Annotated in this window: 47 protein-coding genes; 30 read left to right on the top strand and 17 right to left on the bottom strand. The window is 69.4% G+C overall.

Features of this window, described 5'->3' with window-relative positions:
- Window positions 1–130: 130 nt before the first annotated feature.
- Window positions 131–376 (bottom strand): helix-turn-helix domain-containing protein, encoded by a 246-nt coding sequence (locus ASH02_RS12370; protein ID WP_056681534.1) that lies wholly within the window; start codon window positions 374–376, stop codon window positions 131–133.
- A 100-nt stretch (window positions 377–476) separates the two neighbouring features.
- On the opposite strand from ASH02_RS12370, the gene ASH02_RS12365 reads away from it, so the two are divergent.
- Window positions 477–1,130: a hypothetical protein gene (locus ASH02_RS12365; RefSeq protein ID WP_156388509.1), complete on the top strand. Its 654-nt coding sequence runs from the start codon at window positions 477–479 to the stop codon at window positions 1,128–1,130.
- Complete coding sequence (locus ASH02_RS12360; protein WP_057294833.1) at window positions 1,127–2,368, top strand: AAA family ATPase; 1,242 nt, start codon at window positions 1,127–1,129, stop codon at window positions 2,366–2,368. Before ASH02_RS12365 ends, ASH02_RS12360 begins: the two co-directional genes overlap by 4 nt.
- Here the strand turns inward: ASH02_RS12360 and ASH02_RS12355 are convergent.
- Together ASH02_RS12355 and ASH02_RS12350 are read right to left on the bottom strand one after the other, a co-directional pair.
- Complete coding sequence (locus ASH02_RS12355) at window positions 2,358–3,674, bottom strand: hypothetical protein (RefSeq protein ID WP_235539039.1); 1,317 nt, start codon at window positions 3,672–3,674, stop codon at window positions 2,358–2,360. The two genes, ASH02_RS12360 and ASH02_RS12355, sit on opposite strands and share 11 nt — an antisense overlap.
- Before the next feature lie 2 nt (window positions 3,675–3,676).
- Window positions 3,677–4,054, bottom strand: coding sequence for a hypothetical protein (locus ASH02_RS12350; protein WP_056681530.1), 378 nt, complete (start codon window positions 4,052–4,054; stop codon window positions 3,677–3,679).
- A 59-nt stretch (window positions 4,055–4,113) separates the two neighbouring features.
- Here ASH02_RS12350 and ASH02_RS12345 point away from each other — a divergent pair, with 59 nt between their 5' ends.
- From ASH02_RS12345 to ASH02_RS12330, 4 genes are all read left to right on the top strand, one after another.
- Window positions 4,114–5,595, top strand: coding sequence for a WS/DGAT/MGAT family O-acyltransferase (locus ASH02_RS12345; protein WP_321163485.1), 1,482 nt, complete (start codon window positions 4,114–4,116; stop codon window positions 5,593–5,595).
- Window positions 5,592–5,999 carry a DUF6912 family protein gene (locus ASH02_RS12340; RefSeq protein WP_056681528.1) on the top strand — a complete coding sequence of 136 codons (408 nt, stop codon included), beginning with the start codon at window positions 5,592–5,594 and terminating at the stop codon, window positions 5,997–5,999. The genes ASH02_RS12345 and ASH02_RS12340 overlap by 4 nt, the downstream gene beginning before the upstream one ends.
- Before the next feature lie 64 nt (window positions 6,000–6,063).
- On the top strand, window positions 6,064–7,701 hold the full coding sequence (gene pruA, locus ASH02_RS12335; RefSeq protein WP_056681527.1) for an L-glutamate gamma-semialdehyde dehydrogenase: 1,638 nt from the start codon (window positions 6,064–6,066) through the stop codon (window positions 7,699–7,701).
- 46 nt (window positions 7,702–7,747) lie between these two features.
- On the top strand, window positions 7,748–7,942 hold the full coding sequence (locus ASH02_RS12330; protein ID WP_056681526.1) for a hypothetical protein: 195 nt from the start codon (window positions 7,748–7,750) through the stop codon (window positions 7,940–7,942).
- On the opposite strand, the gene ASH02_RS12325 is transcribed toward ASH02_RS12330, so the two are convergent.
- Together ASH02_RS12325 and ASH02_RS12320 are read right to left on the bottom strand one after the other, a co-directional pair.
- Window positions 7,914–8,405 (bottom strand): DUF2505 domain-containing protein, encoded by a 492-nt coding sequence (locus tag ASH02_RS12325; RefSeq protein ID WP_056681525.1) that lies wholly within the window; start codon window positions 8,403–8,405, stop codon window positions 7,914–7,916. The genes ASH02_RS12330 and ASH02_RS12325 overlap by 29 nt on opposite strands.
- Window positions 8,402–8,872 (bottom strand): DUF2505 domain-containing protein, encoded by a 471-nt coding sequence (locus tag ASH02_RS12320; protein ID WP_056681524.1) that lies wholly within the window; start codon window positions 8,870–8,872, stop codon window positions 8,402–8,404. The genes ASH02_RS12325 and ASH02_RS12320 overlap by 4 nt, the downstream gene beginning before the upstream one ends.
- A gap of 110 nt (window positions 8,873–8,982) precedes the next feature.
- Here ASH02_RS12320 and ASH02_RS12315 point away from each other — a divergent pair, with 110 nt between their 5' ends.
- From ASH02_RS12315 to ASH02_RS12295, 5 genes are all read left to right on the top strand, one after another.
- Window positions 8,983–13,812, top strand: a complete 4,830-nt coding sequence (locus ASH02_RS12315) for an NAD-glutamate dehydrogenase (RefSeq protein ID WP_056681523.1) — start codon at window positions 8,983–8,985, stop codon at window positions 13,810–13,812.
- Window positions 13,813–13,920: 108 nt separating this feature from the next.
- A complete protein-coding gene (gene phoA / locus ASH02_RS12310; protein ID WP_082563790.1) occupies window positions 13,921–15,321 on the top strand; it encodes an alkaline phosphatase in 1,401 nt (466 codons plus the stop codon).
- Between the two features lie 86 nt (window positions 15,322–15,407).
- Window positions 15,408–16,307 (top strand): ABC transporter ATP-binding protein, encoded by a 900-nt coding sequence (locus ASH02_RS12305; RefSeq protein ID WP_082563789.1) that lies wholly within the window; start codon window positions 15,408–15,410, stop codon window positions 16,305–16,307.
- Window positions 16,304–17,365, top strand: a complete 1,062-nt coding sequence (locus ASH02_RS12300) for an ABC transporter permease (RefSeq protein WP_056681520.1) — start codon at window positions 16,304–16,306, stop codon at window positions 17,363–17,365. The genes ASH02_RS12305 and ASH02_RS12300 overlap by 4 nt, the downstream gene beginning before the upstream one ends.
- A 9-nt stretch (window positions 17,366–17,374) precedes the next feature.
- A complete protein-coding gene (locus tag ASH02_RS12295; RefSeq protein WP_235532573.1) occupies window positions 17,375–18,256 on the top strand; it encodes an SDR family NAD(P)-dependent oxidoreductase in 882 nt (293 codons plus the stop codon).
- Here the strand turns inward: ASH02_RS12295 and ASH02_RS12290 are convergent.
- Both ASH02_RS12290 and ku read right to left on the bottom strand, forming a co-directional pair.
- Window positions 18,231–18,875 carry a sensor histidine kinase gene (locus ASH02_RS12290; protein WP_162250956.1) on the bottom strand — a complete coding sequence of 215 codons (645 nt, stop codon included), beginning with the start codon at window positions 18,873–18,875 and terminating at the stop codon, window positions 18,231–18,233. The two genes, ASH02_RS12295 and ASH02_RS12290, sit on opposite strands and share 26 nt — an antisense overlap.
- Window positions 18,876–19,023: 148 nt before the next feature.
- Window positions 19,024–19,947 (bottom strand): non-homologous end joining protein Ku, encoded by a 924-nt coding sequence (gene ku / locus ASH02_RS12285; RefSeq protein WP_056681517.1) that lies wholly within the window; start codon window positions 19,945–19,947, stop codon window positions 19,024–19,026.
- 27 nt (window positions 19,948–19,974) lie between these two features.
- On the opposite strand from ku, the gene ligD (ASH02_RS12280) reads away from it, so the two are divergent.
- Both ligD (ASH02_RS12280) and ligD (ASH02_RS12275) read left to right on the top strand, forming a co-directional pair.
- Complete coding sequence (gene ligD, locus ASH02_RS12280; RefSeq protein ID WP_056681516.1) at window positions 19,975–20,904, top strand: non-homologous end-joining DNA ligase; 930 nt, start codon at window positions 19,975–19,977, stop codon at window positions 20,902–20,904.
- Window positions 20,901–21,800 carry a non-homologous end-joining DNA ligase gene (gene ligD, locus ASH02_RS12275; protein WP_056681515.1) on the top strand — a complete coding sequence of 300 codons (900 nt, stop codon included), beginning with the start codon at window positions 20,901–20,903 and terminating at the stop codon, window positions 21,798–21,800. Before ligD (ASH02_RS12280) ends, ligD (ASH02_RS12275) begins: the two co-directional genes overlap by 4 nt.
- 9 nt (window positions 21,801–21,809) lie before the next feature.
- On the opposite strand, the gene ASH02_RS12270 is transcribed toward ligD (ASH02_RS12275), so the two are convergent.
- The 3 genes from ASH02_RS12270 to ASH02_RS12260 all read right to left on the bottom strand — a co-directional run bounded on the left by ASH02_RS12270 (window position 21,810) and on the right by ASH02_RS12260 (window position 25,525).
- Window positions 21,810–23,330 carry a sugar transferase gene (locus ASH02_RS12270; RefSeq protein WP_082563787.1) on the bottom strand — a complete coding sequence of 507 codons (1,521 nt, stop codon included), beginning with the start codon at window positions 23,328–23,330 and terminating at the stop codon, window positions 21,810–21,812.
- A 144-nt stretch (window positions 23,331–23,474) separates the two neighbouring features.
- Window positions 23,475–24,158 carry a LuxR C-terminal-related transcriptional regulator gene (locus ASH02_RS12265; RefSeq protein ID WP_056681513.1) on the bottom strand — a complete coding sequence of 228 codons (684 nt, stop codon included), beginning with the start codon at window positions 24,156–24,158 and terminating at the stop codon, window positions 23,475–23,477.
- Entirely contained in the window at window positions 24,155–25,525 is a 1,371-nt protein-coding gene (locus ASH02_RS12260) for a sensor histidine kinase (protein WP_057294831.1), read from the bottom strand. Before ASH02_RS12260 ends, ASH02_RS12265 begins: the two co-directional genes overlap by 4 nt.
- Window positions 25,526–26,110: 585 nt before the next feature.
- On the opposite strand from ASH02_RS12260, the gene ASH02_RS12255 reads away from it, so the two are divergent.
- Window positions 26,111–26,785, top strand: coding sequence for a response regulator transcription factor (locus tag ASH02_RS12255; protein ID WP_056681511.1), 675 nt, complete (start codon window positions 26,111–26,113; stop codon window positions 26,783–26,785).
- 18 nt (window positions 26,786–26,803) lie between these two features.
- Here the strand turns inward: ASH02_RS12255 and ASH02_RS12250 are convergent, their stop codons facing one another.
- A complete protein-coding gene (locus tag ASH02_RS12250) occupies window positions 26,804–27,460 on the bottom strand; it encodes a TetR family transcriptional regulator (protein ID WP_235532572.1) in 657 nt (218 codons plus the stop codon).
- 165 nt (window positions 27,461–27,625) lie between these two features.
- Here ASH02_RS12250 and ASH02_RS12245 point away from each other — a divergent pair, with 165 nt between their 5' ends.
- From ASH02_RS12245 to ASH02_RS12230, 4 genes are all read left to right on the top strand, one after another.
- Window positions 27,626–28,699, top strand: a complete 1,074-nt coding sequence (locus ASH02_RS12245; protein ID WP_057294830.1) for a ferredoxin reductase — start codon at window positions 27,626–27,628, stop codon at window positions 28,697–28,699.
- 64 nt (window positions 28,700–28,763) lie between these two features.
- A complete protein-coding gene (locus tag ASH02_RS12240) occupies window positions 28,764–29,873 on the top strand; it encodes a fatty acid desaturase family protein (RefSeq protein ID WP_057294829.1) in 1,110 nt (369 codons plus the stop codon).
- A 13-nt stretch (window positions 29,874–29,886) separates the two neighbouring features.
- A complete protein-coding gene (locus ASH02_RS12235) occupies window positions 29,887–30,258 on the top strand; it encodes a Crp/Fnr family transcriptional regulator (protein ID WP_057294828.1) in 372 nt (123 codons plus the stop codon).
- Between the two features lie 60 nt (window positions 30,259–30,318).
- Window positions 30,319–30,534: a hypothetical protein gene (locus ASH02_RS12230; protein ID WP_056681507.1), complete on the top strand. Its 216-nt coding sequence runs from the start codon at window positions 30,319–30,321 to the stop codon at window positions 30,532–30,534.
- Between the two features lie 242 nt (window positions 30,535–30,776).
- Here ASH02_RS12230 and ASH02_RS12225 read toward each other — a convergent pair.
- From ASH02_RS12225 to ASH02_RS12215, 3 genes are all read right to left on the bottom strand, one after another.
- A partial coding sequence (locus tag ASH02_RS12225) for a S8 family serine peptidase (RefSeq protein WP_235539038.1) occupies window positions 30,777–35,192 on the bottom strand: 4,416 nt, incomplete at its 3' end.
- A gap of 272 nt (window positions 35,193–35,464) precedes the next feature.
- On the bottom strand, window positions 35,465–38,422 hold the full coding sequence (locus ASH02_RS12220; protein WP_056681505.1) for an ATP-binding protein: 2,958 nt from the start codon (window positions 38,420–38,422) through the stop codon (window positions 35,465–35,467).
- A gap of 83 nt (window positions 38,423–38,505) precedes the next feature.
- The gene (locus tag ASH02_RS12215) at window positions 38,506–39,498 is read right to left on the bottom strand and encodes an AraC family transcriptional regulator (protein WP_056681504.1); all 993 of its coding nucleotides are present in this window, start codon (window positions 39,496–39,498) and stop codon (window positions 38,506–38,508) included.
- Between the two features lie 143 nt (window positions 39,499–39,641).
- Here ASH02_RS12215 and ASH02_RS12210 point away from each other — a divergent pair, with 143 nt between their 5' ends.
- The 8 genes from ASH02_RS12210 (at window position 39,642) to ASH02_RS12175 (ending at window position 48,396) form a co-directional block, all read left to right on the top strand.
- Complete coding sequence (locus ASH02_RS12210) at window positions 39,642–40,622, top strand: quinone oxidoreductase family protein (protein WP_056681503.1); 981 nt, start codon at window positions 39,642–39,644, stop codon at window positions 40,620–40,622.
- Window positions 40,623–40,641: 19 nt separating this feature from the next.
- Window positions 40,642–41,526, top strand: coding sequence for a TauD/TfdA dioxygenase family protein (locus tag ASH02_RS12205; protein ID WP_056681502.1), 885 nt, complete (start codon window positions 40,642–40,644; stop codon window positions 41,524–41,526).
- A 32-nt stretch (window positions 41,527–41,558) separates the two neighbouring features.
- The gene (locus ASH02_RS12200; protein WP_056681501.1) at window positions 41,559–42,611 is read left to right on the top strand and encodes a 3-keto-5-aminohexanoate cleavage protein; all 1,053 of its coding nucleotides are present in this window, start codon (window positions 41,559–41,561) and stop codon (window positions 42,609–42,611) included.
- Between the two features lie 131 nt (window positions 42,612–42,742).
- Complete coding sequence (locus tag ASH02_RS12195) at window positions 42,743–44,062, top strand: MFS transporter (protein ID WP_056681500.1); 1,320 nt, start codon at window positions 42,743–42,745, stop codon at window positions 44,060–44,062.
- Entirely contained in the window at window positions 44,059–44,643 is a 585-nt protein-coding gene (locus ASH02_RS12190; protein ID WP_056681499.1) for an RBBP9/YdeN family alpha/beta hydrolase, read from the top strand. The genes ASH02_RS12195 and ASH02_RS12190 overlap by 4 nt, the downstream gene beginning before the upstream one ends.
- A gap of 98 nt (window positions 44,644–44,741) precedes the next feature.
- Entirely contained in the window at window positions 44,742–45,320 is a 579-nt protein-coding gene (locus ASH02_RS12185; RefSeq protein ID WP_200951144.1) for a sugar O-acetyltransferase, read from the top strand.
- A 43-nt stretch (window positions 45,321–45,363) separates the two neighbouring features.
- Window positions 45,364–47,349, top strand: coding sequence for a thioredoxin domain-containing protein (locus ASH02_RS12180; RefSeq protein WP_057294826.1), 1,986 nt, complete (start codon window positions 45,364–45,366; stop codon window positions 47,347–47,349).
- 114 nt (window positions 47,350–47,463) lie between these two features.
- A complete protein-coding gene (locus ASH02_RS12175; RefSeq protein WP_056681472.1) occupies window positions 47,464–48,396 on the top strand; it encodes a DUF1353 domain-containing protein in 933 nt (310 codons plus the stop codon).
- Window positions 48,397–48,408: 12 nt separating this feature from the next.
- Here the strand turns inward: ASH02_RS12175 and trhA are convergent, their stop codons facing one another.
- A complete protein-coding gene (trhA, locus tag ASH02_RS12170; RefSeq protein WP_056681471.1) occupies window positions 48,409–49,128 on the bottom strand; it encodes a PAQR family membrane homeostasis protein TrhA in 720 nt (239 codons plus the stop codon).
- A 91-nt stretch (window positions 49,129–49,219) separates the two neighbouring features.
- On the opposite strand from trhA, the gene ASH02_RS12165 reads away from it, so the two are divergent.
- The 4 genes from ASH02_RS12165 to ASH02_RS12150 all read left to right on the top strand — a co-directional run bounded on the left by ASH02_RS12165 (window position 49,220) and on the right by ASH02_RS12150 (window position 53,959).
- The gene (locus ASH02_RS12165; protein ID WP_056681470.1) at window positions 49,220–49,996 is read left to right on the top strand and encodes an isoprenyl transferase; all 777 of its coding nucleotides are present in this window, start codon (window positions 49,220–49,222) and stop codon (window positions 49,994–49,996) included.
- A 257-nt stretch (window positions 49,997–50,253) separates the two neighbouring features.
- Window positions 50,254–51,573, top strand: coding sequence for a PhoH family protein (locus tag ASH02_RS12160; RefSeq protein WP_414858559.1), 1,320 nt, complete (start codon window positions 50,254–50,256; stop codon window positions 51,571–51,573).
- 189 nt (window positions 51,574–51,762) lie between these two features.
- Entirely contained in the window at window positions 51,763–52,437 is a 675-nt protein-coding gene (locus ASH02_RS12155) for a lytic transglycosylase domain-containing protein (RefSeq protein ID WP_235529930.1), read from the top strand.
- Between the two features lie 193 nt (window positions 52,438–52,630).
- The gene (locus tag ASH02_RS12150) at window positions 52,631–53,959 is read left to right on the top strand and encodes a hypothetical protein (RefSeq protein ID WP_156393627.1); all 1,329 of its coding nucleotides are present in this window, start codon (window positions 52,631–52,633) and stop codon (window positions 53,957–53,959) included.
- A gap of 64 nt (window positions 53,960–54,023) precedes the next feature.
- Here the strand turns inward: ASH02_RS12150 and ASH02_RS12145 are convergent, their stop codons facing one another.
- Both ASH02_RS12145 and ASH02_RS12140 read right to left on the bottom strand, forming a co-directional pair.
- Complete coding sequence (locus ASH02_RS12145; protein WP_056681466.1) at window positions 54,024–55,412, bottom strand: acyl-CoA synthetase; 1,389 nt, start codon at window positions 55,410–55,412, stop codon at window positions 54,024–54,026.
- A 1-nt stretch (window position 55,413) separates the two neighbouring features.
- Window positions 55,414–56,796 carry a class II fumarate hydratase gene (locus tag ASH02_RS12140; protein WP_056681465.1) on the bottom strand — a complete coding sequence of 461 codons (1,383 nt, stop codon included), beginning with the start codon at window positions 56,794–56,796 and terminating at the stop codon, window positions 55,414–55,416.
- Window positions 56,797–56,872 lie beyond the last annotated feature (76 nt).

The following is a 56,872-nucleotide window of genomic DNA, read 5'->3' as shown; positions in this document are numbered from 1 at the left end:
ACAACGACCCCCCGAAAACCCCTGGAACACAGGGGATGTGGAGAACTTTCCCGAAAAGTTTCGAGGGTTGGTTTCGAGACAGGCGCTGGCGCGCCTTCCTCAACCAACGAGGGCGGTGCGGGGCGAGCAGTCAGTCGGCGGGGACCTCTGACTCGGCCTCGGCGAAGGGGTGCTCCTCGACGAAGGTGCGGGCCTCGGCGTACATGCGCTGGATGTAGTCCTCCAACTGCTGGGCCTCCACCCTCCACTGGCCACGCCCACCGATCTTGATCGCCGGCAGATCGCCGCGCCGCACGAGGGCGTAGACCTGTGCGGCAGACGTGTTGAGCACCTCGGCCACGTCGGGCAGCGTGAGGAAGCGCGGTGTTGCGGGCATGGGGCCAACTCTGCCATCCCGGGCCGCGATTGGCGCGGACCGGGCCGATCCCTGTGGACAACGAGATGACGGATCGGCGCATCTCGCCCATGATGTCGGGGTGAGCACACATCTCGGGAAGACAGATGCTCCCCCTGCGGCGCGGGCCGCCACCTCCGGTTGGCGTGACCCGCGGCTGTGGATCGGGGTGGCCCTGGTGGCTGCCTCGGTGCTGATCGGCGCGCGGGTGTTGGGGGCGGCCGACGACACCATCGAGGTCTGGTCGGCACGCGCCGACCTGCCTCCCGGCGAGCAGGTCAGCGAGAACGACCTGGTCGTTCGACGCGTCCACTTCGACGGTGACGACGCCGACCTCTACCTGCGCAGCGACAAGGGGCTGCCCGACCAGAGCACCCTCACCCGGGGCGTCGGCGCGGGCGAACTGCTGCCGAAGGCGGCCCTGGGCGAGGCTGACGAGTTGCGCCAGGTGTCCCTGACGTTCACTGCGGCCAACGGAAACCTGCTCATCAAGCCAGGCGCTGTCCTGGACGTCTGGTCGTCACCACCCGACTCGGGTGACGCGGGTGCCGCGCTCAAGGGGACGACCAAGCTGCTCGACGACGTCGTGGTGATCAAGGCGCCAGCCGTCGACGAGTCCTTCGGCGTCGGGGGAACCCGGGAGATCCTGGTGGGGGTGCACGACCTGAGTGACACACAGCTCCAACGCGTATTCAGCGCCCTCAGCAACGGCCAGGTCTGGTTCGCCGAGCAGTGAGCACGGCGATGGATGGTGGCTCCTCCCGCACCTGTGTCCTGGTGCTGGCCGCCGGAGCGCCCTGGGAGTCGGCCGCGCTGCCGGCACTGTCCTCCCGGCCGGGGATCGTGGTGCTCAAGCGCTGCGTCGACGTCACCGACCTGATGGCCGCCGCGACCACCGGCGAGGCCGGTGTCGCGGTGCTGTCGCTCGACGTGCCGGGCCTGGACACCGCGGCGGTTGACCACCTGCGGCGCCACGGCATCGAGCCGGTGGCGGTGCTCGCCGACCCCGGCCGCGAGGACCTTCGTGACCGGCTCCACCGGCTGGGCATGACCTTCGCCATCGGCACCTCACAGATGGCGCACCTTCCCGACGCCGTGCTCGCGGCGGCCTCGGCCGATCGCCAGGAGTCCGTTCCGACACGGGCCGGTCCGTCGGTCGGGCCGGGCCGTGGCCGCACTGTGGTGGTGTGGGGTCCCACCGGAGCACCGGGCCGTACGACGATCGCCCTCGCCGTGGCCGGTGAGATGGCGCGTCGAGGAGCAGCTCCTCTCGTGCTCGACGTCGACCCGTGGGGCGGATCCGTGGGCCAGCACCTGGGCATGCTCGAAGAGGTGTCCGGCCTGCTCGCCTGCGCCCGGATGTCGACCTCGGGTGACCTGCCCGGCGCCTACGTGGGCCTGCAGCGCCGGGTCGCGGGCCTTCGAGTGGTGACCGGCCTGCCTCGCGCCGACCGGTGGGTCGAGGTGCGCACGGGTGTCGTCGAGCAGCTCATCGACCTGGGGCGACGCCAGGGCGAGGTCGTGGTCGACACCGGCTTCGCGCTCGAGGAGGACATCAACGCCGAGCTGGCCGGGCGCCCCGGTCGCAACACCATGACGCACGAGGCGATCGGGCTGGCCGACGACCTGGTGGTGGTGGGCAGTGCCGACCCGGTCGGCCTGTCACGCCTGGCACGTGGCCTGGTCGAGTTGCGTGAAGTGACCGGAGGCCGGCCCGTGCACGTCGTCGTCAACCGCATGCGGTCCTCGCTCGGATGGTCCGAGGCAGACGTCGCGGGCATGCTCGGCGGGTTCGCCGAGCTGGCCGGGCTCCACTTCCTGCCTGACGACCGCGCGACGACCGACCGCGCCCTGCTGGCCGGGCGAACCCTCGGCGAGCTGGGGGAGAGCACCCTGTCGCGCGCGGTGTCCGGACTGGTCGACGGACTGCGCCCCGGCACCGGCCGGGTCAGCAAGCGCCGGCTCAGGAGCTGAAGAGCAGCGCCAGTCCGCCGATGGTGAACCCGACCATCACGACGAGCATCGAGAGCTGTCCGGTGAGCTGGTGTCGCTTCGGCAGCAGCCGTACGGCCCGGTCGTGCGCGGCGACCACGGCCACCACGTGGCCGACGATCACGCCGAGCACCTTGGTCACGGCCAGGAACGTGGGGTGGTAGCTGAGCCAGTAGTTGATCGCCCGGTCACCGGTGCCGAGCACGTTCGACCCGTTGCTCAGCGGGTCGCTGAGCAGGATCACGGTCTGCTGGCCGTACTCCACCAGGTAGGTCAGGTAGTGGGCCACCACGTAGCCGACCACGATCGGGATCAGCGAGTGCGCGAACTCCCCGGGCAGCTCCGTACGCCGGAAGCCGGCGTGGATTCCGGTGAGCATCGTGGCGGCGGCGAACAGAACTCCGACCACCAGGATGAAGCCGACCAGCCCGCCGAGGTTGACCAGGTTGCCGTTGAGGTCGGTGGTCTGTGACCAGATCATCCAGCGGTTCGAGCCCTTGAAGGAGTCGAAGGCGGTGCTGCCGAGGAGCACGGACCCGACCGCGAGGAGACCAGGTCGGACGGGCATCAGGTCGAGGTTGGCCAACGGGCTGCGCATCACGAGCCGGCCCTCGTGGCGCCCCCACACGGAGAGGTGGCCGACCAGGGTGGAGAAGACCTCGAACGGGTCGGCGCGCTCGTAGAACCGGTTGCCGAACAGCGCGCCGCCGATGAGCATCACGCCGACGTAGATCGCACACCACAGGCGCAGCGGGCCGAGCTCGGAGTTGAACGGGTAGACCAGCTCGAACCAGACGAACGCGAAGAGCCCGAGTGCGGCAGGCCAGTAGCCGAGCCGGTCGGGGAAGCGGAAGAGCCCGACGTCGGGGTCGGAACCGGAGACCTTGGCCAGGGCCCAGTTGATCGACCGGACCGGGCTGATCGCCTTGTAGAACGGGCCGAACGCCAACGACATGGGCACGATGCCGACCCAGAGCAGGACGAAGAACACCCCGAAGATCGGGTTGATCGCGAGGTCCTTGCCGAACACGCCCGCGACGGCGACGTACAGGAAGAAGGAGAAGCCCCAGAGCCGGGCCACGAGCTTGAACCACGTGCTGTCCACGATCGTGGCCAGCAGCGGCGGCGCCGGCTTCGGCTGCTCGCCGATGTTGAAACGGGGAGCGCGCCAGGCGAGGGCGAGGACGGTGAACGAGATCGCCAGGGCAGCGCAGGCTCCGGCGATGGCGTACTCGGCGGGGATCGGGAGATCCTTCGCGCCGCCCACGCCGTGGGCGAAGAACTGCACGGTCAGCGAACCTCGAGCTCGACGATGGTCTTCTCGAGCGCGTGCGACTCGACCGCGAAGATGCCCGGCTTGTCGAAGCTCACGTCATGCGTGGACGTGCCCGCGTCGTACGCGATCTCCTGCTCGGGCTTGGAGTGGATGTGGATCTCGCCGGCCTCGTCGGCGTCGATCACGAACTCCACCTTCTGGTTCAGCGAGACGTCGTAGCGCTTGCCGTTCGGCTCGACCGTGTCGCCCTTGATCGTGACGTTGATGACAGAGGCGTCCTTGGTGCTGGTGCCGCCCTTGTCGCCCGACTCCTCGGAACTGCACGCGGAGACCGCGGTGAGGCTGATCAGGACGGCGGCGGCCCCGGCGGCCAACCTTCGACGACGGTGCACTGCGACTCCTCCAGACGATGGACGTGGCCCCGGTCGGGCAGGTCCTCTGCAAGAATCCCATGCAGGACAAATTGCTTGGAACAGGGGTGAGTGGAATGACCGAGCGTCTACGGTCCAGGGACTTGGCGTTCCTGGACACCGAATCGGCGTCCACGCCCATGCACAACGCCACCCTCGAGATCTTCGAGCCGGGGGAGTCGGGCTTCGACTACCAGACCCTGGTCGACCTGATCGGGGAGCGCATCGCGTTCGTGCCGCGCTACCGCCAACGCATCCAGCAGGTGCCGGGACGCTTCGCCAACCCGGCGTGGATCGACGACGCGCGCTTCGACCTCGGCTTCCACGTGCGCCGTTCGGGCCTGCCCCGACCCGGCACGATCGAGCAGCTGCGTGAGCTGGTCTCGCGGATCATGAGTCGCCAGCTCGACATGAGCCGGCCCCTGTGGGAGGTCTACTTCATCGAGGGCCTGGCCGACGGCAAGGTGGCAGTGCTCTCCAAGTCGCACCAGATCCTGGTCGACGGCGTCGAGACCGTCGACCTCGGCCAGGTGCTGCTCGACACCAAGGCCGAGCCGAAGTCCCTGGAGCCCGACGACTGGGCGCCCCGCCGTGCGCCGTCCCCCATGGGACTGACCACGGACGCCGTCCTCGACAACCTGCGCTCGCCGGCCGTGCTGATGTCCACCACCCTGAGCACGGTCGACGCCGCGACCCGGCGCATCGCCGAGGCACGCCAGCGCACCCGCACGGTCGTCAATGCGCTGGCCAACCGAAGGCCCGCCCCCGAATCGCCGATCTCGGCCGAGCTCTCCGAGCAGCGCCGCTTCGTCACCGTCTCCACCGACCTGGAGGACTACCGCCGGATCCGCAAGGCACACGGCGGCTCGGTCAACGACGTCATCCTGGCCACCGTGACCGGCGCCCTGCGCAGTTGGCTGATGGCCCGCGGGACCTCGTCGTCGGCGATGCGGTCGCTGCGCGCGATGGTCCCCATGTCGGTGATCGACGACGAGCTCGAGGCCACCTCGCTGGGCACCCAGATCACCGGTCACCTCGTCACCCTGCCGATCGGCGAGGCCAGTCCGGTGATCCGCCTGCACCAGGTCTCCTACGCGTTCAAGAGCCACCGCGAGACCGGTCGCGCCGTCGCCGCCAACCGGCTGGCCGGCATCGCCGGGTTCGCCCCGACCACGTTCCACGCACTCGGCTCCCGGGTCGCGGCACTCCAGCAACGCAAGGGGTTCCACCTCACGATCACCAACGTGCCCGGGCCGCAGTTCCCGCTCTACGCGGCGGGTGCCCGCATGGTCGAGACCTATCCGGTGCAACCGTTGCTGCCCGGCCAGGCGCTCGCCATCGGTGTCACGTCGTACGACGGACGCGTCCACTACGGCATCACCGCCGACCGTGACGCCCTGCCCGACGTGGCGGTCCTCGGTCAGTGCGTCAAGGAGGCCCTCGACGAGCTGCTCGACTCGGCCAGCGACGACCGTCCGCGCGCGCCCCGGGGCCGCCGTCGTACGACGGAGCGCAAGCTGTGAGCACCCGGGTCTACCTGCCGTTGACCGCCGAGCGGCTGGCCGCGTTGGTCGCCGACGCGCGTCTCCCCGGGCCGCTCGACGCGCACGCGGTCACCGAGGGGCTGCGCGACTCGTGGCCGGACGGCGACGACGAGGGGTGGGAGTACGCCGCACTCTCCGCGGCCGCCGACGAGTCGTGGTCCCTGCGTGGTGTAGGTGCCCGTCGCATCGTCGTGGCCGCCGACGTGGGCTCCGTGGAGTCCCGCGAGATGGAGGGCGAGCCGACCGCGGTGCGCGTGACGGGTGACCTGACGTGGAAGCACGTCGCGGCCGCCCACGTCGACGTCGACGACCAGACCGACGCCACGGTGGAGGGCTCCGAGCTGGCCTGGTTCGCGACGCAGGAGATCGCCGACCTGGCCTGAGCCCGGAAGCAGGCTGAGCGGGGAGGCATTTGAGAGCAACCTCACTCTCTGACACGATCGCGCCATGGACGCAATCACCTTTCCCCCGGCTCCCACCAACGAGCCGAACCTGACCTACGCACCGGGCAGCCCCGAACGGGCCGAGCTGGTGGCGGAGATCGACAAGCTCCAGCGCAAGCAGCACACCCTCCGTGCGGTCATCGGTGGGCGCCGGAAGTCCGGCGGCGGCGCGGAGATCAAGGTCGTGCAGCCGCATGACCACCAGCACGTGCTCGGCACGCTGAAGAGCGCGACCGGCAAGGACGCCGACGCGGCGATCAAGGCCGCGGCCAAGGCGGCCCCCGACTGGCGGGCGATGCCGTTCGACGAGAAGTGCGCGATCATGCTGAAGGCGGCTGACCTGTTGGCCGGGCCGTGGCGCCAGCGGATCAACGCGGCCACCATGCTGGGGCAGGGGAAGACCGCGTTCCAGGCCGAGATCGACGCGGCGTGCGAGCTGATCGACTTCTGGCGGTTCAACGTCCACTACGCCAAGCAGATCCTCACCGACCAGCCGATCGCGAACAGCCCCGGCATCTGGAACCGCACCGACCACCGCCCGCTCGAGGGCTTCGTCTACGCGATCACGCCGTTCAACTTCACCGCGATCGCCGGCAACCTGCCCACCGCTCCGGCGTTGATGGGCAACACGGTCATCTGGAAGCCGTCGACCACCCAGCAGCTCGCCGCGTCACTGACGATGGAGCTGCTCGAGGAGGCCGGCATGCCGCCGGGCGTGATCAACATGCTGCCGGGCCACGGTGCCGACGTCTCCGACGTGGCGCTCAAGCACCCCGACCTGGCCGGCATCCACTTCACCGGCTCGACCGCGGTCTTCCAGCACCTGTGGAGCACGGTCGGTGCCAACATCGCGGGCTACCGCTCCTACCCACGCATCGTGGGGGAGACCGGTGGCAAGGACTTCATCATCGCCCACCCCTCGGCCGATCCCGACGTCACGCGGGTCGCGATGATCCGTGGTGCCTTCGAGTACCAGGGCCAGAAGTGCTCGGCCGCGTCGCGGGCCTACGTCGCGAAGTCGGTGTGGGACAAGATCAAGGACCAGCTGGTCGCCGACGTCGAGGCGCTGCCGATGGGCGACGTGCGCGACTTCTCCAACTTCATGGGCGCCGTGATCGACGACCGGGCCTTCGCCAAGCACAAGGCGGCGATCACCCGGGCCAAGCGCACCAAGCACCTGACCGTCGTCGCCGGTGGCACCTACGACGACTCGGTGGGCTACTTCGTCCGGCCGACCGTGGTCACCTCCACCGACCCGACCGACCAGATGTTCACCACCGAGTACTTCGGCCCGATCCTGGCCGTGCACGTCTACGACGACCAGGACTTCGAGAAGGTCGTGCTGCAGGCCGAGTCGGCCTCGCCGTACGCCCTGACCGGCGCGATCATCAGCCAGGACCGGGCGGCGATCGCGTGGGCCCGCAAGGTGCTGCGCTTCGCGGCCGGCAACTTCTACATCAACGACAAGCCGACGGGTGCGGTCGTCGGGCAGCAGCCGTTCGGCGGTGCCCGCGCCTCGGGCACCAACGACAAGGCCGGGGCACCGAGCAACCTCATGCGCTGGACCTCGCCGCGCTCGATCAAGGAGACCTTCGTGCCGCCGAAGGACTTCCGCTACCCGCACATGGACACCGACGCCTGACCCTGCAGAGGAAGCATGACGGCCCCGGTGGGACACTGGGGCCGTCATGACTTCACTGATCACTGCCCTGCACATGGGCCAGTTGCACGCCTACGAGCAGTGGCTCGTGGTGGCCGTGGCGTTCGGACCGTTCCTGGTCCTGGCAGCCGTCGTGTACGTCGTACGACGCCGCGACATCGCAGCAGAGCCGCCCGGTGATGAAGGCGACGAGGTCAGCTCCACTCGCCCGCGAGCCACTTGACGCCCACCTTGTTCTCGGCCTTGAAGCCCTTGGCCAGCAACCCGACGATGAGGTCCTCGACCTTGCCGCCGACCAGCGGGATCTTCACCTGTACGGCGAGGTCCAGGGTCTCGACGACGTCGTCCCCGCGCTGTTCGATGCGGGCGGTGCCCTTCATGTCCCCGGGCTTGCCGGGAATCGTGACCTCGACGTCGGCAGCGGTGTCGGAGGTCCACTTCTCGACCTGCACGATCGGGATCTCGTCGCCGACGAACTTCTTGGCGAACGACGGCACCCGGTCGGTGCCGTGCACGATCTCGACCTCGATCTTCTTCGCGGGCACCTCACCCGACACGGTGACGGTCCTGCGGACGACGCCCTGGTAGTCGGCGACCGCCTCGCGGAAGGCCGGGTCGGAGACCATGGCGACCACCTGTTCGACGGTCGCCCCGGGGTAGGTCAGTTCGTGCGTGAGCTTCTTCATCGGTTTCCTTCCAGCCAGGCGACACCGACACCGTGCTCGGTGTTCCAGCCGTCCTTGAGCTTGTCGGCAATGAGCTTCTCGATCTTGCCACCGATCAACGGGATCCTGGCCGTGGCCTCGCCGTCGAAGGTGTCGAGGGTGGCGTCGCCGTCCGCGACCAGGCGGCGGGTGCCGGTGATGCTGCCGGGCTTCCCGGGGATGGTGACCGAGAACTCGGCGGTCGTGCCCTGCGACCACTGCTCGGCCTGGATGGCGTGACTGGTCTCGCCGGCGAACTTCCTGGCGAACGACGGGATGTCGGTGTTGGGCTGGACCATGTCGATGTTGACCGACTCGCCCTCGACCGTGACGTCGAGCGAGATGACCTCCTGGGCCTGCGACGCCCTCTCGCGGAAGGCGGGGTCGGTGAGCATCGCGTATACCTCGCCGACCGGGGCGTCGTACCTGACGGAGTGCTGGATCTTCATGCCGCACATCATGGCCGAATTCGCGGTCGACGCCTAACGTTTCGATGACGTTCCCGCCGCGTCGGGGGCTGGTGTTGTCGCCGTCACACTCCCGGCCCTAGTGTCGAGTTGTGTCGAACACCCTCGATGACAACAAGTCCACGCTGATCGCCAAGGCCACCGATCTGGCCACGCATCGCAAGGGCACCGGCGGACCCCCGCTCGAGCTCGTTCCAGCGATGCTGAAGGCCTACTACCGCCACGTCGCGCCCGAGGACGTGTGCGACCGCAGTGAGGTCGACCTCTACGGAGCCCTGGCCAGCCACTGGCGGCTGGCCCAGAACCGACCGCAGGGTACGGCCAACGTGCGTGTGTTCACCCCGACGGTGCAGGAGCACGGCTGGTCGGCCAACGCGCACTCGGTCGTCGAGGTGGTCACCGACGACATGCCGTTCCTGGTCGACTCGGTGACCATGGCTCTGGCCGAGCAGCAGCGCAACCTGCACGTGATCGTGCACCCGCACTTCGACGTGGTGCGCTCGATCACCGGTGACCTCCAGGACACCGCCGTCGCCCAGGACGGCGTCGCCGCGTCCGAGGGCGACCAGTCGGTCCGTGAGTCGTGGATGCACGTCGAGATCGACCGCATCCCCGAGGGCGACGACGTCGCCGAGATCGAGGCCGCCCTGCACAAGGTGCTGCGCGACGTCCGCGAGGCCGTCGAGGACTGGCAGCGCATGCACGACAAGATCCGGGAGATCGTCGAGGACCTCTCCACGGACCCGCCGCCCCTGCCTGAGGACGAGCTCCAGCAGGGTCGAGACCTGCTGACCTGGCTCGCCGACGACCACTTCACCTTCCTGGGCTACCGCGAGTACCGCCTCGACGTCGTCAACGGCGAAGACGTGCTGCGCGCCGTGCCCGGCACCGGCTACGGCATCCTGCGCTCCGACCCCGACCTGACCACGTCGACCGCGAAGCTGCCGGCCCTGGTCAAGGCGAAGGCTCGCGAGAAGGTGCTGCTGGTGCTGGCCAAGGCCAACTCCCGCGCCACCGTGCACCGCGACGCCTATCTCGACTACGTCGGCGTCAAGGTCTTCGACGAGGCCGGCGAGGTGGTCGGCGAACGACGCTTCCTCGGGCTCTTCTCCAGTGCCGCCTACACCGAGTCGCTGACCCGCATCCCGCTGCTGCGCGAGAAGGCCAGCCAGGTGATGAGCCGGGTCGGCTTCGAGCCGCACAGCCACGCCGGCAAGGCGTTGATGGACACCCTCGAGAACTACCCCCGCGACGAGCTGTTCCAGACCCCGGTCGACCAGCTCAGCGAGATCGCGGAAGCCGTCATGTACACCCGCGAACGGCGCCAGCTGCGGCTGTTCATCCGCCGCGACACCTACGGCCGCTACCTCTCGTGCCTGGTCTACCTGCCCCGCGACCGCTACAACACGACCGTCCGTGAGCGGATCGCCGCGATCCTGCGCGACCGGCTCGGCGGCGACTCCGTCGAGTTCACGGTCCGGGTCAGCGAGTCCAACATGGCCCGGGTCCACTTCGTCGTACGCCCTCCGAAGGACGGGTTCGTCGACGACGTCGACGCCGCCGAGCTCGAGCGGCAGCTGGTCGAGGCGGCCCGGTCTTGGCAGGACGACTTCACCAGCGCCGTGGTCAGCGAGTACGGCGAGGAGACCGGCGCGCGACTCAGCCGCTCCTACGTCGAGTCGTTCCCCGAGGCCTACAAGGAGGACTTCGCGCCCCGCACCGGTGCCGTCGACCTCGGTCGGCTCGAGGCCCTGACGGGTGACGAGGGGATCGACCTCTCGCTCTACGTACCGGTCGACGCCGACCGTGGTGAGGCCCGGCTGAAGATCTACCGGATCGGCTCGCCCCTGTCGTTGAGCCAGATCCTGCCGATGCTGAGCTCCATGGGCGTCGAGGTGGTCGACGAGCGGCCCTACGAGCTCGAGATGCTGCGGCGGCCCTCGCACATCTACGAGTTCGGCCTCTCCTACCACCGCGACCTGCCGCCGAACGCCCGCGAGCTCTTCCAGGACGCGATCCGCGCCGTCTGGGAGGGCCGCAACGAGATCGACGGCTTCAACGCCCTGGTGCTGGCCGCCGAGCTGACCTGGCGCCAGGCCACCGTGTTGCGTGCGTTCGCGAAGTACATGCGCCAGGGCGGTACGCCGTTCGCGCAGGACTACATCGAGGACGCGCTGCGCAACAACGTCGACATCACCCGGCTGCTGGTGCAGCTGTTCGAGGCCCGGTTTGACCCGGCCTCCGACACCGACGCCGACGCGATCTGCAAGCGCATCGACCGGGCCCTCGACGACGTGGCCAGCCTCGACCAGGACCGCATCCTCCGGTCCTACCGCACGATCATCGACGCCACCCTGCGCACGAACTACTTCCAGGAGGGCGGCAGCAAGCCCTACATCTCCTTCAAGCTCGAGCCGTCGGCGATCCCCGACCTGCCCGAGCCGCGGCCCAAGTACGAGATCTTCGTCTACTCGCCGCGGGTCGAGGGCGTGCACCTGAGGTTCGGCGCGGTCGCCCGCGGCGGCCTGCGCTGGTCCGACCGACGCGACGACTTCCGCACCGAGGTGCTCGGCCTGGTCAAGGCGCAGATGGTGAAGAACACCGTCATCGTCCCGGTCGGCTCGAAGGGCGGCTTCTTCTGCAAGCAGCTCCCCGACATGTCCGACCGGGAGGCCTGGCTGGCCGAGGGCATCACCTGCTACAAGACCTTCATCTCGGGAATGCTCGACATCACCGACAACCTGGTCAACGGGGAGACCGTGCCTCCCGTCGACGTGGTCCGCCACGACGGTGACGACTCCTACCTCGTGGTCGCGGCCGACAAGGGCACCGCGTCGTTCTCCGACATCGCCAACGGAGTCGCGGCCGACTACGGCTTCTGGCTCGGCGACGCGTTCGCCTCCGGCGGCTCGGTGGGCTACGACCACAAGGGCATGGGCATCACCGCCCGCGGCGCCTGGGTGTCGGTGCAGCGCCACTTCCGTGAGATGGGTGTCGACTGCCAGTCCGAGGACTTCACCGCGGTCGGCGTCGGTGACATGTCCGGCGACGTCTTCGGCAACGGCATGCTGTGCTCCGAGCACACCCGACTGGTGGCCGCGTTCGACCACCGCGACATCTTCCTCGACCCGACGCCAGACGCCGCGACGTCGTACGTCGAACGCCGTCGGCTCTTCGACCTGCCGCGCTCGTCGTGGCAGGACTACGACAGGCCGCTGATCTCCGAGGGTGGCGGCGTCTTCCCCCGCTCGCTGAAGTCGATCCCGCTGACGCCCCAGGTGTGCGAGGCGCTCGACATCGACGCCGCCATCACGTCGATGGCCCCGAGCGACCTGATGAAGGCGATCCTCAAGGCGCCCGTCGACCTGCTCTGGAACGGCGGCATCGGCACCTACGTCAAGTCCGCCGACGAGACCCACGCCGACGCGGGCGACAAGGCCAACGACACCATCCGCATCAACGGCGAGGAGCTGCGGGTGCGTTGTGTCGGCGAGGGCGGCAACCTGGGCCTGACCCAGCTCGGCCGCATCGAGTACGCCGAGAACGGTGGACGCATCAACACCGACTTCATCGACAACTCGGCCGGTGTCGACACCTCCGACCACGAGGTCAACATCAAGATCCTGCTCGACGGTGTGGTGCGCGACGGCGACCTCACCCTCAAGCAACGCAACGAGCTGCTGGCCACGATGACCGACGAGGTCGCCGATCTGGTGCTGCGCGACAACTACGAGCAGAACCTCGCACTGGCCAACGCGGTGGCGCACTCCGGACCGTTGCTGCACGTCCACGAGGACTGGATGAAGGATCTCGAGCGCCGGGGCGTGCTCAACCGCGACCTCGAGGCACTGCCGACCTCGCGCCAGGTGCGTCGCCGCCTCGACCGCGGTGAGGGCCTGCGACTGCCCGAGCTGTGCGTGCTGATGGCGTGGACCAAGATCGTGCTGGCCGACGAGCTGCTCGCCTCCGACCTGCCCGACGACCCCTACCTGCGGGCCGACCTGTTCGCCTACTTCCCCAAGAAGATGCGCCAGGGCTACCGCAACCAGATGGAGACCCACCCGCTGCGCCGCGAGATCATCGTGACCCAGGTGGTCAACGACCTGGTCAACGGTGCGGGCATCACGTTCTGGCCCCGGCTGGCCGGTGAGACCGGGGCCTCGGCCGCCGAGCTGACCCGCGCCAACTTCGTGGCCCGCGAGATCTTCGGGTCCCTGGCGCTGCGAGACGAGATCGCGTCCTACGACAACCGGATTCCGGCCGACGTCCAGACCCGCATGCGCATCGAGATGCGCACCCTGGTCGAGCGGGCCTCACGCTGGTTGGTCAACAACCGCCGGCCACCCATCGACAGTGAGGCGACCGTCGACTTCTTCTCGGTGACCGTGCAGAAGGTGATGGCCGAGCTGCCGACACTGATGTCGGGGGGCCTGCTGGCGGCGTTCGAGGAGCGCAAGGGCGGGCTCGTCGAACGTGGCGTCCCGGAGGACCTCGCCGAACGCGTCGCGGTGCTTCCGCCGGCCTACATGGCCCTGGGCATCGTCGAGACCGCCGTCGCCATCGACGTCGACCCCTTCGAGGTGGCCCGCGTGCACTTCGCACTGGGGGAGCGGCTCGGACTGCCGTTGCTGGTCGGACGCATCCTCGGGCTGCCGCGGGCCGATCGTTGGCAGACCATGGCGCGGGCTGCGCTGCGCGACGACCTGTACGCCGTGCACGCCCAGCTGACCGCACAGGTGCTCACCTCGACCTCGACCGACGACTCGGCAGCGGCACGCATCGCCGACTGGGAGGACGAGGACGAGGTGGTCATCACCCGTGCGGTCGCGACCCTGCAGGAGATCTGCTCCGACGACGACGCCGACCTGGCCCGCATGTCGGTGGGGCTGCGGCTGGTGCGCGGGTTGCTCGCGACCTCCTGAGTCTTCACCTCGTGGTTGCCGTCGGTACGCCGAGTGGTCGGTCGTCTCCGGTTGCGTGACAGGGGCGCGACATCTGCTGCGCCCCTGACACCTCGGAGGTAACCCACGATGCGACTGCCCTCACGGCGTCTCATGATTCCGCTCGCGATCGGTGCCCTCGCACTCGGTGCGAGCGCGACCTACGCTGACGGCACCGACCTCAGCCAGCACGGCGCCGCCCAGCGCAACACGGGCGACAAGGCCGCCGCGTTGAAGGCGGAGGTCAAGAAGAAGGCCAAGGCAAAGAACGTCATCCTGCTCATCGGTGACGGCATGGGGGACTCGGAGATCACCGTCGCCCGCAACTACGCAGAAGGCGCCGCCGGGCAGTTCGCGGGCATCGACGCCCTCCCCGTCACGGGCAGCTACACGACCTACTCCCTGCAGAAGGGCACGACCAGGATCGACTACGTGCCCGACTCCGCCGCGACCGGCAGCGCGTGGGCCACCGGCACGAAGACGTACGACGGCGCGATCTCCGTCGACACCTACGGCAAGGACCAGGAGACCATCCTGGAGTGGGCCAAGGACCAGGGCCTGAAGACCGGCAACGTCAGCACCGCCGAGCTCCAGGACGCGACGCCGGCCGTGCTGGCCTCCCACGTCACCGGGCGCAAGTGCTACGACCCGGCCTCGACGCTGGCCCAGTGCCCCACGAACGCCAAGGAGAACGGAGGCAAGGGGTCGATCACCGAGCAGCTCATCGAGACCCGGGCCGACGTCACCCTCGGTGGCGGCAAGACCTCGTTCACCAAGCAGGCCACGGTCGGCGAGTACGCCGGCAAGACGCTGCTCGCCCAGGCCCAGGAGCGCGGCTACCAGGTGGTCGAGGACGCCGACGCCCTCGAGGGTGTCCGCGCCGCCGACCAGGAGAAGCCGGTGCTCGGACTGTTCGCCGACGGCAACATGCCGGTCCGCTACAAGGGCCCGATCGCGGCACACGGCGGCACCGGCGCTCCGGTCGAGTGCACCGACAACCCCGACCGCCCGGCCACCCAGCCGAACCTCGCGCAGATGACCGAGAAGGCGATCGACCTGCTGGACAACAGGAACGGCTTCTTCCTCCAGGTCGAGGGCGCGAGCATCGACAAGGAGGACCACGGTGCCAACGCGTGTGGCCAGATCGGTGAGACCGTCGACCTCGACGAGGCCGTGCAGAAGGCCCTCGAGTTCGCGAAGGCCGACGGCAACACCCTGGTCATCGTCACCGCCGACCACGCGCACACCAGCCAGATCATCGAGGCCAATGCCGTCACGCCCGGCCTGACCGCGAACCTGGTCACCGCGGACGGCCAGCCGATGACGATCAACTACGCCACCTCCGACACTCCTGGATCGATGTCCCACACCGGTGCGCAGCTGCGGATCGCGGCGTACGGCCCGGGCTCGGCGAACGTGTCCGGCCTGACCGACCAGACCGACACCTACTTCACCATCCGCCACGCACTCGAGGGCAAGCGTCGGCACTGATTGGCACCAGCGTCTCGCGCACGGCGGGCCCGACACGGTCATTGGAGGATGCAATGACAGTTTCGGGCCCGCTAGCGTCAGGCCGCATGGCAGCTATCGAGGTCACTGACCTGACGATGGTCTACGGGGACCTGAAGGCCGTGGACGGGGTGAGCTTCGAGGTGGCCGAGGGCGAGTTCTTCGGCATCCTCGGGCCGAACGGGGCGGGCAAGACGACGACCCTCGAGATGATGGAGGGCCTGCGCAAGCCGCACTCGGGGTCGGTCCGGTTGCTGGGGGCGAGCCCCTGGCCGCGCAACTCCGCGCTGCTGCCGCGGATCGGCGTACAACTTCAGGCGTCCGCGTTCTTCGAGCGGCTGACCGCCCGCGAGCAGCTGCACACCTTCGCCGCGATGTACGACGTCTCGACGGCACAGGCCGACGACTGGCTCGAGCGGGTCGGGCTCACCGACAAGGCCGACACCCGCACCGAGAACCTCTCCGGCGGCCAGGCACAACGGCTCTCGATCGCCTGCGCGCTGGTGCACGAGCCCGACGTGGTGTTCCTCGACGAGCCGACCGCATCGCTCGACCCGCAGGCCCGCCGCAACCTCTGGGACCTGCTCGCCGGGCTCAACGAGTCGGGTCGCACCGTCGTGCTGACCACGCACTACATGGACGAGGCCGAGGTGCTCTGCGACCGGGTCGGGATCATGGACCGCGGCCGGATCCTCGAGCTCGACACCCCGGCCGAGCTGATCCGCGGCCTGGACGCACCGGTGCGGATCAGCGTCGCCGCCCACCTGCTCGCGCACGATGCGGCCCGGGCTCTGCCCGGGGTGGACCACGTCGACGGAGACCAGTCGTCGGTGGTGCTCACGACCCAGCAACCGTCGGCCGTGCTGACGGCGCTGGCCGGGCAGGACGCCCTCGAGGGACTGCAGGTGCGCGGTGCCACCCTGGAGGACGTCTTCCTGGACCTCACCGGGCGGGAGTATCGAGCATGAACGCCTTCAAGGCCCTCTCGATCGCGATCGCCAAGGGATTCTTCCGCGACAAGGCGTCGGTGTTCTTCGCGATCATCTTCCCGCTGATGTTCCTGGTGCTCTTCGGGGGCATCTTCAACGACGAGGACACCCCGAAGGCGGAGTTGCTCCAGATCGGTGACGTCTCGCTGATCGACGACCTGCCGGCCGACGCCCGCAAGGCCTTCGACGACTCGTTCGACGTGAAGAAGGTCGACGACCGGGGCGACGCGCTCGACGAGGTGCGCAAGGGCGACGCCGACGCCGCGGTCGAGATGAGGGGCGACGAGCTGATCGCCCACTACACGCAGACCGACCAGGTGCGGGCCGCGACGACGGCGGGCACCCTGAGCGCCTTCGTGGACGCCGCGAACGTCCGGGCCAGCGGCCAGGAGCCGAAGTTCTCCTTCCGGGCGGAGGCGGTCGAGGACGACTCGCTGACCACGATCCAGTTCGTCACGCCCGGGCTCCTCGGGTGGGCGATCGCGATGAGCGCGGCGTTCGGCGCCGCGGCGACCCTGCAGGGCTGGCGGCAGAGCAAGCTGCTGCGTCGGCTCCAGCTCGCGCCGGTGAGGACCGGGTCGATCGTGGGCGCCCGCATCTTCGTGACGGTGGCGGTCGCCCTGGTGCAGATGGCGATCTTCCTCGGACTGGGTGCGGGCGCGTTCGGCCTGAAGCTGACCGGCAACTGGTGGCTCGCGATCCCGCTGATCATCTGCGGAACCCTGTGCTTCATGGCGCTCGGCCTGCTGGCCGGTGCGTTGGCCAAGACCACGGAGGGCGCGGTCAACCTGGCCAACTTCTTCGTGATGCCGATGGCCTTCCTGAGTGGGTCGTTCTTCCCACTGGACGGCGCGCCCGGCTGGTTGCAGTTCCTCTCGAAGCTGCTGCCCCTGCGACATCTCAACGACGGCATGCTCGACGTGATGGTGCGCGGCGAGGGCCTGGCTGCGGCGCTGCCGGTGGCCGGCATCCTGCTCGCCTTCACCGCGGTGATCGGGCTGGTGGCCGTGAAGCTGTTCCGCTGGGAGACGGTCTAGCCTGCACTGGTGAACTTGCTGTTGCAGACCCCGGGCGCCCTGCTGCGCCGCCACGTCCTACGACGGCGCAGCGCCACCGACAGCCCGCTGCGCGACCACACCGTCCTGATCACCGGTGCGTCGTCCGGCATCGGGGAGGCGACGGCGTACGCCGTGGCGCGGTGCGGAGCCCACGTGGTCCTGGTGGCCCGGCGGGCCGACGAGCTGCGGCGCGTGGTCGATGCGATCGCCGCCGAGGGTGGCCGGGCGACCGCCCACGCGGTCGACCTCACTGACGGCGACGCCGTCGACGCGCTCATCGCGTCCCTGCTCGCGGAGCACGGCGCGATCGACTACCTGGTCAACAACGCCGGCCGGTCGATCCGTCGGTCGCTGGCCCTGTCCTACGACCGCATGCACGACTTCGAACGCACCATGGCGATCAACTACTTCGGCCCGGTCCGGCTGATCCTCGGCCTGCTGCCCGCCATGCGCGAGCAGCAGTTCGGCCACGTGGTGAACATCGTGACGTGGGGAGTGCAGGTCAAGGCCCCGAAGTTCGCGGCGTACATCGCCTCCAAGACCGCCCTCGACACGTTCTCCCGCATCGCCGGCCGCGAGGCGTGGGACGACAACGTGACGTTCACCAACATCCGCATGGCGCTGGTGCGGACGCCCATGGTGGCGCCCACCGAGGCGTACGCCGACGCCCGCTCCGAGTCACCGGAGCAGGCCGCCGCCAAGGTCGTGCGGGCGCTCGAGGACCGCCCGCTGACCGTCAACACCCTGGCGGGCGCCGTGTCAGAGGTGATGAACCTTGTCGCGCCACGGCTGATGGACCTTGCCTTCGCCCGCTTCGACCAGAGGTTCCCGGACTCGCAGGCGGCTACGGCCGGTGCGCGGCGAGGGTGACCACGAAGCACGCGCCCACCGGAGTGTCGGCCAGTTCGAGGGTGCCGCCCTGCGCCGTCATGCGCTCGCGCGCCAGGTAGAGGCCCAGGCCCTGGCCGTCGGAGTTGTCGCTGCGTACGCCGCGTCGGAAGACGTCGGCGCGGATCTCCGGGGCAACTCCGGGCCCGTCGTCGGAGACCGCGATCGTGATGACGTCGCCCACCTCCTCGACGGCGACAGTGATCGGCGCACCCTTGCCGTGCCTCACCGCGTTGGTCAGGAGGATGTTGACCGCCTCCGACAGGCCGTCGGTGTCCCCGATCGCCCGGAGATCGCTGGCCTGCCACTCGACGGTGTGGCCGAGGAGGCGCCGGACCGTGACCAGCGGCAGCAGCAGCTCGTCGAGGTCGAGCACGCACACGGAGCCGTCCCGCGCGTCGGAGAGCAACCTGTCGAGGCGACCCAGCTCGGAGCTGAGCATCGTCTCCAGGGTGCGCGCCTGGTCCTCACCCAGGTCGCCCCCGTGCGTCAGGAGCAGGCGTGCGGCCGCATTGACCCCCGCGATCGTGCCGCCCATCTCATGAATCGTCTCTTCGTATTCCCGGACCCGCGCCTCGGCCAGCCTCAGCCGTGCCTGCATGGTCTGGGAAACACCCCCACAGGTGTTCATTCCCCATGTCCTTATCCCCGTAGCGCCGTGCCGGACAGCACGACACGTCGACACTAACCATGGGCGAGGGGGCTGACCAGCGTTCGGTCGAACACTGGGGTAGGCGGGGCGACGAGGCTCAGCTGGCCTTCTTCTTGGGCGCCGACTTCTTCGCCGGGGACTTCTTCGTGGCGGTCTTCTTGGCCGTGGACTTCTTTGCTGCCGCCTTCTTGGCGGGTGCCTTCGCGGCCGGGGCGGACTTCTTCGCGGGAGCGTCGTCAGCGTCCTCCCCACGGGCCTCCTTGGCCGCTGCCACCGACTTCTGCAGCGCGGCCAGCAGGTCGACCACCTCGCCGGAGGACTTGGTGGCGGTGGGCGTGCGCTGGATCTCCCCGCCCTCGATCTTGCTCTTCACCAGGGACTCGACGGCGCCGGCGTAGTCGTCCTCGAACTCCGAGGGGTCGAAGTCGCCGGCCAGGGTCTCGACCAGCATCTCGGCCATCTTGACCTCGCTGTCCTTGACCTCGCCGGAGTCGATCGTGAAGTCGGGCGTGCGGATCTCGTCGGGCCACATCATGGTCTGCAGGACGATCACGTCGTCACGGACGCGGAGCACGGCGACCGACGTACGCTGCCGCAGGGCCACGGTGACCACGGCCATCCGGTCGGCCTCGAGAAGGGCCTGGCGCAGCAACGCGTAGGGCTTCGCCCCGGTCTTCTCCGGTTCGAGGTAGTAGGACTTCTCGAACAGCATCGGGTCGATCTGGTTGCTCGGCACGAACTTCTCGACCGAGATCTCACGCGACGACGTCGACGGCAGCTCGGCCATGTCGTCGTCGGTGAGGATCACCATCTCGCCGTCCTCGGTCTCGTAGCCCTTGGCGATGTCGGCGTAGGCCACCTCCTCACCGTCGATGGCGCAGACGCGTTGGTACTTGATGCGTCCGCCGTCCTTGGCATGAACCTGACGGAACGACACGTCGTGGCTCTCGGTGGCGGAGTACAACTTCACGGGTACGGACACGAGGCCGAACGACACCGCACCCTTCCAGATCGCGCGCATGCCACCAGTATTGCAAGGATGTGGGACATGCGACCGATGTTGGCCACCCGAGGTCTCCACGTCCCGACCGGGGACGCCTGGGTGCACGAGGTGAAATGGGACGGAATGCGGGTCCTCGCGGACGTCTCCGGGGAGGGCGTGCGCCTGACCAGTCGCGCGGAGAACGACGTGACCGCGAGCTACCCCGAGCTGCTCGGCATGGCCGGCCGCGACCTGCTCCTGGACGGCGAGGTGATCGCCCTCGAGGACGGTCGTCCCAGCTTCGGGGCCCTGGCCGAGCGCATGCACGTGCGCGACGCGCGGCGTGCGGCACGGTTGGCGACCACCCGGCCGGTGACCTTCCTGGCCTTCGACATCGTGCGCCTCGACGGCCGCGACCTCTCGCGGGAACCGCTCTCCGAGCGCCGCGAGATCCTGGTGTCGCTCGGGTTCGCGGGGGAGTCGTGGCACGTGCCCGAGGTGTACGACGACGGCGCCATGCTGCTCGAGGCGACCAGGGCCCAGGGCCTCGAGGGTGTGGTCAGCAAGCGGCTGTCCTCGCGCTACGAGTTCGGCGTGCGCAGCCCGCACTGGCTGAAGTTCCCACATCGCCTGCGCACGTCGTGGGTGATCTGCGGGTGGCGCCACGAGACGGGTTCGCAGCAGCGGCTCGGTGCGATCCTCGTGGGCGAGCCGACGGCCGAGGGTCTCGTGTTCCGGGGCCGTGTGGGCAGCGGCATCGCCGGCAAGGTGGGGCCGATGCTCAAGGAGCTGCTCGAGCCCCTGGCCGCCGACCGCAGCCCGTTCGTCGACGAGATCCCGCGTGTCGACGCGGCCGGCACGCACTGGGTCGAGCCCCGCGTCGTGGTCGACGTCGAGTCGCTCGGCCTCGGGACCCAGGGACGGTTGCGCCAGCCGTCGTACATCGGAGTGCGGGCCGACCTCGGCCCCGACGACCTGCTCGGGGGTGGGCAATGACGGAGATCAGGGCCGAGGTGGACGGCCGCACCCTGCGGATCAGCAACCTCGACAAGGTGATGTACCCGACAACCGGCACGACCAAGGGCGAGGTGCTCAACTACTACGCCCAGGTCGCCCCGGTGCTGCTGCCGCACCTCGCCGACCGTGCGGTCACCAGGATCAGATGGCCGCACGGCGTGCAGGGGAACTCGTTCTTCGAGAAGAACGCGCCGGCGGGTGCGCCGAGCTGGCTGCGCACTGCGAAGGTGCCGACCACGGGGTCGCGCGGCTCCTCGCGCAACGGCGACGAGCTGGTCTTCCCGGTCGTCGACGGGCTGGCCGCCCTGACCTACCTGGTCAACCTGGCCAGCCTCGAGCTGCACGTGCACCAGTGGACGGTGACCCGCACCGGCCGCCCTCGCAACCCCGACCGCCTGGTCATCGACCTCGACCCCGGCGAGCCCGCCGGACTGGCCGAGTGCTGCGAGATCGCCCTGCTGGTGCGGGAGAAGCTCGCCGAACGCGATCTCGAGGCGCTGCCGGTCACCAGCGGCAGCAAGGGGCTGCACCTCTACGCGGCACTGCCCGGAGACCTCGACCCCGAGGGCACCACCGGCCTGGCGAAGGAGATCGGGGAGGAGCTGCAGGCAGAGCAGCCGAAGCTCGTGACCGCGGTGATGACCAAGTCGCGCCGCTCGGGCAAGGTGTTCCTCGACTGGTCGCAGAACGCGGGCTCCAAGACCACCATCTCGCCGTACTCCCTGCGCGGAAAGGAGAAGCCGTACGTCGCGACTCCGCGCACGTGGGAGGAGATCGAGGCAGGGGCGGGGGACCCTTTGGGTGTGGAGCAGTGCCGGTTCGAGGAGGTCCTCGAGCGAGTCTCCGAGCTCGGCGACCTGTTCAGCACTCAATGAGCGCCGGCGTCAGTACGCGCCCTGGTGGGACACGACGGCCCGCGCCGTGCGCAGCACGATCGACAGGTCGAGCCCGAGCGACCAGTTGTCGACGTAGCGCAGGTCCAGGCGCACGGCCTCGTCCCACGGCAGGTCCGAGCGTCCCGACACCTGCCAGAGCCCGGTCACCCCGGGCTTGACGGCCAGGCGCCGTCGGACGTCGTCGCCGTACTTCTCGACTTCGGCGGGCAGCGGGGGGCGGGGACCGACCAGGGCCATGTCGCCCAGGACCACGTTGAACAGCTGGGGCAGCTCGTCGAGCGAGTAGCGGCGCAGGAACCCGCCGATGCGGGTGATCCGTGGGTCGTTGCGCACCTTGAACAGCACGCCGTCCGCCTCGTTGATCCCTGCGAGCTCGCCACACTGCTGCTCGGCCCGGTCACACATGGTGCGCAGCTTGAACATCGTGAACGGCGCGTCGTTGCGCCCGACGCGGGTCTGGCGGAAGATCGCCGGTCCTCGGGACTCGATGCGGACGGCGAGCATCAGCGCGAGGAGCACGGGCGCGAGGAGCAGCAGGACCAGGGCGGCGGCACTGCGCTCCCACAGCTCCTTGAGGATCCGGCGCCATCCGCGCAGCTCGGCCTCGCGCACGTGCATCATCGGCAGGGTGCCGACCGCGGTGACAGTCGTGCGTCCCTCGGCCACGTCGGTGAGCCCCGGAGCGACGAACAGCTGCGTGTGCGTGGTGGCCAGGTCCCACCCCAGCCGACGCAGGACCGGGGGAGTGAAGTGCTTGCAGGGCAACACGATCACGGCGTCGGCGCGGGCCTCGCGGATCCGGTCGGCGATGGCGCCGACGGGGGTTCCGCGTCCGTGCGTGCAGGTGTCCACCACTTCGAAGCCGTGGTTGCGGGAACGGCCCAGCTCGGTCGCCATCTCGGCGACCTGGTGCCGGTGGCCGGCGAGCACGACGCGATGGGTGAGGCCATGTCCGTGCTCGCGGCGCCACCCCTGTACTCCCGCCCAGCTGACGCGTTGCAGGACGGCGGTTCCGGTGGTGACGGCAACGAGGGTGAGCAGGTGCCCGGGTCGGGTCGGCAGGTCGACCATCCACGAGATCGCGGCCCCGGTCACGACCAGGGCCAGTGCGGCCCGGGCGACCCGGCGGAGGTCCTCGATGCCGGGCAGCACGAGGCGCGACTCGTAGCCGCGCATCACCGCGACGAGGAGGACCCACAGCAGGGGCAGCGCCAGCACCACGGCGAGCGGTCCGGGGACCACCGCGGTGGCCACCAGTGCACCGACCGCGTCACCGATCACGAAGCCGGCCCGGCGGCTGATGCCCGAACGGCGAGTGGGAGTTGCCAGAACCTGCGTCGAGGCGACCATGTCCACTCGCGGCACGAGAGCCGGTTCGGTCCTGGGCAGGGGCACGGTGGGTGGTCGCGGCGGGGCCGGCCTGGAGAGAGAGGGCGCCGCGGTCGGTAGGGCGGTGAGGCGCTGGGCGGTCCGGACCGAAGGGTTGGTCAGGGCGTTGGCACTGCTCATCGTTTGCGACCCCACATCACGTTGCCGATGGAAATGGCGAGCCGTCCGCGGTGGACGGACGGCCCAGATCCAGCATGCTGGCGAGGCAGTCGCCGCGGCATCACCAACGTTGGTGAATCGCGTTGTGGGGAACGCGATTCGCGATCAGCCGACGGCCGGCTGCCAACCGACGTGGTGGGCCAGGCCGACCGCGGCGAGCTGCGAGGAGACCTCGAGCTTGGACAGGATCGACTTCACCTGGGTGCGCACGGTCGCCTCGGAGACCACACTGATGCGGGCGATCTCGCGCACGGCGCGTCCGTCCATCAGGTGTCCGAGGACCTGGCTCTCCCGGTGGGTCAGGTGCTCGAGGCGGGTCCGCATGACCTGGACCTCCTGGCGCTGCTTGTGCCAGTGGCCCAGCAACTCCTCGCGTTCGTCGCGGCTGATCACCGGCAGGCCCTCGTTGAGCCGGCGGATCGTGGCCAGGATGTCGTTGAGCGGTGAGCTCTTCGCGAGCACCTGCCGTGCCCCGTAGCGCAGGCACTCGCCCCAGCGACCGCGGTCGATGCTTGCGGTCACCACGACGACGTTGACGCCGGCCTTGGTCAGCGGCTCGATCAGCCGCACCCCGTTGCCGTACGAGCCGAGGTCGAGGTCCAGCAGGACGACGCGCGGGTGCGCACGCATGATGGCTGGGAGCAACGTGCTCACCGACCGGCCTCCCTCGGAGAGGATGATCCGGCGTACGTCGTGACCCTCCATGTCGAGGGCGATCTCGAGGGACTCGGCGAACAGCGAATGGTCCTCGACCACTGCGACTCGGGTCCCGGTTCTGGTGATGATCAAGAGTCTTCTCCTCGGAAGTGGGGCAGGGTGACCACGAAGGAGGCACCCCGCGCGCCGTCGTTGTGTCGAAGTTGCAGGTTGCCGCCCTGCTGTTCCGCGAGGCGGCGTGCGAGGTAGAGCCCGAGTCCACTACCTGGCGACGTCCTGCTGCGTACGCCTCGCTGGAACAAGGAGTCGCGCATGGCCGCCGGAATACCAGGTCCGGCGTCCGAGACCCGGAGCTCGACCACGTCATCGCGGCGTCCGACGGTCAGGGTGACCGCCGATCCGGGCGCGTGGCGAAGTGAGTTGTGCAGGAGGATGTGGACGATCTCGCTGATGTCGTCCTGCCGCCCACGGACGTGATGACCCGTCGCCTCCCAGCGGATCTCGTGCCCGGCGACCCTCTGGGTGGCCACCAGTGGGGTGATCACCTGGTCGAGAGAGACCGCACTGGTCTCCAGGGGACCGGGGTTGCTCAGCAGGCGCTGGAGGCGGGCCACCTCCGAGGCGAGGCCGAGCTCGAGCCGGTGCCTGCTGGACGGGCTCAGCCGGTCGTCGCTGCCCAGCAGGATCTGCGAGGCGGTGCTGATGTCGGCGACCGTCGACCGGAGCTCGTGGAACAGCTCCTCCTGGTGCCGCTGGTCCTCGGACACGACCGGCTGGGCAGGACCCTGCTCGGCCAGCGCGCGGAGGAGGATCGTGGCGGTCGTGAGTGCCAACAGGACCGACAGCCCCATGAGTACGACGACCGCGGTCCACGACCTCAGGGTGCCTCCGGTGGTGCCGACCGACCCGAGCAACAGGGACGTGACGACGGCAGCCTCGATCACCACGAGGCTGCGCGTGGAAATCTCCGGCCTCGGCCTCCTCGACCGGTGCCACGCCCCCAGGACGACCACCAGGCCGGCTCCGAGAATGACAGCGGCGACCGCCGCGGCAGGCTGGGGCAGGGCCACCAAGGGCTCGTCCACGAGCCAGGTGTAGAGCAGGCGCCCGGCGAGCAGGACGAGTCCCGCAGTGATGCCCAGTCCGAGTGGGTGCAGGCGCTCGGGCAGCTCCGCGCCACGAGTGGCCAGGACGAGGCCTGCGATCACCGGCGTGGCCAACAGTGCGCCCATCAGGTCACCCGTGCTGCCCGAGCGCTCCGCGACGTTGGTCATGTCGACGATCGCGAACGCCACACCGCTGAGGAACAGGGTGACCAGCACGGACGAGAGCCAGCCGCTGGTCGGGTCGCCGGTCATGCGCCAGCGGGAGTACAGCAGGAAGGCGCCGGCGGCCAGCACCAGATGGAAGTCGAGGGTTGCGACCGCCCCCGCGGTCAACAGTCGAGGCTGGCCCTCGGTGACCAGCGCAACCGCCAGGATCGGGGGCAACGCCAGCAACAGGGCAGTCGTGATCGACCTCCGCCATTCCCAGCCGAACTGGGTCCGCGGTCGGTCATGAAATCGTTCCATTGTCCTGCCGGCGCCCCCGCGCCCACCCTTCGGTATCAAGGACGATGAGTCCTTGGCCGAGTCCCGTGGTGGCACGTGTGAGGACGCCTGCAGGGAGGTCCACCCCACCATGTCGTTGAATGTAGGACCGGTGGGCCCGCCCTGTCCGGCGAATGGGAGTGCCTACCACAAATTGGGGACGATCGCCCAAGCGACTGGCCCAGATCTCGCAACTTTGATCCCAAGGGACTCACCAGTCGCAAGGAAGTCCTGAACGCGGGCGGGGGGTGTGTACCGGTCCGGGTCCACGCGACTGGTGAGGCCAGATCTTGGGGTCCCTCAACCTTCGGGCTCGGGACCGGTCAGGAGCATCATCAAATGTGGGGCAGTGCCTCGGCGCACCTGACTCATCAAGATTGGCGAAGTTGCGGCGTACGGCCACGTGGTGGTCGTGGGGAGTCCTACGCTCCGAGAATGCTCTCCCGAGGACCCGGTGGGCCGGTCGTGCCGCGTCAACGGCCAGGTGGGACAGTCGTGCGCCTGATCGTCGTCTCCGACCACAGCCTGGTCAGCGAGGCCGTGCGCATGGCGTTGGCCAGTCGCGGCTTCGAGGCGGTGAGCCTGACCCCTCCGTCCGGACGCGGCGGCCACCGGGACTTCACCATGCGGGTCTCCCGCTTCGGTCCCGCGGTCGGGCTCCTCCTGTGCGAGCTCGAGGACCGTTCGCTGCTGCGCGACGCGGTGGCCACCGTGTCGTCCGTGCGGATCCGCTGGCTCCTGCTGACCAGGTCCAGGGACACCGCGGCGTGGGGAGCCCTCTTCGAGGCCGGCGTGTCGGCGGTGCTGCCGATGACCACCAACCTCGACACCCTGGCCGGCGCGCTGACCCAGGAGGCGGCCGGCCGGCCGGTGATGGCCGACGAGGTCCGCGTCCGCGCGCTCGAGGCCTGGCACGAGGAGAGTGTCCAGTCGCGCAGGGTCGCCGGGTTGATGGGTTCCCTGACCCCGCGTGAGATGGCGGTGCTGGCCATGTTGCACGACGGGTTGACGGTCAAGCTCATCGCGCAGGGGGCGAACGTCTCCGAGGGAACCGTGCGCAGCCAGGTCAAGTCGATCCTGCGCAAGCTCGAGGTCAGCTCCCAGCTCGCAGCCGTGGCGGCGTACCGGCAGATGCGGGAGTTCGCCCTGGCCGTCCACGACGACGAGTGAGTCGGCCCGATTCGAGGCTCAGCGGTCGAGGGGTTCCCAGCCGGCCGCGCCGACCACGATCATGCGGGCCTGGTTGCGCAGGTTGTCGACCAGCTCCTTGCGGGTGGCCGGGTGGTCCGCCGCGGGGCCGACCAGCTCTCCGGCCGCGGCGACCATCAGGTCGACGAACAGGCTGGCCAGCACGTGCAGGTCGGCGGCCCCCCAGCGCTCGAGGCCGGGCATGCGGGCCAGGTCGGTGGCCAGCTCGCGCTCGAAGAGGCTGAGCTCGTGCCGGATCGCGTCCCGCAGGACGGCGTTGCCGCCCTGCCGCTCCCGGCCGATGAACCGGAAGTGGGCCTTGTGCTCCTCGAGCTGCACGGACAACACGTCGACCGAGCGGTCGATGAGCGTCTCGGGAGCCGGGTCGCCGCCACGCACCTCGCGGATCAGGCCGCGCAGGGTCATGAAGGACTCGTCGAGCAGTGCCAGGCCGAGCTCGTCGAGCGTGGAGAAGTGGCGGTAGAAGGCGGTCGGCACGATGCCGGCGGCCTTGGTGAGTGCGCGCAGGGAGAGTGACCCGAAGCCCTCGTCGGCGAGCATCTCCAGGGCAGCGTCGAGGATCGCCCGCCGGGTGCGCTCCTTGCGCTCCTGCCGGCTCTCGGGCTTGTCGGGTACGGCGGCCGCCTTGCTCGTCACGCTGCGCAGTGTAGCGGTTCGGTGAACACTGCGACCACTTGTCGGTGAACACGTGTGCGAGGTGTTCACGCTCACACGGACCGGGCTTGACGCTGCCGGGGAGCCTTTGGGTACTGTTTCAGTGTACGAATGTTCACTGAAAGTCATACCGAATCGGAGCTCGTGATGAGCATCGTCCAGAACCTTCTCGCTTCCCGGGCCCTCGAGGCCCTGGCGTCCCCGCACGGCGTGGATCGCTACCTCGAGCTGGTCAACCCGATGTGGGCCGCCCGCGAGGTGCGTGCCCGCATCGTCGACGTGCACCGCGAGGTCGACGTCGCCGGCCACCCGCCGGTCGCCACCATCACGCTGCAGCCCACGTCCACGTGGCAGGGTCACCGCGCCGGCCAGCACGTGCAGCTGGGTGTCGAGATCGACGGCGCGCGTCGTACGACGCGGGTCTTCACGGTCTCGAGCCCGGACTCCCGCCAGGGTGACCGCTTCACCGTCACCATGCGCGCCAACCCCGACGGCCTGGTCTCGCGGCACCTCGTCGAGGCCGAGGTCGGCACGATGGTGCACCTCTCGCAGGCGCAGGGTGAGTTCACCCTTCCCGACCAGGTGCCCGACCACGTGCTGTTCATCTCCGGCGGCTCGGGCATCACACCGGTGATGTCGATGCTGCGCAGCCTGCAGCGCCGCACCCACCGCGGCCGGGTCACCTTCGTGCACTACGCGCAGTCGCCCGAGCACCAGATCTTCGCCGACGAGCTGGCCGAGATCGCCCGCTCCGGCTACGGCATCGACGTTCACCTGCTGCACCCCGAGCTCGGCGACCCGGCGTTGAGCCCGGCGTGGCTCGAGCGCCTCGTGCCCGGCTACCGCGACGTGCCCACCTGGGCCTGCGGACCGGCGCCGCTCATCGACGCCGTCCAGAAGGCGTACGCGGACTCGGACGCGTTGCAGGTGGAGTACTTCAAGGCGCCGGTCGTCAGCACCGGGGCGGCCGAGGGCGACGTCACCTTCACCCGCGCCGGCAGTACGGCGGCCAACACCGGAGCCACCCTGCTCGAGCAGGCCGAGGCCGCGGGCCTGAAGCCGGAGTTCGGCTGCCGCATGGGCATCTGCTTCTCCTGCACCGCGACCAAGAAGGAGGGGACGGTCACCAACGTGCTGACCGGTGAGACGTCGTCCCTGCCCGACGAAGACATCAGGATCTGCGTGAGCTCGCCCCAGGGCGACTGCGCGGTCGACCTCTGACACTCCCCGTTGGTCGAGGAGGTCGCGCAGCGACCGTCTCGAGACCATGACCGAAAGGAAGCCCATGAACAGCACCACCCTGACCGATGACCAGCTCGACGAGTTCGGCAAGGAGATGGACGCGATCCGCCAGCGGGTCATGTCCGAGCTCGGCGAGGAGGACGCGACCTACATCCGCAACGTGGTCAAGGCGCAGCGCGCCTTCGAGGTCGCCGGTCGCGCACTCTTCTACCTGCCGCCCGCCTGGCCCCTTGCCGTCGCCTCGTTGTCGATCTCCAAGATCCTCGACAACATGGAGATCGGCCACAACGTCATGCACGGGCAGTACGACTGGATGGGCGACCCTGGCCTGAACTCGCGGATGTACGAGTGGGACACGATGGCCCCCAGCGAGAACTGGAAGTACGGGCACAACTACATCCACCACACGTACACGAACATCCTCGGCAAGGACCGCGACATCGGCTACGGCATCCTGCGCATGGACGAGGACCAGGAGTGGCACCCCTACTACCTCGGCAACCCGGTCTACGCGTTCCTGCTGATGGTGTTCTTCGAGTGGGGCGTGGCCCTGCACGACCTCGAGGTCGAGAACATGGTCAAGGGCAAGCGCACCTGGGAGGAGAACAAGGCGCTGCGCGCCGGCATCCTGCGCAAGATCAAGCGCCAGACGCTCAAGGACTACGTGCTGTTCCCGGCGTTGACCGGCCCGCTGTTCCCGTTGACGCTGGCCGGCAACGCGACCGCCAACCTGGTCCGCAACATCTGGACCTTCAACATCATCTTCTGTGGTCACTTCCCGGCCGGCGTCGCGACCTTCTCCGAGGAGGAGTGCGAGAACGAGAGCCGTGGCCACTGGTACTACCGGCAACTGCTCGGCTCGGCCAACATCAGTGGCAGCAAGCTGATGCACCTGCTCTCCGGCAACCTGTCGCACCAGATCGAGCACCACCTCTTCCCGGACCTGCCGGCGCGCCGCTACCCGCAGATCGCCGAGGAGGTGCGCGAGATCTGCCAGCGCTACGGGCTGCAGTACAACACCGGCCCGCTGCACAAGCAGCTCGGCAGCGTCGCGAAGAAGATCTTCAAGATGGCGCTCCCGCCGAAGAAGGCGGACGCCGCCTCCACCTCCACCTCGACCAAGGTCAGCGCCGGCGACCCCGTCGCCGCCTGACGAAGGAGTCACCATGACCCACATCGCAGACAGCCTGACCCCGCGCGAGCTGCGCCGCATGCACGCCGAGGGCACCCGCCTGACCGTCCCGCAGGGTTGGTCCCTGATCTGGGAGCGGACACCGGCCGACAAGGCCTACCTGATCGTGGCCGGCGAGGTGTCTATCCAGCGCGACCACGTCGAGGTCGCCCGCCTCGGGCCCGGCGACGTGGTCGGTGAGATGGCGATCGTCAACCACAAGCTGCGTACGGCGACCGTCGTCGCCGCGACACCGCTCGAGGTCGTCCACTTCACGTCCGAGGCCGTCGAGCAGCTGAGCGAGCAGATCCCCGCGTTCCGCGAGGTCCTGGCGCAGACGGCATCGGGGCGTCTGGCGCCGGCGTGACGAACGCCCCTTGCCTGTGTGGTTGTCGGTTCGCCCGTCGTCCGTGACACTGGAGTCATCATGAGCAATCACGACCACATCAGCCGCAACGAGATCCGCAAGGACGCCATCCAGGACGGCTTCGAGGCCACCGTGTCGACGGTCGGCCACGTCGGCGGCGTCGTGGTCGGTGCAGTCCGCGACGTCGGCAAGGCCCTGGGCGGTCTGGCCACCGAGCTCTTCGAGATCCGTGACGCCGCCCGCAAGGCCGGCGAGGAGCACGAGCCCCACGCCTGACCTTGCGGCCGGTCGGTCAGCGCACGGGTCTCAGGGTGATGCTGACCTGGCTGGTGCCGGAAGGGCTCGGCACCACCAGCACGGCGGTGACCCTGCGTCCCTTGCGCAGCAGCGCCCTGCCCCGTGCGTTCAACGGCAGCTTCACCGTTCGCGCCGTGCCTGCCCTNNCAATGACACCGAGCCACGGGCCACGGGGTTGCCGCCCTTCTTGATCACCAGGGTGCCGGCACACGTGCCGGCNNGGTGCCGGCACATCGCAGGCCCACGTAGGCCGAGGCGCGCTTCAGAGTCACGACCCGCGTGGTCAGACGCAGTCTCGGTTTCGCGACCACCGTGAGGGACAGGGACCGTGACGACGCCCGGTTCCACGCGTCACCGAGGTAGCGAGCCGCCAGGGCGATCCTGCCCGCGGAGGTGAGGGGCCCGACGGCGAGCACGGCTGACCCGTCGACGAGGTTGGCGCGCACCGTCTTGCCACCCGGCGGAGTCACCGTCACCTGTCCGGTCGGGGTGACGCCCGAGGTGGTGTTGACCTTGACCTTTACCTTCGTCGAGCCTCCGACCTTCACCTGGGTGGGTGTCGCGCTCAGCGAGAGCGTCGTGTCGGTCTGTTGACTCTCCCGGAGCCTGATCGGCACCCGGATCTTGCTCTGCTCGCCGCCGTTGCCGCTGAGCACCAGGTCGACGTGGTCGACGCCCTCGGGGATCCGGGTCTCGTCGACCCGGACGTCGATCGTTGCGGTGCCGCCCGGCGCGATCGTCCCGCGGTTCTGCGAGAGCTTCAGCCACGGCAGCGAGGGGACGTCGTCGTCGCCGGTGGCGAACTCGAGGATGTCGCCAGTGAGCGACGCCGCGAGCAGGGTGCCGTCCGGGCGGATGTCAGTGCCTCGCGGCAGACCTGCTGGCGGATTGTCTGCACGGCGCCACCCGGTCTCGGTGCACGTGGTCGGATCGATCTGCGAGAGTATCGGCGTTCGAGAGCCCGAGCGCTCCATCTTCCACATGCTGTCCGAACCGGGCTGATATGCCATGCCCAGGCCTTGCACGCCGTAGAGAGTGCACGAGGTGAGTTGGGTGCCCGCCTGAGGGCTGTTGGGCCCGGCCATCGTGGTCAGTCGAATTCCGAGAGCCTCTCCGCTGGCGAAACGGTCGTCGTCCTTGTGCCAGTGCTGCAGGAACAGTCGATCGTGGGTCTCGTCATAGGCAAGTCCCCAGGCGAGGTGGAAGTCGGGGATGTCGGTACGTATCACGCGCGAGTAGCCTCCATCGCGGGCGTCGGCGCAGACGATGTCGTTGAAGGGCTGGGTTGCGTCGAACCCTCCGGCACCGGAGTCACCAGCGACGATGAAGCACACCTCGTTCGTGGCGTCGACGTAGACCAGGTCGTACGGGATGAGCCACGACGGGTCCACACCGATCTCGTTCGCAATTGCCGACATAGCGATCACGGTGCCGGTCGGGTCGCCGTCCGTTGTGTATTCGCGGATCTCGTGCTGGGGGTTGGCGGCGACCAGATGAGCCTGGGCCACCCACCAGGACCCACCGCCCTCCTCGACCGCAACGGGTGCCTTCGTCGCGTTGAGATCGGTCACCTTGGTCAGTGATCCGGCTTCCGCGGGTGAGGCCACGGGTACGTCGAGTGCCGCCGTCCACTCGTAGGCCTTGTCGCCGTTGTTGCGCAGGGTGGCGGTCTGTCCGGAAGTGTCGGCGTCCAGTGTCACTGTCGGCTTCGCCCCGGCCAGTTTGAAGTCTGCGTGAGCGGTGGCCCCGGGTGCACCGATCCTCACGTCGACGGGAGTCCCGCGTCCGTAGGTCCGGGGCTTGTACGCCGCCACGGTGTAGCCGTGCCCTGTGAAGATCTCCGTCTTGTATCGGCCGGCCCCGTCGGTGTGAACCTGCCACTGCACGGCACCGTCGGGCGCCCGTACCTGGACGACCGCGTCGGCGATTGGGTCACCGGTGGCGGCATCGGTCACGACGCCGGCAACGGTGCCCGCGTCGGGCAGGTCGATGCGCACCTGCGTGGCGTCGGACCGCCACGGCCAGCCCCCGCTCTCGTTGCCGACCGCGTGGAGCTGGTCCCAGGTGCAGCAATGCATCAGGGCCGGGCCACCGATCGATGAGCTGACCAGAGGGCGCCCGGCGGCTCCGGCCCGATCGAACAGTGAATCGGGGTCGATGTCATGGCCGGCAATGACGATGTCGCCGTTCTCGTGCAACGTGAGCCCGAGGTCGAAGTCTGCGTCCGTGCCGAAGTAGGTGTAGTCGCGCCACTCGATGGTGAAGGTCCGGTTCGGGGCTGTTCCCTTCACTGCCGTGAACACCTGTCCTCCACCGTTCTCCGGGGAAAGCGGGATGAGGCTCGTGTCCAGGGTCAGTGCGGAGCTCGAAGGACAGGGTGCATCCGGCGTCCACGCGTTCCATCGCGGCTCGTCGAGGCAGAACGAGACGCTCGCTCCCATTGTTCCGGGTCCTCGTCCTGGAGCGTGCACTCCGATCGAGTCGAGTGCGCGTCCGTGGAAGCGGAACGGGAACGGAAGGTCGACCTCGGTCACGGGGCGCGTTCCCGAGGCATCCATCGGTGCCAGCACGAGGAGGGTGTCGCCGGGAGTCCAGTCACTGGTCTCCGTGACACAGGAATAGCCGTACGACGTGCCGTAGGGGACGTCGAGCGGGTGTCGGGGCATGGCGATCGTGGGAACCACGGCGTCCGTGCCGCCCATGTCGACCGACCTGGTGACCAGGCGGGCGCCACAGAGGCCGGCGTTGACACTCAGCACATACTTCTTCGGCCCGGGAACCTTGTTGATGGCGAACGCGCCGGTGGCGTCGGTGGTGCCGACGAACGGCACCCCGGCCAGCGTGACCACCGCCTCGGGAATGCCGGCACCGGTGACGGGGTCTACCACGCGACCGCTGACCGTGCCGCCCGGGAGCGGTGTCAGGGTGACGTCGTGCGTCGTGGTCTCCCCGTCGGTCACCGTGACGGTCGTGGTGCTCGGCTCGTAGCCGAACGCGGCGACCCGCACGGTGTACTCGCCGACCGGGAGCGTGAGCGCATAGCCGCCGCTCTCGCCCTGCCGGGTCGAGCGCACGAGCTCGCCACTGGTCAGGGTGATCGTGGCGCCCGTGACGGGGACCTGTCGTTCGGCGTCGGTGACGGTGCCGGTGAGCGATCCGCTGGTGGACTGCTCGAGGGCCGACTCCACCAGCGCGAGCGCATCGAGCCGGCCCTCGCCATAGACGTTGTTGTCGTCGGCCGTGCCGCCGCACTGGTCGTCGGCGGTGTCGCGGGCAGTGCCGTCGAGCGCTTCGCGAGTCGCAGCCAGGTCGCCGATCAGGGACGGATCGGCGTTGTAGAGCAGGGCGACGGCGGCCGCCGTGTGCGGTGCCGCCATCGAGGTGCCGGTCATGGACGCGTAGCTGCTGCCGGGATAGGCAGACCTGACGTTGGTGCCGGGGGCCGAGATGTTCGGCTTGATCTCGCCGTCCTGACCGGATCCGCGTGAGGACGACGGCGCGATGGTGTCGTTGATGTCGTAGTTGCCGACCGAGTAGTTGATGGTCCGCGACCCGGGCGCGCCCGAGGTGTCGCAGCCGGGTCCGATGTTGCCGTTTGCCCAAACTCCGAAGATGCCCGAGTCTGCCCACGCCTGCAGGACGTCCTCCATGAAGGGGTCGTTGCTGGGCGTTCTCGTGCCCCAGGAGTTGTTGATGATGTTGGGTCGTTGCGCCGGGTCGGGGCGGGTTCCGTCGACCTTGGTGGGGGCCAGCATCCACTGTGCCGAGTCGAGCAGGGCGGCATCTGAAGGACAGCAGCCGTTGGCAGAGATCCACGTGGCGCCGGGGGCGACCCCGATCCGGTTGGCGGCGCCGTCGTCACCGGTCATGGTGCCCATGGTGTGCGTTCCGTGGCCGCCGCCGTCGACCGGCAGCGTTGATGCCCCCGTGACATCGAGCCAGTTGTAGTCATGACTGACCGTGCCGTCGGCCCGGTAGCCGCGGTAGGAATGGATGAGTGCCGGGTGGTCGTACTGCACGCCGGTGTCGATGCTGCCGACCACGATGCCGTCGCCGCGAATGCCGTAGGTGTCCCACACCTGGTCGGCCTTGATGTTGGCGACGCCCCACTCGACCGCCGCGTCGGCGTCGGGTCCCATCTTGTTCGTGGTGAGTTCCTTGTCGATCGGCTCCACCTGCTCGTAGGTGACCGGCGCGCGCACGGTCTCGACCCCGGTGGCGCCCGCCAGGCTGCTGGCCAGTGCGTAAGTCCCCGCTTCCACGTGCACGGCGTTGGTGATCCAGTAAGACGTGTACGTCGCGCCGGCGGCGTCCAGTTGGGCGATCACCTCGGCCTGCGACGTCTTGGCGTGGCTGCGCAACGCGTCGTAGACCGCTTGCCCGCGCTTGTCCCAGTCTCCGACGCCGGAGGCGCTCGACGTGTCAGCGGAGCTGTCGAGGATGACCCAGAACTCCTGCGTCTCGTCGACGGCCTTCTCGAACTCGGCGAGCAGTTCGGGCTGGATGTGGCCCTTGTCTTCGGCGGTGGGTGACGCGGAGGAGGCGCCCGTCGGCAGTGCGACCAGTGCGATCAGTGCTGCCAGGAGCGAGCCGACGGCACTCAGTCGGCCGGCCTTCGTTCTCGCGAGACGATGCATCAGGGTGTGACCTCTCGGGTGAGCCCGCTTCGGATCTCGGGCATGCGTGCGTTGAGTGACTAGAGCGGAAACCAACGGGTCTCGCCGGGTGGCTCCGGTCGGGGAGCACTGGAAGGTTCATCGGCCTCGTACTCGGGCTCGGTCGGCTCGTCGTCGGGCGCACCCGCGTGCTCCTTGGCACGTGGCTTCTCTTCCGGCACGGACTCACGCTGGCGCAGAGACGGTGCGACCAGCAATAGGGCGATTGCCCAGTTTCTCGTGCAGCCGCTGCCCTACCGGTCGGGCGAGGAGTTCTCGATCAGGCCGGCCTGCGTGGCCGCGATGGCAGCCGCGGTGCGAGTGTGAACGCCCAGCTTCCTCATCGCCGAGCCCAGGTGGAGCCCGACCGTCTTGGGTGAGAGGAACAGTGCCGCGGCCGCTTCCTTGTTGGTCATGCCTCGGGCGACCAGCTGAAGCACTTCGCGTTCGCGGGGCGAGAGCTGGTCGCCGTACCCGGTTCGACCGTTGACCTCGGGTCGGCCGGTGCGGGAACCGTGCGCACGGAGCGTGCGGGCGACCCTGGCTGCGTCATGCACCGAGCCGAGCTCACGCAGCCGCTCGTGCACCGCTTCGAGCTCGCCGACCGCCTCGGGCACTCGGTCGGCTCCAATGAGGCAGGCGCCCAGGCGCTCCAGCGCGAGCAGCTCCCGGTGCAGGCGGGGCATCGCCGCCCACTGCCTGGCCGCCTCCTGTGCGAGCGCGATCGCCTCACGTGATTCACCTGCGGCCAGTGCGAGCGCGGCGCGAGACTCGTGGACCACGGCCTGTGCTGCCGGGGCATCGAGCCCCGAGGTGCCTGCCTCGAACCGGTCAACGAACTCGACCGCCGCGGGCACGTCTCCCTTGCCCAGCAGTGCGTCGACGTGGCTTACCGTGAACTCGACCGCCCACAGCCAGGCCTCGCGGCGCGTCACCATCTCCGCCATCGATCGGGTGTGGGCAAGCGCGGTCTCGAAGTCGCCGGAGGAGACCGCGAGGTGGGCCAGGGTCGACGCGGGGTCGAGGCAGGTGGGCAGCACGCTCTCCGAACGTGCCAGCCGGGCGGCCACCTCCTCGAGCCGCTTCACTGCGTCGCCGGGTGTGCGGCCGAAGCAGTCGAGTGCGTCGGCATAGGCGGTCTCGGTGGGATCGTCGAGGTAGGGCTCGTCGGTCCTCTCGTCCAGACGAGCAATGCTGACGCGAGCCTGGTCCCACGCACCGGAATACCAGTCGAGCTGGACCGATCTCAGCAGCCAGATGTCGTCGAGTCGTGGGTGGTTGGCCGCGGCCACCGACTGCGCCTCACGTTCCAGCAGTCGTCGGGTCTCGTGCAGTCGTCCCCACGGGAAGGTCGCACCGATGACGTTGAGCATCTGGCTCGGTGACGAATCTCTTCCGGGCTGCCCAAGGACCGTCTCCAGTGCCTGCCAGCCCTCAGGGTGCCCTGCCATCAGCAGCGCTGTGGCGCGTCCCTCGAGTGCAGGCATGACCTGCGGTTCGGTTGCGAACAGTGTGTCGACTCGATCCAACCAGCTCAGATGACGTGCGATGGGCCATTCGTCGATCATGGGGAGCGCGAGGTTGACCATGGCTCGCTCGGCCTCCTGAGGACGCTCCTCCAGGAGGGGAACGGACTCTTCGAAGAGCTCATAGGCGTCTCGCTCCCGATGGATGACCCACAGCAGCCGAGCTCGCACCAGCATGGCGGTGCCCAACTGTGCCCCGTCCAGCACGCGCCGGTCGATCACCCGTTGCAACGCCTCGGCGGCACGGGACCCGGTGGCGATGCTGGTGCCACCACCGATCGCTCGGGCCGCGTCGAGCTTGCCGATGATGGCCGACAGAGCGGGGCTGCTCCACTGATCGGTCGACTCGATGATCGCGACGAGCGTGAGGATCGCGGTTTCGTCGTCGCCGGTGTCGATGGCCACGTCTGCGGCCTGCTCGGCGTACCCCCGCCAGCGGGTGGTGTCGCCCGCCTCCTTGGCATGGTGTGCGAGCCGGACGACGGAGGCACCCTCGTCGCGTGCGAGGGCTTCCAGGGCCCGCCGGTGAAGGGCCCGCACACGAGGTGCGTCGGCCGAGGCGAGAACCGCCTCCGCGTCGAGGGAGTGCCGGAACGCGTACCGATCCGGCCTGACCTCGCGGAGCAGGCCAGACGACAGAGCCGCGGCCATCGACTCGATCTCATCAGCGCCGGTCGAAGTGTCGCCGTGTGCGACGGAGTGGAGGGTGTCGCTGGTGGCGTCCTCGGCGAGCACGGCCGCGGCCTCCAGCAGTCGGCGGGCCGGTTCGGGCAGTCGCGTGAGTCGCTCGCGCACGGAGTCGACGACGGAGGGTGGTACGCCGATCTCGTCCAGGGCACGCCTGGCCCAGCGTCCATCGCGCAGCTCGATGTCGTGTCGTTCGCGAAGCAGGCGAATCGACTCCTCGACGGCCAGGGGTACGCCGTCGGTGTGCTCCCGCAGGAACGCCGCGAACGCGTGGGAGATCTCCGCGCCGTCCAGCATCGCGCTCGTCAGCCGGGCGACGGCGTCCACGTCGAGTGCCTGAAGGGTGAGTCGGAGGTAGGTGCCGGGAGAGTTGCCTCGGGAGCGGAGCCTGAGCAGTGGAGAGGAGTCGGGCACCTCACTCGGACGGTCGGTGACCAGCAGCGACGGGCCGTCGTCGGCGCCGTCGAGAAGGAGCAGCCACTCCAGGGTCGCGGCGTCGGACCAGTGCGCGTCTTCGAGGACGACGACTTCTATGTCGAGCACACCGACGAGTTCGACCAGGGCGGCCCGCAGACGCCGCCGTGTCGCGCGGGGGTCGTCTTCCGGGGGGAGAGGCGGCGGAAGCAGTGAGGACCAGTCGGGAAGGAGTGCGTGCAGGCACCCTCCCAGCGGGGACAGCTCAGCCAGCGCCGTCTCGAGGTCGTCACGACGTCGGGCATGGCGACGCAGGCCGTCGGCAAGCAAGCCCAATGGGAACGTGTCGGGCATCGGCAGACCCGCGAGCATCAGCACGGCGGATGGGCGCAGGTTGGCGGCGCCCAGGATCTCGGAGACCATGCGTGACTTGCCGATTCCCGGCTCACCCTCGATGACGATCAGTGCGCGTCCCGTAGACAGTGCGGCGCTGGCTGAGGCGAGCTCGCCGTCTCGTCCGACGCACGTCGAGGACGCGGCAACATGGTCCACGGTCGCGTGGGTGCGGCCCGAGAATGTCGGCATGGCCTGGGTCCCCTCTGGTGACTCACTCACCCTAGCGGTGAGCCACCTCGTCGCCCGGAACCGTCACCTGTGACGTCCTGACCTCACTGTGCGCGCCACTCACGCGGAGCGACGCCGTACTGCTCGCGGAACCAGCGTGAGAACCCACTGGGTGCCGCGAAGCCCAGCAGCTGCGAGATGTCGGTCAGTGAGTGGCGCGGATTGGCGAGGTGACGTTCGGCGAGACGGCCGCGCGTGGCGTACAGGAGCGAGGTGAAGGTCTCGTCGTGCACGGCCAGGTGGCGATTGAGGGTGCGACGGTCGACGCCGAGGCTTCGGGAGACCTGGTCGACCGAGCAGCGGCCCAGCGGCAGCAGCAGCTCGATCAGCTCGCGGACCCGCTCGACGGCGCCCTCCGGGCGCGCGCTGGGCAGGGTGGCGAGCAGTTGCTGGGTGTAGTGCCGCAGGGTCGGGTCGGAGTGCTCGTTGCGCCGGTCGAGGTCGGTGGAGGTGAGGATCACGCCGGAGAACTCGTGGTCGAACTGGAGCCGGTCACCGAGCAGTCGCTCGTGGGTGCCCAGGTCGTCCGGCGCGGGATGCGCGAAGCACACCTTGAGCGGGCTCCAGTCGTCGTCGAGGAAGACCCGCAGGATGCCGACGAGCGCGGCCACGCCGAGGTCGACGGCCTGCCCGGTCGGCGCGGACACACCCAGCTCGATGCTGATCTGGAGCCTGGCCAGCCCGCCGGACTCGTGGAGCTCGAGGTGCAGGGCCTCGTTGTAGCTGCGTTCGTAGCGCATCAGCAGGTCCAGCGTGCTGCGCACGTCCGGCTCCTCGCGCAGCACGACGCTGAGCGGTCCCAGGGTCGAGAGCCGGCGCCGCTCGGAGAGCAGCAGCCCGAAGTCGTCGCGGCCCGAGGCGAGGGCCGCGGACTGGAGCAGGCCGACCGCCGCCCGCGCGGGGATCCAGGTGTCCGGGGTGGCCAGGTCCGCGACGTCGAGGCCGGCGTCGTCGATGAGTGCGAGCGGCTCCAGCCCGACCGACTTCGCGAGGTCGGTGAAGCCGTGCAGCGACGCGGCGCGGACCTCCGGGTGCATGTGACCTGCCTCTCCCGCCTGTCCCGAAAAGATAAGTGATCTGTCCCGATCCGTAAAGCGCTGGCGAGCGCTGGCTCCTAGCGTGGCTTGCGTCACAGATCATCGCGGCCGATCCCGCGGACCACGCAACAAAGGAGTTCCCCATGGCCAAGGCCATTCGCTTCCACGAGACCGGCGGCCCGGCCGTGCTGCGCTGGGAGGCCGTCGATGTCGGTGAGCCCGGCCCCGGCGAGGTGCGCGTCCGCCACCACGCGGTCGGCCTCAACTTCGCCGACACCTACTTCCGCACCGGCCTCTACCCGGCCCCGCTGCCTGCCGGCATGGGCGTCGAGGGCGCCGGCGTCATCGAGGCGGTCGGCGCCGGTGTGATCGGCTTCGCGGAGGGAGACCGGGTCACCTACACCGGCAGCCCGCTGGGTGCCTACAGCACTGAACGGGTCATGCCGGTCGACTCCCTGATCAAGCTCCCCGACACCATCGCCTTCGACACCGCCGCGGCCATGACCATGCGCGGACTCACCTCGGCGTACCTCCTGCGCCGCATCGCTCCGCTCGAGGCCGGCGACACCGTGCTGCTTCACGCCGCCGCCGGGGGAGTGGGCCTGATCTTCAGCCAGTGGGCGCGTGAGCTCGGCATCAACGTGATCGGCTCGGTGTCCAGCGACGAGAAGGCGGAGGTTGCCCGCGCCCACGGTTGTGCGCACACCATCGTCTACACCCGCGAGGACGTCGCCACCCGCGTTCGTGAGCTCACCGACGGCAAGGGCGTGCCGGTCGTCTACGACAGCATCGGCGCCACCACCTTCGAGCAGTCGATCGACTCACTCAGCCGCCGGGGGCTCCTGGTCTGCTTCGGCACCGCCTCCGGCCCGACTCCGCCGATCAACGCGATGCAGCTGGCCGTCAAGGGCTCGCTCTTCGTGACCCGGCCGGCCCTGGCCGACTACATCGCTGACGAGGACGAGCGCGCGGCCCTGGCCGACGAGCTCTTCGACCTGGTCGGTTCTGGCCGCATCGAGGTCCCGATCAACCAGCGCTACTCGCTCGACGATGCCGTCCGGGCCCACCACGACCTCGAGTCGGGCCGCAGCATCGGCTCGTCCGTCTTCGACCTCGAGTCCTGAGACCCAGAAGGAGAAGCCCATGACTGTCACCGCCGAACCCGTCACGACCGGCGCCATCGAGGTCCACCCCCTCACCGCCACCATCGGCGCCGAGCTGCGCAACGTCAGCCTGGCCGATGCCTCGCGCGACCCCGAGCTGTTTGCCCGGATCAAGGAGCTGCTGCTCCGCTACAAGGTGGTCTTCCTGCGCGACCAGGACCTCACTCGGGCCGAGCACGTCACGCTCGCCGAGCGGTTCGGGCCGCTCGAGGACCACCCGATGGTCGGCGCCGACCCCGACCACCCCGGCCTGGTGCAGATCTACAAGGACCTGGACTCCCCGGCCGAGCAGTACGAGAACTCCTTCCACTGCGACGCCACCTGGCGTGAGGCGCCGCCGATGGGCGCCGTGCTGCGCTGCATCGAGACGCCCGACGTCGGCGGCGACACGATCTGGGTGAACATGGTCGAGGCCTACCGGCGCCTTCCCGATCACGTCAAGACCCAGATCGCCGACCTGCGGGCCAGCCACAGCATCGAGTCGACGTTCGGCGCCGCGCTACCCGCCGAACAACGACGCGCCCTGCGCGACCGCTTCCCGGACGCCGAGCACCCCGTCGTACGCACGCACCCGGAGACCGGCGAACAGACGTTGTTCGTCAACGCGTTCACGACCCACTTCGTGAACTTCCACAACGCCCAGCGGGTTCGCTTCGGGCACGACTACAGCCCCGGAGCGGGCGAGCTCCTGAACTACCTGATCCGGCAGGCATCCGTGCCGGAGTACCAGGTGCGCTGGCGCTGGACCCCCAACAGCGTGGCGATCTGGGACAACCGCTCGACCCAGCACTACGCCGTCCAGGACTACTGGCCCGCCGTTCGCAAGATGGAGCGCGCCGGCGTCATCGGCGACCCGACCTTCTGACACTTCCGAACCCTTCACAAAGGAGAACCACCATGTACTTCCACGACGACTCACTGTTCCCCGAGAACCAGGAGAAGCTGGTCATCACCGCGGCGCCGTACGGCCCCGAATGGGAGCCGGCCGACTTCCCGGAGGACCTGCCGCTGACCATGGACCAGCACGTCCAGCAGGCCGTCGACTGCTGGAACGCCGGCGCCACGGTGCTGCACATCCACGTCCGCGAGCTCGACGGGAAGGGCTCCAAGCGGCTCTCGAAGTTCAACGAGCTGCTCGGTCGCCTGCGTGAGGCCGTGCCCGAGATGATCCTCCAGATCGGCGGGTCGATCTCCTTCGCCCCCGAGGACGACGGTCAGTCGGCAAAGTGGCTCGAGGACGACGCCCGACACATGCTGGCCGACCTCGACCCGGCGCCCGACCAGGTCACGATCGCCATCAACACCAGCCAGATGAACATCATGGAGCTGATGACCGACGACGACACCCGTGGCACGTCGCTTGCCCGCCCCGAGCTCGCCGAGGCCTACCGCGAGATGGTCGTCCCTGCCGGGCCCGAGTGGGTCATCGAGCACCTGCGCCGGCTCACCGCCAACGGCATCCAGCCGCACTTCCAGCTGGCCACCTCGGCACAGCTCGAGACCGTCGAGCGACTGATCCGGCGCGGCCACTACATGGGGCCGCTGAACCTGACGTGGGTCGCGATCGGCGGCGGCTTCGAGGGGCCCAACCCCTACAACATGATGGACTTCATCCGCCGGGTCCCGGACGGTGCCTGCCTCACGCTGGAGACGCTGATGCGCAGCGTGCTCCCCGTCAACGCGATGGCCATCGCCCTCGGGCTGCACTCGCGGTGCGGCAACGAGGACACGATCTGGGGTCGTCGTCGCGAGAAGATGACCTCGGTCCAGCAGGTCGAGCAGCTCGTGCGCATCGCCCAGGAGCTCGACCGGCCGATCGCCACCGGCAAGGACGCTCGCGAGATATACAAGATCGGTGAGCAGTACTCCAGTGTCGACGAGACGCTCGCCAAGCTCGGTTTCGCGCCCAACCGCCAGCCCGGCCAGGTGGGATTCACCTTCCACGCCTGAGCCCATCCGCACGGCGTTCTCCCGCAGCGTCTGCGTGGGGTGCGGTCTCCGGGCCGCGCCCCACGCCCTGCATCGACGGCAGCGACGGACTCGTTCCCTGCCGACCGGATCGACCTTTCCTGGAGTTTTCCATGGCACTGCACGTCACCGAGGGCGCCGTCATCACTGAGCCCTCTGCCGCCCCCGTGGCGGCCCGCGCCGGACGGGCCTTCCCGTTCCTCGTCTTCCTGCTCACCTTCGGGCTGCTGCTCTCCGACTACATGTCGCGGCAGGTGCTCTCGGCCGTCTTCCCGTTGCTCAAGGCCGAGTGGGGTCTCACCGACACCCAGCTCGGCGGCCTCACCAGCGTCGTGGCTCTCGCCGTCGGCATCCTCGCCGTACCGCTGTCGATCATCGGTGACCGCTTCGGCCGGGTGCGGGCGATCATCGCCATGGGTGCCCTGTGGAGCGTCGCAACCCTCGGCTGCGCCCTGGCCGCGGGCTACGGCCAGATGATGCTGGCCCGTCTCTTCGTCGGCGTGGGGGAGGCCGCGTTCGGCAGCGTCGGCCTGGCCGTCGTGATCGCGGTCTATCCCGCGCACCGACGCTCCGCGCTCACCGGCTCCTTCATGGCCGGCGGCCTGTTCGGCGCCGTCCTCGGTGTCGCCCTGGGCGGCATCGTCGCCGAGCGGCTCGGTTGGCGTTCTGCGTTCGTCGCGATGGCGATCTTCGGGTTCGTGCTGGTCGCGCTCTACCGGCTCCTGGTAACCGATGAGAAGCTCGAGCAGCACCGGCACCCGGACAGTACGCCGACCGCGGCGACACCGGCACGGCCGAGGTTCCGCTCGCTCTTCTCCACGCCTTCGGTGGTGCTCGCCTACCTCGGCAGCGGCACGCAGCTGTTCGTGGCCGGGTCGGTGTACGCATGGTTGCCGAGCTATCTCAACCGCGAGTACGACCTGGCTCCTGACCGCGCCGCCGTCGCCGCGGCCGGCTACATCCTCGTGATGGGCGTCGGCATGATCGTCTGCGGTGCGGTCACCGACCGGGTCGCCAAGACGGTGCCGATCCGCAAGTGGACGTCCGCGATCTGCTACGCCGTCGTGTCCCTGGTGCTTCTCGGCCTGGCCTTCGCCCAGCCGGCCGGAACGCTCCAGCTGGTGCTGCTCGGCTTCGGTGTCTTCTTCTGCTCCGGCACTGCAGGGCCGGCCGGGGCGATGGTCGCCAACCTCACGCCCGAGCGGATCCGGGCCACGGCGTTCGGCACACTCACGATGGCCAACAACCTGCTCGGCCTCGCGGCCGGCCCGTTCGTGATGGGCATGCTGGCCGACCAGTACGGCCTGGCCACCGCCTTCCGCGCACTGCCCGTGGCAGGCGCCCTCTCGATCGTTCTCCTGCTTGTCGGCCGGGCCTACTACCCGGCGAGCCTGGCCCGTGTCCACGCAGCAGAACTGGAGGTACGCGCATGAACCGCCCCACCGTCATCATCGTTCCTGGGCTCCGCGACCACGTCGAGGACCACTGGCAGACCCACCTCGACAAGCGACTGACCGACGCCGTCTGCGTTCCCTTCCTGGGTCGCGAACGGCACGACCTCACCGAGCGCGTCGAGGCCCTCGACGAGACGATCCGTGGCACCGAGGGACCGGTGGTGCTGGTGGCGCACAGTGCCGGTGCCCTGATCACGGTGCACTGGGCGGCCCGCCACGCCGCCGACCACGTGGGTCGGATCCAGGGTGTCCTGCTCGCCACGCCGCCCGACCTGGTCTCGCCCCTCGGGCCGGGACACCCGGCGATCGAGGACCTCGCTGTGGACGGGTGGCTGCCGATTCCCCTGCAGGGACTGCCGTTCCCGAGCATCGTGGCGGCCAGCACCGACGACCCGATCGGCGACCTGGGCCGGGTGCGCGACCTCGCGGCAGCGTGGGGGAGCGACGTCCACGTGCTCGGTGCGGTGGGCCATCTCAACCCCGCCTCCGGGTACGGCCAGTGGCCCGGGGTCGACGTACTCCTCGAGCCGCTCGGCGTGACGGTGCAGGCGAACGCCTGATGTCGCCCGGCACCTGGCACGCGGTCACCTCGGCCTTCATGGCCTGGGTGGCGTGTGCCCGTCGCTGATCGAGTGCCGGAGTGTGCCACCCTCGTGGGGTGCTCGACAGGAAGCAGGACGAGGCGGTCGCCGCGATGTCCGGAGGTGACTGGTATCTCGACTCGCGTGAGCTGGCGCGGCTCCGGGACGAGTGCGGCTCGGCGCTGGACAGGTTCAACGCGGCCGCGGCTGCCGACCACGACCGGCGCCGCGAGGTGCTCGACGCGTTGCTCGGCGGCCTCGGTGAGGGCGCAGAGATCGTGCCCCGGTTTCGCTGCAGCTATGGCTTCCACGTGACCATCGGTGCCGGTGCCTTCGTCAATGCCGACGCGTTCTTCATGGACGATGCCCCGATCGTCATCGGCGACCACGTGCGCCTCGGGCCGTCGGTCCAGCTGATGACCGCGCTGCACCCCGTCGAGGAGCATGCGATGCGACGGCAGGGCTGGGAGCAGGCCCTCGGCATCGAGATCGGTGAGAACGCCTGGCTGGGTGCCGGTGTGATCGTCGGGCCCGGTGTCACGATCGGACGCAACACGGTGGTCGGTGCGGGCAGCCTGGTCCTCTCCGACCTGCCGGACCACGTCGTCGCGGTGGGAAGCCCCGCGGTCGTCGTACGGGACCTGCCGGCGGAGTGACGGGCGCAGCCAGCGGGCGCCACGGGCATGACACGCTGGGCTCGTGACGAACCGACTCGCTGACGCGACTTCGCCGTACCTGCTCCAGCACAAGGACAACCCCGTCGACTGGTGGGAGTGGGGCACCGAGGCCTTCGCGGAGGCCCGCGACCGCAACGTGCCGGTCCTGTTGAGCGTCGGGTACGCCGCGTGCCACTGGTGCCACGTGATGGCGCACGAGTCGTTCGAGGACGCCGAGACCGCGGCGTACATGAACGCGCACTTCGTGAACGTCAAGGTCGATCGTGAGGAACGACCCGACGTCGACTCGGTCTACATGAGCGCCACCCAGGCGATGACCGGGCACGGCGGCTGGCCGATGACCTGCGTGCTCGACCACGACGGCAACCCGTTCTTCGCCGGCACCTACTTCCCGGACACGCCGCGCCACGGCAGCGCCAGCTTCATGCAGATCCTTGATGCCCTGGCCGATGCGTGGGTGACCCGGGCCGACGAGGTGCGGCAGGCGGCGTCGGAGATCGGCGCCCACCTGAAGGTGCAGGGCGATCTCGACACCGGCCTGATCACTGCCGAGACGCTCGACCAGGCCGTGCGTGCCCTGGCCACGGAGTTCGACGGGCAGAGCGCCGGGTTCGGCGGTGCGCCGAAGTTCCCGCCGGGCATGGTCCTGGAGTTCCTGCTGCGGCACGAGGCGCGGGTATCGAGACGCTCGCCGGAGCTCGCTCCTCAACCAGCGGACGGTTCCGTCGCGAAGCGGATGGTCGACGCGACCTGCGTGGCGATGGCCCGCGGCGGGCTCTATGACCAGATCGGCGGCGGCTTCGCGCGCTACTCCGTCGACTCCGGCTGGGTGGTGCCGCACTTCGAGAAGATGCTCTATGACAACGCGCAGCTGCTCGGCCTCTACGCGCGGTGGGGCGGCAACCGGATCGCCGAGGAGACCGCCGACTTCCTGCTCCGCGAGCTGCGTACGCCGGAGGGCGGCTTCGCCTCCGCGCTGGACGCCGACAGTGAGGGCGTCGAGGGCAAGTTCTACGCATGGACCCCTGCCCAGCTGGTCGAGGCGCTCGGTGAGGACGACGGCGCCTGGGCGGCGACCACGTTCGAGGTGACCGAGGCCGGCACCTTCGAGCACGGGTCCTCGACGCTGCAGCTGCTGCGCGACCCGGACGACCTGGTTCGCCTCGAGGACGTGAAGCGTCGGCTCTTCGAAGCGCGCGCGTCTCGGGTGCGGCCGGCCCGCGACGACAAGGTGGTCGCAGCGTGGAACGGCCTGGCGATCAGCGGGTTGTGCGCGGCCGGCACCCTGCTGCGCAAACCGGAGTACGTCGAGGCCGCGGTGCGTGCCGGTCAGCTGCTGGTCGACGTACATCTCGTGGAGGGACGGCTCCTGCGGGTGTCGCGCGACGGTCTGGTCGGGCGACACGACGGAGTGCTGGAGGACTACGCGTGTGTCGCGGCCGGCTTCCTCGATCTGCTGCAGGCCACCGGTGACGGGGTCTGGTTCGAGCGGGCAGGCGTGCTGCTCGACGACGCACTGGCCAGGTTCCGTGCCGACGACGGCGGCTTCCACGACACGGCCTCCGATGCCGAGGCGCTGATCACCCGGCCCCGCGAGCTCTCCGACAACGCCAGCCCTTCGGGCCAGTCGGCGATGGTCCACGCCCTTGCGACGTACGCCGCACTCAGTGGATCGGGCACGCACCGCGAGGCCGCCGAGCAGACCCTCGCGGTGCTCGCCGGCCTGGCCGAACGGGCTCCGCGCTTCGCGGGTTGGGCGTTGGCAGCGGCCGAGTCGATGCTCGAGGGCCCCGACGAGATCGTGGTGGTCGGGCGACCCGGCCTCGAACGCGATCGGCTGGAGCTGGCCGCACGTCGTCGGCACGGGGCAGTCGTGCTCGTCGTGGAACCGGGCCGCGACGACATCCCGCTGCTGGTCGGCCGCGACGAGGTCGACGGCGCGCCCGCTGCGTACGTCTGCCGCCACATGGTCTGCGAGCGCCCGGTCACTGACCCCGCCCTGCTTTGAGCGCGTCGAGAGTGAAACCTGTGTCGCGATCCGGGGTGAACGACGACACGGACTTCACTCTCGATGCGGTGGGGGCTCCTCGACAGCGGTGCCTGCCGGGAGGACGCTTGACTCATGAAGATCTCGGACGCGATGGTCGGGCAGGTCGAGCAGGTCGAGCAGGAGACGCGGCGGTTCTACGACGGCGGGCTGCCGGCCGTCGACGGCCAGCCGGAGGTTCCTCCGAACCCGGGTGAGGACCCGAAGATCGTGCTGGAGCGGCTGTCGGTGCAGGGCCACGAGCAGTTCGCCCTGATCCGCCGGATCGCCTACCGCGACAGGCATCTGGGGGAGTTGCTGGTGCCCGCGGACACCGCCTCGTTCCGCACGGACCTCACGTCGGTGCCGATGCTCTTCACCTGGCTGGTGCCGAAGACCGGCGCCCACCTGCCGGCCGCGCTGCTGCACGACGGACTCTGCTTCGCCGACGACGAGCCGCCGACCTACACCTCCACCGACGGTCACATGGTCCATCGTGTCGAGGCCGACCGCATCTTCCGTGACGCGATGGCCGACACCGGCACGGACGTCGTACGGCGCTGGCTGGTGTGGTCGGCGGTCGCCACCGCGACCCTGCTCAAGGGCGAGCAGGTGCCGTGGTCGACCGCGACGACATGGCGCCACCGCATCGTGATCGGTGCGTCGCTGCTCGTCGTGGTGGTGCTCGGCGTGCTCGCGACGCTCGACCTGTTCGACATCGGCGGTACGCCGCAACTGCCGTGGATGGGTGACCGACCGTGGTGGCTGGAGCTGATCGGAGGGCTGGCCGGCGCGATCGTCGTACCGCTCGTGCTCGGCCTGGCCTGGGGGCGGTTCCGGATGGCCGGCTGGGTGATGGGCATCGGCCTGGCCGTGCTGCTGCACGTGACCGTCGGGCTGCTGGGCGTGACCGCGCTCTACCAGGTCACCGAGAAGGCCGCCGACCGCCAGCCGCTGATCGTCGCCGGGGTCGCCGTGCTCGTGAGCATCCTGGCGACTGGCACCGTGATCGCGCTCTGGGTGCTCTAGCGCCGCGGCTGGTCAGCGCAGGCTGTACGTCGCCAAGGAGACGCCGACGTAGTGCGTGATGAAGGCGAGGATCGTGAACGTGTGGAAGACCTCGTGGAAGCCGAACCACGACGGGGCCGGGTCGGGGCGCTTGAAGCCGTAGACCACGCCGCCCAGCGTGTAGAGCACGCCGCCGGCCGCGACCAGGGTGAGCACGGCGATGGCGATGCCGTTGCTGAACCGGTCGGATCCTTCGATGAACTGCGGGATGAAGAAGACCGCCGCCCAGCCGAGCGCGATGTACATCGGCGTGTAGAGCCAGCGCGGCGCGTCGGTCCAGAACACCCGGAAGAAGACGCCCAGGATGGCGGCCGACCACACCACGGCCAGCAGGGTGAAGCGTGCCGAGCCCTCGAGGAACAGCACCGCGAAGGGCGTGTAGGAGCCGGCGATCAGCACGAAGATGTTGGCGTGGTCGAAGCGCCGGAGGAAGGCCCAGGTGCGGGGAGACCAGGTGCCGCGGTGATAGATCGCGGAGACCGTGAACAACACGAGCGCGCTGGCCGCGAAGACGGCCGAGGCGACACGGGTGGACTGCGTGGGCGACAAGGCGATCAGGACGATGCCAGCGGCCAGGGCCAGTGGCGCCGTGCAGGCGTGCAGCCAGCCCCGGAGCTTGGGCTTGACGTCCGCCAGCTTGTCCTGGGCGCGGTCGACTGCGTCGTCTAGACGTGTGCGGATCATGTCGTTCATGCGCTCCAACTTACGCCACCGTAGGTTGGCGCGCGTGCGAATGAGGGCCAGGTCACCCGAGTCAGGGACCACACGCCGGTAACATCGAGACGTGGCGGACTGGAAGCGGGCGATTCGACGGGTGCTCTACCCGGCATACGAAGCACGGGTCGTGAAGTTCCTCCCGACCGACCAGCTCCCCAAGCACGTCGGCGTGATGCTCGACGGCAACCGGCGCTGGGCCAAGGCCGTCGGGGCCGACACCGCCCACGGACACCGTGCCGGGGCCGCCAACATCGAGCCGCTGCTGGGCTGGTGCGAGGAGGTCGGCATCGAGGTGGTCACGCTGTGGCTGCTCTCCACCGACAACCTGAACCGCCCCGCCGCCGAGCTCGAGCCGCTGATGACGATCATCGAGGAGGCCGTCGCCTCCCTGGCCGACCAGAAGCGCTGGCGGCTGCACCCGGTCGGCGCCCTCGACCTGCTCCCGGCGAACACCGCCCGCCGGCTCAAGGAGTGCGAGGACGCCACGCGTGACGTCGACGGCATGCTGGTCAACATCGCGGTGGGGTACGGCGGCCGCCGCGAGATCGCCGACGCGGTCCGATCGCTGGTCCTCGAACACGCCGAGAAGGGGACCTCGCTCGAGGACCTCGCCAACGAGATCGACGTCGACAGCATCAGTGAGCACCTCTACACCAAGGGCCAGCCCGACCCCGACCTCGTCATCCGCACGTCGGGGGAGCAGCGGCTCGGCGGGTTCCTGCTGTGGCAGAGCGCGAAGAGCGAGTTCTACTTCTGCGAGGCGCTCTGGCCCGACTTCCGACGGGTCGACTTCCTCCGCGCGATCCGGGCGTACGCCGAGCGCGAGCGTCGCTTCGGCGCGTAACGCAACCTTCACCCTGCGTTCGGGCGTGTCGCCCGGGTTCCACCCACCGGGGGCGTAATTTCGGAGGTACCGGCGAGTGGGGAAGCTCGCTGTATCGGGAGGCCCGGACGTGAAGTTTCACGACTGTTGCACAGCCGCTGGGGTGGCGTGTGCCTACGGAGGCCGGCACTCCGGTCTTCGGGCGATTTCCCGGTCCATGTGGATGAGTTAGGGCCGGGAGCGGGAGTGCGCGCGCCGGTTCGTAAAGGGTGAGATCCGTGGCCTCCAAGCAGAGCAAGACCGTCCCCACCCGCACCTACGTGCTCGACACGAGCGTGTTGCTCGCCGACCCGGGTGCCATGCACCGGTTCGACGAGCACGAGGTGGTCCTGCCCGTCGTCGTCATCACCGAACTCGAAGGCAAGCGCCACCACCCGGAGCTGGGCTACTTCGCCCGCTCCGCGTTGCGCCAGCTCGACGAGATGAGGGTGACGCACGGCCGGCTGGACAAGCCGATCCCGGTCGGTGAGGCGGGCGGCACGATCCGCGTCGAGCTCAACCACACCGACCCGACGTCGTTGCCCAGCGGGTTCCGCCTGGGCGACAACGACACCCGGATCCTGGCCGTGGCGCAGAACCTCTCCAACGAGGGCGCCCTGGTCACCCTGGTCTCCAAGGACCTCCCGCTGCGGATCAAGGCCTCCTCGGTCGGCCTCGACGCTCAGGAATACCGCGCCGAGACCGTCAACGAGGACTCCGGCCACACCGGCATGGCCGAGCTCGAGGTGGCCTCGGCCGACCTCGACGAGCTGTACGACGACGGCGTGGTAGACCTCGAGTCGGCACGCGCGCTGCCCTGCCACACGGGCCTGGTGCTGCTCTCCGACCGTGGCACCGCCCTGGGCAGGGTCGGTCCCGACAAGCAGGTGCACCTGGTGCGCGGCGACCGCGAGGCGTTCGGCGTGCACGGCCGGTCCGCCGAGCAGCGCATCGCGTTGGAGATGCTGCTCGACCCCGACGTCGGCATCGTCTCGCTCGGAGGCCGCGCCGGCACCGGCAAGTCGGCGATGGCACTGTGCGCGGGCCTCGAGGCGGTGATGGAGCGCCGCCAGCACAAGAAGGTCGTGGTCTTCCGTCCGCTGTTCGCCGTCGGCGGCCAGGAGCTCGGCTACCTGCCCGGCTCCGAGAACGAGAAGATGTCGCCGTGGGCCCAGGCAGTCTTCGACACCCTCGGCGCCCTCACCACGCGCGACGTGATCGAGGAGGTCATGGACCGCGGCATGCTCGAGGTGCTGCCGCTGACCCACATCCGCGGCCGCTCGCTGCACGACGCGTTCGTGATCGTCGACGAGGCGCAGTCCCTGGAGCGCAACGTGCTGCTCACCGTGCTCTCGCGGATCGGCGCCAACTCCAAGGTCGTGCTGACCCACGACGTGGCCCAGCGCGACAACCTGCGGGTCGGCCGCCACGACGGCGTGGTCGCCGTGGTCGAGAAGCTCAAGGGCCACCCGTTGTTCGCGCACGTCACGCTGACCAGGTCCGAGCGGTCCCCGATCGCGGCGCTGGTCACGGAGATGCTGGAGAACATCACGATGTAGTCCCGTCACCTCTGGGACGAGGCGAGCCCGGTGTGACCCGTGTGACTGGTGAAGCGCGGGTGTGACCGGGCTCGCCTGTGAATTTGCCGTGTCCGGTTTGCCTCCACTGGCCCCTTCATGCAAGGTGGTCAAGATCTTTCGCGCGCCGGGGGGCATGTTGGCGGATCGATCAGTCCCGATGTCTACCCCGTGGGTACCCCTTTGTCCAAGCACAAGAAGTACGACCCCAAGCACCGGCAACTCCGGGCAGCGGGCGTACCGAAGAAGGCTCTGCGCAACACGCTGGTCCTCTCTTCGATCGCCGTGGCCGCCACTGGCTCCACCGTCGCAACCGGCATGTTCGGTGACGGTGCAGCCGCGAAGCGAGACGTCGCGCCGATGGCTGCCGACCTCGGATCCGTGGCCCCGCTCAGTGCCCAGGAGATCGCCGAACGCCGCGGTGACGACGAGCCCTCGCGCTCCGACCGTCGCAGCGACCTCGACCGGACCAAGCAGGCCGAGCTGACCGCTGCCGCGAGCACGCCCACCGGCAACGCGGTCATCGAGACCGAGGACGCCACCGACGACGACCCGCGTGGTGTCGCCCGGGCCCTGCTCTCCGAGTTCGGCTTCGGCTCCGACCAGTTCGGCTGCCTCGACTCGCTGTGGACCAAGGAGAGCGGCTGGAACCCCAGCGCGGACAACCCCAGCTCCTCGGCGTACGGCATCCCGCAGGCGCTGCCCGGCTCCAAGATGAGCTCGGCCGGTGCCGACTGGGCAACCAACCCGGCCACCCAGATCCGCTGGGGACTGGGCTACATCCAGGACCGCTACGGCACTCCGTGCAGCGCCTGGGGCCACAGCCAGAGCCACAACTGGTACTGAGTCGCCCTCGATCCGACCGGCCAGTTGTCTAGTCTGGTTCGAACGGGTCACGCGCGCACCGGCTGATCCGCCGGTTCAGCTCCATTTCCGCACGTGGTGCGGCGCACACCCTCCATGCTCGGAACACAGGGCACCTGGGGGGACCGACTTTTCGGATCCGGGTGCCACCGGGACTGATCCGAAAGGTGTCGCCGTGCGCGCACAAAATTTCCTGGGCAGGACTCTGCCCGCTCTCGCCGTGGCCACCGGCATCACGCTGGTCGCCTCCATCTCACCCAGCGTGGCCGCCCCGCCGGTCAGGCCGGGAGCCGTCACCGGCCTCGTCGCCGGCGCGATCACCAAGCCTGCCGCGGCCTACGTGGTCCCGGCGACGTGGAACCAGGCCAGCCGGGCCACCACGTACCGGGTCCAGCTGGTCGACGCAGCAGGCGTCGTGCTCGACTCCGAGACCGTCACCGACGAAGCCTGGACTGCGTTCACGACGGCCCGGCCCGGCACGTCGGTCAGGGTCCGTGTGACGCCGTACGCCGGCACCCGCAGGGGGAAGCTCGTCCAGTCGGGCGCCAAGGTGCTGGCCGACCTCACCGCGCCGACCGGCGCGTTCGACGTGTCGGTCGACGCCGACGGCTACACCACGACCGTGACCCAGGCCGCGCTGTCGGACGACGTCACGGCAGCCGACTCCATCACTCGCACCGTCACCTGGGGTGACTCCACCGAGCAGGAGTGGTCGACCGGCACGTCGCTCGTCCACGTCTACCCGACGACCGAGGCGCGCTACGTGCCCCGGGTGCGCCTGACCGACCTGGCCGGGAACACCCGTGAGCTCACCCTGGACGCGGTGGTCGTCAACGACCACGCCGCACCCACCGGCGCGTTCACCCTGAGCCCGGCAACGGCGTGGGCGAAGCTCACCAAGGTCCAGCTCACGCAGGACGCGCTCGTCGACAACTGGACGCCGGGCAACCTGATCGAACGACGCGTCGACTGGGGAGACGGCACTCCGCTGGTTCTCTGGACGACCGGCACCGTGCTGGCCCACGTCTACCGCACCGCCGGCCCGTTCACGCCGAGCGTCACGCTGACCGACGAGGCCCAGAACAGCGTTCCGGTCGAGGTCGGCGCCGTGACGGTCAAGGCAGACACCGCCCGCCCCGTGGTCCGGCTGACGCTGCCGCGTGCCCCGCGCACGTCGGTGCGCAAGTGGACCACCCTGCGTGGTGTGGCCCGTGACAGCGGCACCGGCGTCCGCCAGGTGCGAGTCCGCGCCGTCGAGAAGCGGGGCGCGGCCTGGTACGCCTTCCGGCCCGCCACCGGCACGTGGGTCAAGGCCGGCACGACCAAGTCGGCCGCGCTGCGCAAGTCGGGCATCAGGGTCGTGGTGCCCACCGCCACCGGTACCTGGACGGCGCGCCTGCCGCGCCTGGCCAAGGGCCAGCTGGTCTACAACGTGATCGCCCAGGACAAGGTCGGCAACCTGTCCACGGTGGTCTGGCGCGCTCAGTCACTGACGCGTCGCTGAGGGCGGGGGTGGGCTGGTGGCCGACCGTTGACGGTCGGTCACCAGGCCCAGCGCCACTTCAGGTCTAGAGCCGCTTCTTCTGCACCTTGCCCATCTCGTTGCGGGGCAGGGCATCGACGAACACGATCTCCCTCGGCCGCTTGTGCGCGGAGAGCTCCTCGCCGACGTACGACGTGAGGTCCGCGGCGCTGACCGGTGTGCGGGCCACCACGAACGCCACGATCTTCTGGCCCAGGTCGGGGTCGGGGGCGCCGATCACGGCGCACTCGGCGACCGCCGGGTGCCCGAGCAGCGTCGACTCGATCTCGCCGGCGCCGATGCGGTAGCCGGCCGACTTGATCAGGTCGACCGACTCGCGCCCGACGATGCGGTGCGCGCCGTCCGCGTCGATCACCGCCACGTCTCCGGTGACGAACCAGCCGTCGTCGGTGAACGTCTCGGCAGTCGCCTCGGCGCGGTTGAGGTAGCCGTCGAACAAGGTGGCGCCGCGCACCTCGAGCCGGCCGACGGACTCGCCGTCGTGCGGCACGTCGGCGCCGTGCTCGTCGCGCAGCCTGGTCTCGACCCCCGCGACCGGCACGCCGACCCAACCGGCCCGTCGTACGCCGTCGGCCCGCGTGGCCACGGTGATCAGGGTCTCGCTCATGCCGTAGCGCTCGGCCACCTCGTGGCCGGTGAGCTCCTTGAGGCGCTCGAAGACCGGCACCGGCAGGGCCGCGCTGCCCGAGACCAGCAGTCGCGCGCCGGTCAGCTCGCGGGCATGGTCTGGCGACTCGGCCAGGCGTGACCAGATGGTCGGGACCGCGAAGTACATGGTGCCCTTCGCCCCGGCGTACGCCTCGGGCGTGCCGCGGCCGACGTGCACGAGGCTGCCTCCGATGCGCAGCGGGCCGAGCACGCCCAGCACCAGGCCGTGCACGTGGAACAGTGGAAGGCCGTGCACGAGGACGTCGTCGCTGGTCCATGCCCAGGCGTCGATGAGGCCGTCGAGCCCGGCCGTGAGTGCGCGGCGGGAGAGCAGCACACCCTTGGGCAGGCCGGTGGTGCCCGAGGTGTAGAGCACGAAGGCGATGCGCTCCGGGTCGACCTGCACCGGCGTGTACGACGCCCTGGCCGTCTCGTCGATCTCGAGCGCGGGCAAGGACGTGTCGTCTGGCGCCGCGCCCAGCCAGGCGTCGGGTGTCGCGTCGGAGAGGATGTGGCGCAGCTCGGCGGCCCCGGAGTCGGGTGGCACGGGCACGACCTCGACGCCGGCCAGCAGGGCCCCGGTCACGGCGAGCACGGTCGACATCGTCGGCGTCGCGAGCACCGCCACGCGTCTCCGACCGGCCAGCGAGTCGGCCACGACCGCGGCGGCGGCCAGCAGGTCGGCGTGGCTGGTGGTGGTGCCGGCGACGCTCAGGTGCCGGTCGGTGCGGGCTCGGAGCAGGCCGGGCAGCAGCGCTTCCGCCATGTCAGGGCCTCGTCATCGAGGCCACGTCGAGCGCCTCGTCGAGCTGCTGCTCGGTCAGGGTGCCGTCGTCGACGAAGCCCAGCGCAATCACCGTCTCGCGGATGGTGGCCCCGTCGGCCAGCGACTTCTTGGCCACCTTGGCCGCAGCCTCGTAGCCGAGGTAGCGGTTCAGCGGCGTGACCACGGACGGCGAGGACTCGGCGTAGGTCCGCATCCGCTCGACGTCGGGCTCGATGCCGTCGATGCACCGGTCGGCGAGCAGCCGGGTCGAGGTGGTGAGCAGTCGGATCGACTCCAGGAGGTTGCGGGCCAGCACCGGCATCATCACGTTGAGCTCGAAGTTGCCCGAGGCGCCGGCGGTGGTGATCGTGACGTCGTTGCCGATCACCTGGGCGCACACCATCAGCGTCGCCTCGGGGAGCACCGGATTCACCTTGCCCGGCATGATGCTCGAGCCGGGTTGCAGGTCGGGGAGGTGGATCTCGGCCAGGCCGGTGCTCGGGCCCGACGACATCCAGCGCAGGTCGTTGCAGAGCTTGGTGAGGCTGACCGCGATCGTGCGCAGCTGGCCGGAGAGCTCGACCAACGCGTCGCGGGCGCCCTGTGCCTCGAAGTGGTTGCGGGCCTCGGTGAACGGCAGGCCGGTCGCCTCGGCCAGCTCCTCGATCACGGCCGCGGCGAACCCGGGCGGCGTGTTGATGCCGGTGCCCACCGCCGTACCGCCCAGGGGGAGCTCGAGCACCCGCGGCAGGGTCGACTCCAGTCGCTCGATGCCGAGCCGGCAGGCCGCGGCGTACCCGCCGAACTCCTGCCCCAGCATCACCGGGGTGGCGTCCATCAGGTGGGTGCGGCCCGACTTCACCATGTCTGCGAACGCGACCGCCTTGGCCTCGAGGGCGGCGGCCAGGTGGTCGAGCGCGGGGACCAGCCGGTCGTGGGTCGCCGTGGCGGCCGCGACGTGGATCGAGGTCGGGAACGTGTCGTTGCTCGACTGGCTGGCGTTGACGTCGTCGTTGGGGTGCGCCTCGACCCCGGCCCGTGCGGCCAGGGTGGCCAGCACCTCGTTCATGTTCATGTTGGAGCTGGTGCCCGAGCCGGTCTGGAACACGTCGATCGGGAAGTGGTCGAGGTGCTGGCCGTCGCCGATCGCCGCGGCGGCCTCGCCGATCGCCTCGGCCACCGACTCGTCGATCACACCGAGCCGGGCGTTCACCTTCGCGGCGGCCGCCTTGACCCGGGCCAGGGCGATGACGTGCTCGTCCTCGAGGCGGGTGCCGCTGATGGGGAAGTTCTCCACGGCGCGCTGCGTCTGCGCCCGCCACAGCGCCTTGGCAGGCACCTGCACCTCGCCCATGGAGTCGTGTTCGATGCGGAAGTCGCTCATGCCTCGAGGCTAGGCCATGTCTCTCAAACGGCAGTTTGAGAGAGACGGCCCAGTGGGTCCGAAAACAATCAGGAGT

Source organism: Nocardioides sp. Soil796 (assembly GCF_001429525.1).
Taxonomy (GTDB): Bacteria; Actinomycetota; Actinomycetes; order Propionibacteriales; family Nocardioidaceae; genus Nocardioides.
Note: the sequence above shows the minus strand (reverse complement) of the source record. Positions and strands in the feature narration are given on the sequence as shown.

Excerpts from the sequence above, each read along its gene's own strand:
- ASH02_RS12175 (WP_056681472.1), top strand. The coding sequence starts at position 47,464 with ATGAAGATCTCGGACGCGATGGTCGGGCAGGTCGAGCAGGTCGAGCAG.
- ku (WP_056681517.1), bottom strand. The coding sequence starts at position 19,947 with ATGCGCGCGATCTGGAAGGGTGCGGTGTCGTTCGGCCTCGTGTCCGTA.
- ASH02_RS12230 (WP_056681507.1), top strand. The coding sequence starts at position 30,319 with ATGAGCAATCACGACCACATCAGCCGCAACGAGATCCGCAAGGACGCC.
- ASH02_RS12140 (WP_056681465.1), bottom strand. The coding sequence starts at position 56,796 with ATGAGCGACTTCCGCATCGAACACGACTCCATGGGCGAGGTGCAGGTG.
- ASH02_RS12205 (WP_056681502.1), top strand. The coding sequence starts at position 40,642 with ATGACTGTCACCGCCGAACCCGTCACGACCGGCGCCATCGAGGTCCAC.
- ligD (WP_056681516.1), top strand. The coding sequence starts at position 19,975 with ATGCGACCGATGTTGGCCACCCGAGGTCTCCACGTCCCGACCGGGGAC.
- ASH02_RS12190 (WP_056681499.1), top strand. The coding sequence starts at position 44,059 with ATGAACCGCCCCACCGTCATCATCGTTCCTGGGCTCCGCGACCACGTC.
- ASH02_RS12345 (WP_321163485.1), top strand. The coding sequence starts at position 4,114 with ATGCAGGACAAATTGCTTGGAACAGGGGTGAGTGGAATGACCGAGCGT.
- ASH02_RS12220 (WP_056681505.1), bottom strand. The coding sequence starts at position 38,422 with ATGCCGACATTCTCGGGCCGCACCCACGCGACCGTGGACCATGTTGCC.
- ASH02_RS12240 (WP_057294829.1), top strand. The coding sequence starts at position 28,764 with ATGAACAGCACCACCCTGACCGATGACCAGCTCGACGAGTTCGGCAAG.
- ASH02_RS12325 (WP_056681525.1), bottom strand. The coding sequence starts at position 8,405 with ATGAAGAAGCTCACGCACGAACTGACCTACCCCGGGGCGACCGTCGAA.
- ASH02_RS12145 (WP_056681466.1), bottom strand. The coding sequence starts at position 55,412 with ATGGCGGAAGCGCTGCTGCCCGGCCTGCTCCGAGCCCGCACCGACCGG.
- ligD (WP_056681515.1), top strand. The coding sequence starts at position 20,901 with ATGACGGAGATCAGGGCCGAGGTGGACGGCCGCACCCTGCGGATCAGC.
- ASH02_RS12245 (WP_057294830.1), top strand. The coding sequence starts at position 27,626 with ATGAGCATCGTCCAGAACCTTCTCGCTTCCCGGGCCCTCGAGGCCCTG.
- ASH02_RS12270 (WP_082563787.1), bottom strand. The coding sequence starts at position 23,330 with ATGAGCAGTGCCAACGCCCTGACCAACCCTTCGGTCCGGACCGCCCAG.
- ASH02_RS12215 (WP_056681504.1), bottom strand. The coding sequence starts at position 39,498 with ATGCACCCGGAGGTCCGCGCCGCGTCGCTGCACGGCTTCACCGACCTC.
- ASH02_RS12305 (WP_082563789.1), top strand. The coding sequence starts at position 15,408 with ATGGCAGCTATCGAGGTCACTGACCTGACGATGGTCTACGGGGACCTG.
- ASH02_RS12290 (WP_162250956.1), bottom strand. The coding sequence starts at position 18,875 with ATGCAGGCACGGCTGAGGCTGGCCGAGGCGCGGGTCCGGGAATACGAA.
- phoA (WP_082563790.1), top strand. The coding sequence starts at position 13,921 with ATGCGACTGCCCTCACGGCGTCTCATGATTCCGCTCGCGATCGGTGCC.
- ASH02_RS12370 (WP_056681534.1), bottom strand. The coding sequence starts at position 376 with ATGCCCGCAACACCGCGCTTCCTCACGCTGCCCGACGTGGCCGAGGTG.
- ASH02_RS12300 (WP_056681520.1), top strand. The coding sequence starts at position 16,304 with ATGAACGCCTTCAAGGCCCTCTCGATCGCGATCGCCAAGGGATTCTTC.
- ASH02_RS12200 (WP_056681501.1), top strand. The coding sequence starts at position 41,559 with ATGTACTTCCACGACGACTCACTGTTCCCCGAGAACCAGGAGAAGCTG.
- ASH02_RS12330 (WP_056681526.1), top strand. The coding sequence starts at position 7,748 with ATGACTTCACTGATCACTGCCCTGCACATGGGCCAGTTGCACGCCTAC.
- trhA (WP_056681471.1), bottom strand. The coding sequence starts at position 49,128 with ATGAACGACATGATCCGCACACGTCTAGACGACGCAGTCGACCGCGCC.
- pruA (WP_056681527.1), top strand. The coding sequence starts at position 6,064 with ATGGACGCAATCACCTTTCCCCCGGCTCCCACCAACGAGCCGAACCTG.
- ASH02_RS12210 (WP_056681503.1), top strand. The coding sequence starts at position 39,642 with ATGGCCAAGGCCATTCGCTTCCACGAGACCGGCGGCCCGGCCGTGCTG.
- ASH02_RS12320 (WP_056681524.1), bottom strand. The coding sequence starts at position 8,872 with ATGAAGATCCAGCACTCCGTCAGGTACGACGCCCCGGTCGGCGAGGTA.
- ASH02_RS12235 (WP_057294828.1), top strand. The coding sequence starts at position 29,887 with ATGACCCACATCGCAGACAGCCTGACCCCGCGCGAGCTGCGCCGCATG.
- ASH02_RS12195 (WP_056681500.1), top strand. The coding sequence starts at position 42,743 with ATGGCACTGCACGTCACCGAGGGCGCCGTCATCACTGAGCCCTCTGCC.